This is a genomic window from Novipirellula artificiosorum, assembly GCF_007860135.1.
GTDB lineage: Bacteria > Planctomycetota > Planctomycetia > Pirellulales > Pirellulaceae > Novipirellula_A > Novipirellula_A artificiosorum.
The window spans coordinates 173,014-230,684 of sequence record NZ_SJPV01000001.1; the positions used below are offsets into that span (position 1 = coordinate 173,014).

Consider the following 57,671-nt stretch of genomic DNA (forward strand, 5'->3'; position numbering starts at 1 on the left):
ACGCAAACACCCAATCCTACTCACACGCCGCCATTTGAGCACGACGTCATTCTAGCATGCCGTCAGCGATTCCCAAAACCCAAACGAGATTTCCGAATCTCGACCCACTGCTGAAAAGGTCGCAAGCCCCGTTTGGCGAAGATCGAAGGTGGTGCAGCGGTGCGGCTACCGTTTGCGACTGCGTCCCACGACGATCGCCAAACAGGCTACGACCCCCAAGTACCACAACGCCAGGGCCGCTTCCTGGTACCTGGCCCCACTGTGCAGGAGCCCAAAAAGCCGCGTGCCGACGGTCGAAACCCCGGGGGGCGAGACCGGTAACGTTACCGGAACGTCGCCCGACGCGAACAAGCCCGCGGCAACCACCGCCGTCACCAAGCTGGTGGCCATCAGCGGGCGATCGACCAGCCACAAACGTCGCCAGACTGCGAATTCCAGACGGGAACTCGACAACACGGTGTCACCGATTCCGCGATAGCCACTGCGCAGCACCCAATAGGCAATCGGTACCGCTCGCACCGCCAACGCAATCACCGTCGGCAAAAGGGTCTGCTCGTAGAGGACCCGAAAGCCTGGCAGATCCCATTGGAAGACTCCGACGACAGCAAGTCCCACGATCGGACCCGGAACACAAAAAACGACAACACTTGTCACATCCAAACAACGCTCGGTCCTTGGCTTTGAACGCCCGATGGCCGCCAAAGGCCAAGCCAACGCCGCCGAAACGACGCCGGTGACACCGCCAAGCACCAGCGTCCAAGTGTATTCCCGACCAAAGACGCTCGGCGCCACCCATAATTGACGGATGCCTCGCGCGAGCGACCAATGGGTTTCGATCGAACCGTCGACCACGGACACTTCGTGCCCGATTTTGACCACCAAACCCAACACGGGAACCGCCACAATCAGTAGCCCGGCGAGGGCCAGAATCGATACGGCAATCATGGCGTCGGCGGGACGTGGCGATTCCCCCATGCCGCGAACCAACATTTCGTCATGCTGCGGGGTCGGTGGCGCATTGCGAGAAACCAGCAATAACGTCCCGAGACCTAACGCCAATCCCAACGGCAACGCGATCGTAGTGAGAATCGCGTGCAGATTAGGATTCACTGCGTAAAACAGGTAGAACTCGTCGGCAATCGTACGGTATCCGTACAAGTCAACCACCGTCATCTCGGTTGACGCGATCGCGGCATTGATGATGACCGTAGCTAAGATCCACGGCCACGCCATGGGCAGGCGGATCGTCCACCACGCCCGCAACGGACTGAAATCGAGCATTGCACTTTCGACCACCGCTCGCGATTGACGCGTCGTGCCATACCAGGTTGCCAGCGCCGTGATTGCGGATCCGACCATGGCATGAATCCATCCCGACGCGACCAATCCACGAAACGCTTCAAAAGAACGAGCGCCGGTTTGGGTCAGACAGAGCCAACCGAATTTTCCCGCCGTCGCTTCCCACGCCGCCGCATGGAGGATCAGAGGCATCGCAACCGCGACAACCATCGCCACCAGAAAAGCGTCCGAAACCAGCCGGCCGATTCTGCCACAGCGGCGAACCGTGTCGGTGGCCCAAGCCGAGGGAATTCCGATCGCGAGGGACACACTGACGGCAACCGCTATAAGCTGCAAAGTCGAAAAAAGCGGTTGCCACCCACTCAAAGAAAAGATCTCCCGAAAAACAGCGAATCATTCACAGACCGTTCGCACTAGAATCGTAACTATGAAAATAACTGCAATCCCCCAACTGTATCGAAATCTGAAGCGATGGCGAGAAATCCTTGCCGTGTTGCAGCGGTATGGGTTAGCGGATTGGATGAGCCAATTTCAAAAGTTGCCGTTTCGCGATCGAATCACCGACCCCGCCGGCGTTCCGCTTTCGAACTATTCTCGCGAACAGCGTGTTCGCATGGCCCTCACCGACCTGGGGCCGACCTTCATCAAACTCGGTCAGATTCTCGCGGCGCGACCCGACTTAGTCGGCCCAAAACTTGGCAACGAACTCAAACGATTGCGGGCCGATGTCCAGCCGGATGCCATCGAGAAGGTCCGCGCGACACTAACAAAGGAACTTGGCGATGGTTACCTCGACCAGTTTCAATTCATCGACCACCAGCCGCTGGCGACGGCATCGATCGGCCAAGTTCATCGAGCGACACTCAACGACGGTCGCTCCGTTGTGATCAAGGTCATGCGTGCCGACATCGAAAAGACGATGCGTCAGGACATGGAGGTGCTTGCGGGGGTCGCCCAGTTGGCGGAGCGAGTCGAGGCCTTTGCCGCGTGGGGACCGTGCCAAATGGCCAGCCAGTTGTCGACGATGCTACAGCGTGAACTTGATTTCGGCCGTGAACGTCAAAACCTGGAATTCTTCGCCGAGATGCTTGCCGATCGCAGTGACGAGGTGGCGATCCCACGACCGGTTCGCAGCCTCTGCACCCGAAGCGTGTTGGTGATGGACGAATTGGTGGGACAAACGCTATCCGAATTCCTGCATGATGCCTCCGATGCCACACAGCGTGTCGAATGCAAACAACGGTTGTCCGAGATCATCGCCGGCGTTTACTTGACGATGATCTTTGACGCAGGCTTGTTCCATGCCGATCCCCACCTTGGCAACCTGCTGCTGCTCGATGATGGACGATTGGGGATCTTGGACTTTGGCATGGTGGGGCGGATTGATGAAACGCTGCGTGAAACGATCGAAGAGATGATGGGATGCATCGCTCGTGGTGACCAGAATCGCCTGACTCGATTGATCCGCCGCATCGGTGATGCGCCTCCGACGCTCGACGAATCGTCCTTGGCGATTGACGCAGCCGAGTTTGTCGGAACGTTCGGACGACAAAGTCTCGGTGACTTTGATTTAACCGGGGCGCTGAATGAATTGAGCGACATGTTGCATCGACATGCCATCAAGTTACCGAACCAATCAGCCTTACTATTAAAAATGCTGATTTCGCTCGAGGGAACGCTGCGCGAACTTGGCGCCAGTTTCGATTCCTTGCAGATCGTACAGACCTTTGTCCGCAAATCGATGCTCAGCCGACTGAGCCCAAAGCGACGCATCCGCCAAGCACGGCGGATCTATATGGAAGCGGAGAATTTCCTGGAAATCGCTCCTGACGAAGTCTTGACGCTCTTGCAACAGGCGCGTCGTGGCGAGGTTCGTATGATTTTAGAACACCAACGGATCGGCCCGACCGTGAACCGGATGGTGCTGGGGTTGATGGCCAGTGCGGTGTTCCTTGGGTCCTCGTTGATGTTGGCGATGAAGGTGCCGCCTGTGCTGTTCCAGGAAGCCTCGCTCTTGGGGATCGAACGAATCAGCTTGCTCGGTTTGATCGGGGTCCTCGCGAGTGTCGCGGTCATGATGTGGCTGCTGTTGGCCATCAACCGCAGCGGCCATCTGACACGAAACAACGATGACTGAGCAGGTTGCCGGAGAGTAAAGGGCAACGCGACGTCGCCACGAGCGTGGGAAGTGCCTTTTTGAAATTCGAGTGGCGTTTCTTAATTTTGTGCCGTTTCTTAATTGAGGTGCAATCCGACGTCGATGTCGCATTTCGCCCATTGCCAGAAGCTTGGATCGCCTATAATGGAGCATTCCTCCCCCCCCCCGAACCTGCCGCAGCTCCATCCGTTTACCTCGTGAACGCCATGCACTTTCTGCACCCCCCCCGCACCCTCCTGCGACTGACCTTGTCGACCTTGTGCGTTTTCGCATGGTCTGGCCCCTTGCTGGCCGATCAAGCGACGACGGAGTCGGTCTATAGCGACTCGCTCCTTCCGCTGCTGCGGACCTACTGTTTTGATTGCCACGACAGCGGAAGCGACCTTTCGCTTGAAGACGATGATTCCGCCACCAAGATTGCCGGCAATCGCAAACTCTGGCAACGAGCGTTCGCTCAGGTGCAGCTGGGGACGATGCCTCCCGAAGACGGCGAAACCATGGCCGCCGCTGTGCGAATGCGGATGGTCGACATGCTCGACCAAGTCACCAATTCGGTCGATTGCATTCAAGCCCCTAACGCGGGCAAGGTTGTTCTTCGACGATTGAACCGAACGGAATACCGAAACACCATTCGTGATCTGACAGGCGTCGACTACCAGCCTGCTGACAATTTCCCAGGTGATGACGTCGGTTATGGGTTCGACAACATCGGCGATGTTTTGTCGTTGCCTCCGATCTTGCTCGAAAAATACCTCGATGCGGCCGAGGTCATTTCAGGACAAGCGATCTTGACTCCCCTGCCACCGCAGATTTTTGAAACCGAATTGGCGGCCGTCTCCTTGGTCGATGCACGCAAGTATGGTCGCGGCGATCATTTGACGCTTTCGAGCCAGGGTACCGTCGCCTTGGAAGTCGAGATTCCGTTTCAAGCGACCTATGACTTGACGGTTTCCGCCAGTGGCGATCAAGGTGGCGACGAACCGGTCAAAATGGAAGTCGTGGTTGGAAAAAGTAAGCAAATCGTTGACGTCAAGAACAAACAAATGGAACCGATCACCATTCCGGTACGCTTGGATCGAGGAAAACGGAGAATTGAATTTAGCTTTATCAATGACTACTACCTGGCTGGCAAGGCTGACCGCAACTTGCATCTTTACCACGTTCATCTGGTCGGGACCGAGCCAGCTGCGAAGAGGGTAAAGGAGAGTAATTTACCGGCCAGCCATCGCAAGATTATCTTTGTAACGCCATCCGACACATGCAGTGAAGACCAGGCGACCCAGCAAGTGCTCGAACCGTTGACAAGGCGTGCGTTTCGTCGGCCGGTCAACCCACAGGAAATCGGCCGGTTGGCTCGATTAGCTGCGAGCGTTCGTGCGGACGGCGCGACGTTTGAAGAATCGATCCAAGTGGCGCTGCAAGCGATTTTGGTGTCCCCGCATTTCTTGTTCAAAGTGGAATCGCCTCCGGAAAAGAGTGGATCAGGTCAATCACCCGTCAACCCGTACGAGTTGGCGACACGCATCTCGTATTTCTTGTGGAGCAGCATGCCTGATGACGAACTGCTTCAAATGGCAAGCAAGGACCAACTTCGCGATCGAGAGCCATTGCTTCGCAAAGTCGGCGACATGATTCTTGATCCGCGGTCGAACGCGTTGATCGAGAACTTTGCTGGACAATGGCTCCAACTCCGAACATTACAGAATGTCGAACCGGACGGCGACCAGTTTCCTTTATTTGACGATCACATCCGCCAATTGATGCAAACGGAAACGTTGACCTTTTTCGCCTCGGTGATGCGAGATAACCGCCCCGTGACCGATCTGCTGGATGCCAACTTCACCTACGTGAACGAGGACCTCGCAAAATTTTATGGTTTTGACAAGGTGCTGGGAGCAGACTTCCGCAAAGTCTCACTCGAAGGGACTCCGCGAGGCGGATTGTTGACTCAGGCGAGCATTTTAACCGTAACAAGCAATCCGACACGAACCAGTCCTGTAAAACGTGGAAAGTGGATTTTGGAGAATTTGCTCAATACGCCACCTCCCCCACCGCCTCCGAACGTTCCCGAGTTGGAGAAGGGGATTCTCAGTGGGACGCTACGCGAGCGGCTTGAGGAACACCGAGCGAACCCAGCATGTGCTGCCTGCCACAACATGATGGACCCGCTCGGCTTTGCACTGGAGCACTTCGATGCGATCGGCCGCTATCGAAATCTCGATGGCGAGCAACCGATTGATGCCAGCGGGAAGTTGCCCGATGGAACCGAATTCTCGGGCATTGAGGATTTGCGTCGCATTCTGTCACAACAACGGGGGGATCAATTCGTCCGCTGCCTGGCAGAGAAGATGTTGATTTATGCGATCGGTCGAGGGACCGAGTACTATGACAAATGTGCACTGGACGAAATCATGGGCGATTTGCGTCAAAACGATTACCGATTTGCTGATTTGGTGTCGTCCATCATTGAAAGTGAACCCTTCCAAAGCCAAGGTTCTCGCGAGTAGCTCGCGTTGGAACCCCACCCCTGACCCCGAATGAGATCATCGCCATGCCAAACCCACTCTCGCGACGCACGATTCTGCGCGGCCTCGGCGTCTCGATTGCCTTACCGTTGCTTGAATCCATGTCGCCGTCTCGGCTGCTCGCTGCGACCAGCAAACCAGCCGCAGCACCGCTGCGCATGGGCTTCTTTTATGTGCCAAACGGAATGCACATGCCGGACTGGACACCCAAGCAAGAAGGGGCGAAGTTTGAATTGCCTGAGACGTTGGCTGGTTTGTCCGAATGTCGCGACAAGTTCAATGTGCTGACGGGATTGACGCTGGATGGAGCCTACGCGCATGGTGACGGCGGCGGTGACCACGCCCGCAGCGTTGCCGCGTTCTTGACAGGGGCCCATCCGCGAAAAACCAACGGTGCGGATATCCAAAACGGCGTTTCCGTGGATCAGCTTGCCGCCCAGCAGATTGGCGGGGCGACCCGGTTTGGGTCTCTTGAACTCGGGCTTGAAGCGAGCGCTCAAAGTGGGAACTGTGACAGCGGATACAGCTGTGCCTATGCATCGAACATGTCATGGCGAGGTCCCACCAACCCGGTCGCCAAAGAAATTGATCCCCGAGCTTTATTCGATCGGTTGTTCGAGGGTCAAACGGTGAAGGCGACTCGGCGCGCCAAAAGTGTTCGTGAGAAGTATCGAAAAAGTGTCCTCGACTTTGTTCAAGAGGATGCCAAGCGGTTGCACCAAAAGCTGCCAGAGATCGATCGTCGGAAACTGGATGAATATCTCTACGCGGTCCGCGATGTCGAAAAACGGATTGCCGGTGCGGACCGACTGGGGATTTCCGAAGAAGGGGTGCCTGACTACCCGCGGCCCAGCGGTGTGCCTCGCCAAATGGTCGAGCACTCCAAGTTGATGATGGACATGATCACATTGGCGATCCAAACCGACAGTTCGCGGATTGTCTCGTTCATGTTTACCAACGCAGGCAGCAACCGAAGCTATCCAGAAATTGGTGTCAGCGAAGGGCATCACGAACTATCGCACCACGGCAAGAGCAAACACAAGCAAGCTCAAATTGCGAAAATCAATCGGTTCCATGTCGATCAGTTTGCTTACCTGCTGAAACGACTCAGCAGTGTGTCCGAGGGCGAGGGGACGTTGCTCGACCACTGCATGCTGGTCTACGGCAGCGGCATTAGCGACGGCGATCGACATAACCACGATGATTTGCCCATCTTGTTAGCGGGCAGCGGAGCAGGACGCATCCAAAGCGGACGCCACCTGCGATACGAAAACAAAACGCCGCTGTGCAATTTGTATCTGTGGATGATGCAACAGATGGGCGTCCAAGCCGACAAATTCGGCGATAGCAATGCCGTGCTCCCCAACTTGACCTAATTTGCTAGGGGACTGTCAGCACTAAATTTTAGGGTAGTGGATTTCGCCAGAAATCCGTAACTCAAATAGTCTTGGAGACTTCTGGCGAAGTCCACTACGTCCCAACTCGCCGTTTTAAACTTGACAGTCCACTAAAGCGCCAACAGCAATCGGCTCGGCGCTTCGAGGTAACCAATCACATCGTTGAGGAACCGTGCTGCGGTGCCTCCGTCGACGAGTCGGTGATCGTAGGACAGACTGAGCGGCATCATTAAACGCGGCTGAATCGAATCGTCAGGCATCACCACGGGCAGCTTGCGGCTTCGACCGACCAGCAGAATGGCGACTTCTGGAACATTCACGATCGGTGTGGAATAGGTTCCCCCGATCGCTCCGAGGTTACTGATCGTAAACGTACCGCCTCGCAAATCGCTAACCGCGAATTGACCACCACGCACCTTACCCGACATCTCTGCCAGCGAGCGAGTGATTTCGGGAACGCCCATGCGATCTGCGTGGTGCATCACCGGAACGACCAAGCCGCGATCGGTATCGACGGCGATTCCAACGTTGACGAATTCCTTGTACAAGATCTGCTCGTTCTCTTGATCGACCGCCGCGTTGATGGTGGGGTGATGTCGCAATGCCGTTGCCACCGCCTTGATCAAGAAGGGCATCGATGTCAGTTTCAAACCCTGCGCAGCGTAGTCTTCTTTACTTGATTTGCGGAGCCGTTCCAGATCCGTGATGTCGGCATCGTCAAAATTCGTGACTCTCGGCACCGCTGACCAACTGGCGTGCATTTGTTTCGCGATCGTTTTTCGCATGCGGTCCATACGCTCGACACGAATGGGCCCAAAATCATCGACCGCCGGTGCCGCGGCGGCTTCCAACGAATCCATGGTCGAACCCGAGTCTGCTTTCGCAGTCGATCCGCTGCGGGCGGTTTCTTGGTTGGTTCGGACGACGGCCAACACGTCTTCTCGGGTGATCCTTCCACCTTCGCCGCTACCGCGAACCGACGCCAAATCGACGCTGACTTCCCGCGCGAAACGGCGAATCGCGGGGCCAGCGGCGATGGCACTCCCCGCTTCGACGGGACTGGGTGCCGGCGCGGCGGGTGCAGGGGGCGTTGGCGTTACTGCCACGGCCGGCTGTTTGACCGCCGCGGGTGCTGAAGCCGCTTGTGCAGCCGCCGGTGGTGCAGCTGTGGGCTGGGGTGGTTCCAGTGGGGCAACCGGCGCGGCTTTGGGTTCCGTCGCTGCCTCGGGCTTGGGTTCCGCTTTGGCTTGCGGGGCTGCCGCGGGTTTGGGTTCGGCTGGCGCCGCAGCTCCCTCGGCAGCTTCCACTTCCAAGATCACGCCGCCGATCTCAACCGTGTCCCCTTCGCTGACCAGAATTTTGGTCACCTTGCCGCCTACAGACGCGGGAACCGGAACGGTTGCCTTGTCGGTTTCCATTTCGACAATGTCTTGGCCTTGGGTGATCACATCACCAACGGAGACGAAGACTTCCAAAACATCGCCCGATTCGATGCCGTCGCCCAACTCAGGCAGCTTTACTTCAGTAGCCATATCAGTCGTTTTCAGTTTTCAGTTTTCAGATTGTCAGTGAGCAGCAGTGCAGCGGGAAAGCGTTGACGACTTTCCGCTACGAGAATCACGCAAAATAGGGATTTGGCTTGTCCGCGTCAAAGCCAAGGTCCTTGATGGCGTCGGCAACTTCGGCAGGCGTGAATACGCCCGTTTTGCTGAGCCGGCTGAGCGTTGCAATGGTGATCGATTCTTTGTCGACCTCAAAATGTCGGCGGAGCGATTCACGCGTATCACTGCGCCCCATCCCGTCGGTCCCGAGAACAAAGTAGTCGCCTGGAATCCAGGGTTGCAATTGTTCGCCCAATGCCCGGACGTAGTCGCTCGCCGAGATGAACGGCCCTTCGACCCCCTCGAGCACTTCTTCCAGGTAGCTCTTCCGCGGCGTTTCGGTCGGATGCAACATGTTCCAGCGGCTGCAATCCGCGGCTTCTCGCCGCAATTGCGTGTAACTCGTGACGCTCCACACATCGCTGGCGATGTTGTACCGGTCGGCAAGCAAGGTTTGGGCAGCGAGTGCCGAATTCAAAATGGCACCACTACCGAATAACTGCACGCGTGCTTTCGGGTTCTCGACTTCGCGGCTGTGATATTTGTAAATCCCCTTGATGATGCCCTCTTCGCAGCCCAACGGCATTTCGGGATGATCATATGCCTCGTTCTCGGCGGTGATGTAGTAGATGCAAGTCTCCCCATCTTGATACATCCTCTTGAGCCCTTCCATGATGATCACGACCGCTTCATAGGCAAAAGCGGGGTCATAAGCACGCACGGTCGGGAAGGCGATCGCGTTGAGCAAACTGTGCCCATCTTGGTGTTGCAGCCCTTCACCATTGAGCGTCGTTCGACCTGCGGTGCCGCCAATCAGAAAGCCTTTCGCTCGCATGTCCGCAGCGGCCCAAATCAGGTCACCGATCCGTTGGAACCCGAACATACTGTAGTAAATGTAAAACGGAATCATGTTGATCCCGTGAGCGCTGTAAGCGGTTCCCGCAGCATTAAAGCTGGCCATCGAACCGGCTTCGGTGATCCCTTCTTCGAGAATTTGCCCGTCTCGAGCTTCCTTGTAGTAAGTGATTTGCTCGGAATCGACGGGTTCGTAGAGTTGGCCTGCGTGAGCGTAGATACCGAACTGACGAAACATCCCTTCCATCCCAAACGTTCGCGATTCATCGGGAACGATCGGAACAATGTTTTTGCCGATCTTCTTATCGCGGCACAATGCAATCAAGGTTTGCACCACGGCAAAGGTGGTGCTGATATTCTTGTTCTCGACCTTGCGAATGACCTTGCGGTACTCCTCGAGCGTTGGAACCTCCACCGTGGGATGGATTTCCGGTCGGCTTGGCACCGACCCACCCAACTTGGCACGACGTTCCTTCAGGTATTTGATTTCTTGGCTATTTGCCGGAGGTCGATAAAACGGTGCCTTGCCGACTTCTTCATCACTAATGGGAATACCGAAGCGGGTGCGAAACTCAAGCAGTTCCTCTTCATTCATCTTCTTTTGGTTGTGGGCAACGTTTCGACCTTCTCCTGCTTCACCAAGGCCATAGCCTTTGACGGTCTTGGCGAGGATCACGGTCGGTTTTCCATTCTTCAACTCGGTCGCCAACTGATAGGCCGCGAACACTTTTTCGGGGTCGTGCCCACCACGTCGCATCTTCTCCAATCGCTCGTCGCTATAGTTTTCGACTAACTTGAGCAGTTCCGGGTACTTACCAAAGAAGTGCTCGCGGATATAGCTGCCAGGCATCCCGGTGTATTTCTGGTATTGACCATCGACCACTTCGTTCATTCGCTTGACGAGTAACCCCGATACGTCTTTCGCGAGCAGTTGGTCCCAATCATCGCCCCAGACCACTTTGATGACATTCCAACCCGCCCCACGGAATATCGACTCGAGTTCCTGGATGATTTTTCCATTCCCTCGTACCGGACCGTCGAGACGTTGCAGGTTGCAATTGATCACAAAGGTTAGGTTTTCGAGTTTCTCGCGAGCGGCCAAACCGATCGCCCCGAGTGTTTCCGGTTCGTCGCACTCGCCATCGCCAAGGAATGCCCAAACGCGTTGATCCGCTGTGTCTTTTAGCCCGCGGTCGCGAAGGTACTCGTTGAAGCGAGCTTGATAAATGGCCATGATGGGCCCAAGCCCCATCGACACGGTGGGGTATTCCCAAAAACCAGGCATCAGCCAAGGGTGCGGGTAGCTGCTCAGCCCGCCACCGGGAGCAAGCTCGCGACGGAAATTTTCGAGGTGCGACTCATCCAACCGTCCTTCCAAATAGGCACGGCTGTACATCCCTGGGGACGCATGCCCCTGAAAATAGATGGTATCGCCCGAGTAGCCATCCTCGCCACGACCTTTGAAAAAGTGATTGAACGCGATTTCGTACAACGTCGCACTCGATGCGAAGGTGCTGATGTGGCCTCCGACGCCCCCCTCGCGTTTGTTCGCGCGAACGACCATGGCCATCGCGTTCCAGCGGACGATCGATTTGATCCGTCGCTCGAGCTCGCGATTTCCTGGGAACGCGGGCTGATCGCTGACTGGAATCGTGTTCACATAGGGCGTGCTGGTATCTTCGTCCGATTGGATGCCCTCTTCCGCCGCCCGATCGCGGAGCTGTTCGAGCAGGAAGCGAACGCGCGCGGCCCCTTTGCTTTGCAAAACATAGTCGAGGGACGCGAGCCACTCGTGGGTTTCTGCCACGTCAATGTCTAACTCGGTTTCGTGAGCTTCGAGCTCACCGAGGAGCTGCTGGACTTCTTCTTGAGCGACCGATTTTGAATCCGACATATTCTACTTTTTTCTCTGTTGTACCTTCACGCGTATGTACCTTCACGCGTTACGATGGGCTCTGGATCACCCAGGAACAGGGGACTGTCCCCGCCACGAAGCAATGTTTGCTGGTTTGGCCACAATTGTAGACCGACTGAAAGCCACAGTTATAGCCGCGGATGGGCGTGTTTTAGCGATTTTAGACACGAGTGGCGACTATTGGCCGAGAATTGTACCGTAACAATCTCTTGTGGCGTACCGGCAGTAGGCAAAACGGGCCTGCGGCGTCGAAATCGTCCCATTTCGTTCTCCCCTGCTTTCTTTCTCGCATAGCGACCCATCCGATGTTCCAAGATACCCACGCTGTCGTCACCGGGGCTTCAAGCGGAATCGGTCGCGAAATCGCACTCTCGCTGGCTCGCAACGGCGTCAAGCGAATCGTCGTTCACTATCACGGCAATCGCGATGGCGCCAGTGAAACCGCGAAGCAGTGCTCCGCATCAGGGGCTCAGCCCATTGTGTTGCGGTGCGATTTGGCCGATGCCGAATCGATTCAACAGTTCGCATCGAATTGTTTTGCCGAGTTAGGCGAGGTCCAGACTTGGGTGAACAATGCCGGCGCCGATGTGCTGACCGGCGAAGCGGCCACGATGACATTCGCGGAAAAAATCAAGCAATTGATTGAGGTGGATGTGCTGGGCACGATTCACTTGGCTCGGATGGCGGCCCAAGCGATGATCCGCCAGCGAGTCGAAATTCCGTCATCGATGACCTTCATTGGATGGGATCAAGCGAGCCAAGGGATGGAAGGGGATGCGGGTCAAATGTTTGGTCCCGTCAAAGCAGCGGTGGCTGCGTTCGCGAAAAGCTTAGCTCAAACCGCTGCACCGCAAGTCCGTGTCAATCTTGTCGCGCCAGGATGGATCCGAACGTCTTGGGGCGAATCGACCGACGCGTATTGGGACCGGCGAGCGAAAGAACAGTCTCTCATGCATCGTTGGGGTTCTGCCGCCGATGTGGCTCAAGCGGTCCTTTTTGCTGCGGATCCCAACAACTCGTTCTTGACCGGACAAGAAATCCAAGTCAACGGCGGATGGAATCGACGGTTTGCTAAGCCGTGACGCGGCAACTCGCTTCGCTGGCCTTCGGACCACCGCGATACGAAAAAAGGCTAGCCGTTTCGGGCTAGCCTGTTCGTGGCTTGGCGGTTGGATCCCGTGCGTTACAGATTTGGCGTCGTGTAAGGCTCGACATCGCCAACCATGTGGAAGTGGTTGTGGTCGATGTACACCACTTCGATCGCTTCGCGGTCGTGAAGTGTGTGAGGAATCGGGTAGCCAACCGTGGTCTTTTCGTCGAAGTAGATCGTGCACTTGTAGTGGGCGTGGTGCAGTTGAGCAGGGCCGATCAGCGGGTAGAAGCGAGGTGGATCGATGTAGTCGGCGATCTTCTCTTTGATGATGCGAACGTCATTGCGTTGGGTTTCCCAGAGCAACGGAATGCCACCTTGAACCGGACGTGCCGATTCCAGTGCATGGACCACTTCATCATCGCTTGGCGGATCGAGAGCAACCGCAGGACCACCCGACGTCGTGGGGCCGAGGATCGGAACGCGATCATAACGTTCCTTCTTCCAAAAGTCTTCTTCGAGCTTGTGTTGGAAGTAGGGACTGACGGGAATCGGCCAGCCGAGGAAACCAAGGTTGATGTTGGTACCGCCGAGTCCGTAGCAGCCGCTCGATCCAATCGCGAGCATTGCCATCGTACAGAACGCAAGCCTTCCAGCAATCGAGGTGCGTTTGACAGTTGAATTGGGAGTCATCATCCGAGCAACCTTCCGTGGTTTTATTGTCGTTATCCGATTCATTCGACCCGCTCTCCAACGCTGTATGTGTTGGCGAGCTTTTGGTGTCTGCCGGCCTACGGCGAAGGATCTTCGAATCGTACGATCAGTAATCGCGTTCTGCGTACATCTAGTATCGTGTGAACCTAGGAGGATCTTGCGGATAATTCCGAAAGTTCCGAAATTTATAAGCGATCGGCGATCGGCTTTCGGCTGTCCGCTGTCCGCTGATAGCTGATAGCTGTCCGCTGATAGCTGATAGCTGATAGCTGATAGCTGATAGCTGGCCTCTGCGCATGCAAAAACCCGCGATCGGGAGGCCCAATCGCGGGTCATTTGTGCTGGCGATCCACCGCGACCTTAGCGGTCGGTGAAGTCCAAGAACCACCATCCGTCGTCCCATTCCAAACTCACTTTACGCCATCCCAAGGGGACTTGCGGATAAGGATAGAAGGGGCCGATGTATGGCCATGCCGATGGGCTGTACTGCTGTGGATAGGTCAACGCAGCGTAGTTTGGGTGAGCTGCGTAGCCTGGCCATGCATAGTTCGGCAAGTTGGGCGAATCGTAGCGTGGCGCTGAAACGCCGCTGTACGGTGCCATTGGTACCGGTTGCCCCATTACGGGAGCTCCGACGGCATAACCAGCCGGGTTGGCTTGAACCGGTTGTTGGTTCATTCGGTACGGAGCTGCCATGGCATTCGCGTTACCTTGGACCGAAGCGGTGCGAGCAGGCACGGCTGCCGTGGTGACTCGTTGCGGAGCAGGGTCACGAAGCTCGGCTTGTTGCATGGAAACGGGGGCCGGAGCCAATGCAGTCGCACTTGGAATCTGGATGGAGTCATGAACACCATGGACTCCAGGGATCCCCGACGCAATCTCAACGATCGTATCTCTCTGAGCCTCCGATGCGGCTCGGCCTTTCAAGTGAAGGACGCCCGAATTGCTAGCGACATCAACCCCGAATCCGCGAAGTTGGCCCGTTTGTTGGGCTTTCCCAAGAGCCTCGATGACCGAGGAAACGACTTTGTCATCTTGGATGGGCATCGGCGACGCATTGAGCTCTACCGCTGCGGTAGGCCGAACTTCCCCCGGCATAACTTCCAAAAGTGCGAACTTGGGCATCTTAGGTGCCTCCGTCACAACTTCCTTTTGAATAGGTGTCTTTTGAACGGCGAGTGTTTGGATGAAAGACAAGCCCGCTTGCGGTTTGGGTTCGGGCTTTGTCACCACAGCCGATTGTGCGGGGCGAACCACTTTGGCTTCCGCCACGTTTGCTTCAGGCTGTGCTGCTGCAGCCAATTTCGCGGGCTCAACCACTTTGGCTTCTATCACCTTTGCTTCAGGCTGTGCTGCTGCGGTGACGGTGACTTCATCGATGACTCGGCTAATGCCTTCGACTCCCTCGGCCGTTTTCAGCACGAGGTCCTTGTGACCTGGCTCGCTAACGTTGCCGCGGAAAAGCACCACGCCCTTGTCTACTTTCATGTCGAGCGTGAACGCTTTCAACGCTCCCGCATCTCGGTTGACTTTCAACCGTTGAATAATTTGCTCTGCGATTTCTCGGTCGCCGCCCCAGACCTGCATCGGCCCAAGAGCAGCGATCGCGGCAATCGCTAATCCGAAATACTTGCGTCGCATGGAAATGCCTCCCTACAGTCGTGAATCGCTCCGATGCTTGAAACCAGTCGAAGGCCCAGTCGCACGACGCGACATGGATGTCACCACCAGAGGCAACTGATCCTGCGACCGATCACAACAGACCGGTGTTGTTGGTTGTTTCGGTCATCCGGGGGCTCGCAAGGTAGGCTTTTTCTGATTTTGTCGCCAAATACGATTATTCGGCTGTAAGCTTGGTTGGCAGATGCCGTGAAACGAGATGTTTCATGGGCAGATCAGCCGCGCCCGCGAAACGTCTTGACCGCAACGGTCAGAGCCATCAACGTCCCCACCGCAGGCAAGACGGCGAAAATCAACCGTGGTTGAGCCGCCAAAACCATTAACGCCACGACGCCGATCACGGAAACGCCAGCCGGCAGCCATTGAGCAGGCCGACGGAGTGACGGCCAGGCGAGCCAAAGTGCTCCCAGAACCAACCCGATGCGCCCCATGGCAGCGGCAGCAAAACGTGATGCGTTGTCATCACCAAACCACCACGCCACAACGCTGAGGGTCATCATCAAGACGACAACCAGTAGCAAGACACTGCGGCGACGATCAGCAAAGAAATCGTTCGGCATGAGGAATGGGGGACGAGCTGTCACAGCGGGAGGGGTGTGGGCCAAAAATCGCGGCAGGCTCTATCTTAACCGAAACCGTCGCCGATGCCTTCCTCTGGCAGATAGCCCTCATCCGATCCTCGCTACAACGCGTTGTTGCAAAACGTTATCCTGGTCGATTCGATCGTCAAATCCGGCCGACGTCGGTACGCCCCCCAAAATCCAACATCCTGGAACCACCCAAAAATCATCCCGGATGGCCCCCAAGAAAAATGTGCGGGATCCCATGAAATACCTTTGCTTTAGCGATCTACACCGCGATACCGTTGCGGCGGCAAACCTTGTTTCCCTGGCAGCGGATGCGGACGTTGTTCTGGGCGCCGGTGACTTTGCCAATCGTCACCTCGGCATCAACGATACGCTCGAGATTCTCGCCGCGATTGACAAGCCAACCGTTCTGGTTCCGGGCAATGGCGAAACCGCTGAGGAACTGAGATCGGCTGCCAAGATCTGGAAGTCGGCCCGCGTGCTGCACGGCGAAGGCTGTGAAATCGATGGCATCGACTTCTGGGGGGTCGGTGGTGGAATTCCGGTCACGCCATTTGGCGATTGGAGTTATGACTTCGACGAAACACAAGCCAAACGACTGCTCAACGGGTGTCCGACAAAGGGGATTCTCGTGGTTCACTCACCGCCGATTGACACCGTTGATCACGATACGACGGGACGGGTGCGTGGTAGTCACGCGATACGCATGGCCATCGAAACTAAGATGCCCAAGCTCGTGGTCTGTGGTCACATCCACTGTGACTGGGAAAAACAAGTGGTGCTGTGTGAATCACGCATCCTCAACGCAGGCCCTCGGGGTGTCCTGATCGAGGTGGATTGAGTTTGTCTTAGCGCGACGGGGTGGCTTGCTTTTTATCGCTGACGAACATTCGTAAAGGGGGGACGCCAACTTGGGGCAAGCGATGCATCGTCGATGTTCACACCCGCTTCAACTTGGCCGTGGTGATTGAGCCACGGGTGATCGGGAATGTGATCGAGCGTCGGTAGCGTCACAAATTGCACACGCCCGTCCTCGTACAAAACGTTGATGCCATAGCCTCCATGACCGACACTCTTCGGTTGCGTTGCAAATCCTGCAAACTGATTCGACGGAGCATCGCTCATCACGGCGAAAGACGATCGCGATTCAAACCGCGGCGAGCCGAATTGCTTTCCATCGATCACACCAAGCGTGTAAGCATAGTGCCCCCCCGCAAACCGCTGCAATTCGCGGAGTCGGTCCACCGACGCATGATGCAATTGCTCCACCGACGGCAGTTCGTTCGCTTCCGAGAACCGGAACGCATCCTCCGCAGGTGCCCCCACAGACGGACACCATCGTGTCGTGCTGTCCTCCAACAAACCGGCCGCTTTCAAGCGAACCGCATAGACGCCTGCAAAGGCTTCCGGTCCTTCTTTGGCCACCGCCGGAAGTCGCGATTGTTCATCCCGCGTAACGAATTGCGTTAGCGCGGTCCCAAATTGGCGAAGCTGATCTTGGCATGCCAACCGCCTTGCTTCAAAACGTCCTTCGGCAAGCGATGGCAGCAGCAGCCCCAGCAAGACCGCCGCACTCAACGCCCCCGTAACCCAATCCATCCACGTGAACTCGGGTCGCGCTGAAACCTCAACGCCACCGCTCATGGGCGCCAAGCCGACGCGAGGGGCCTTGGCTTCCTTTGCAGCGTCAGCCCTCGTCGGGGGCTCAGCGGCCGAAAACTCGGTGTCACCTCTCGGTAACGGCGGCAATCCAGAGAGTGTTTTTGAAACCAAATCAACCGGAGGACTCGCGGGCGGTTGATAATGTTCTTCGAGCGGCCGTAGGGCTTGTTCTAAACGCTCGAGTTCACGCCTCGCCTCGGGATCCACTCGAAGCCGATCGGCCACACGCTGCATTTCGTGCGGTTCGAGCGCGCCGAGTAGATAGCCGAGTAGGTCTTCGTGCATTACTTTCTACACCGAATCTTGGGAACAGGTTCAAAGAACCGGATTGCGTTCAAACCGACTCGAGCCTTGGAAGCGAACGCCCAACGGCACAAGCCTTTCCTGTTCTATGCGCTCGATCGGCAAACGGTTCAATCGAAGCCAATCTACTCGGTCGGCGGCGAATGCGTTTCTTCCCAAAGCGTTCCCAAACGTTGGACCGCAACGTGCAATCGACTCTTGACCGTCCCGACCGGAATACCGAGGACTTCGGCCGCTTCTCGGTACTTCAACCCCTGATAATAGACCAAGTGGATGACCTGCTGCATCGATTCACCTAAGTTGGCAACCGATGCGTTCACCCAACGACTATTTTCTTCCTGAGCCGCGACCGCGTGTGGATCGGGTGCGTCACCCACCAATTTCTCGGACCAACTGCTCGATCGATCGTCTTGGTTGTTCGCATGATTTCGGTCCAAACTGACCATGCGGTGCCGTTTGTTGCGCCGCTGGGCGTCGATCGCTTGGTTGGTCGCAATGCCGTACAACCAGGGGCGGAACCGCCGTGTGGCATCAAACTGGTAACACTTCAAATGCACCTGCAAAAACGTTCCTTGAAACGCTTCCTCGGCGGTGTCCGCATTACCGAGGTAACGCCGCAAGTAGCTAAATATTTCGCGTTCGTAGCGTCGTATCAACGTTTCGAAAAGCGCCCGATCAGCGGATTCTCGATACTGAACGATCAGCCCTTCGTCGGACAGATCGCCGAACGCAACCTCCTGTTCTTTCGACTGTTTCTTGGTTGTGGTCGCCATCGAAGATGCCTCCCGCAGAGGAGTGAAGGAATGGAAAAAAAAGAAAATAAGAAAACAAAAAAGTGTTTCCCGATAAAAGGAAACGCGAATTCTATGCCAGAAGTATGCATGTCAAAATGACACACCCTCGCTGCGGTTGTGACGAAAACGGACACGTCCGCCGCTCCTGCTAGTATCTCAGAAATCTGGCGGTAGTCAAAACGGTTTCGAGGGTTAAGGGTAGATAGTTCGCCAGAAACCACGCTGTTCGGGGGGGCAGCATGTGAAATCCAGGCAACCTTTGCAGGCCCATTGTTGCTACATTGGTCGCTTAGGATCCCCACAAACGAAAGGCGAAAGAGCTCCTTTGAACCAGACGCGTGAACATAAGTTTCGGTACCAATGGTGGACCTCGGGCGATATCAACGCCTTTTTTGGCTTGATGCTCGACAACATCGTCGGCTTGCTGTTGATGGTGGCGCTGCTGAGTGGGTTTGGATTTCCAACCGACTTTGCGGTTTCGCGAATGGTTCCTGGCACGGCCCTGGGCGTTTTGGTTGGCGACCTGGCGTTCTTCTTCCTGGCGTTTCGGTTAGCAAGGAAAACCGGAAATCGTGATGTCACGGCGATGCCGCTCGGTCTCGACACGCCATCGACGTACGGTATCGTGCTGTTTGTGCTTGGGCCCTCCTATTTGCAGGGCGTTGAAGCGGGACTCGATTCGATCGATGCTGCCTATCGAACGTGGTACATCGGCATTTGGTGCATCGTGCTCAGCGGCGTGCTGAAGTTGGCGTTGGCCCCAATCACACAGTGGGTCCAACGAGTCGTTCCACGCGCCGGACTGCTCGGCTCATTGGCAGCCATCGCGCTGGTGTTGATCAGTTTCTTCCCACTGACTGAGATCCTCGGGCATCCGCTGCCAGGCCTTTTGGCGCTCGTGATCGTACTGACGACGCTGGTCGCGAAAATCCCCCTGCCCGGCCGAACGCCCGGGACACTTGGTGCGTTGTTGGTGGCAGGCACGGTCTACTATTTGCTGTGTTTTGTGGAAGGCAGTGGCTATCATCTTCCCTCACCCGAGCCGATCGCGTGGTTCCCAAAGGAATGGATGGAGAGTTATTCCTTGACCTGGATGGCGGCCCTGCCGGATGCCTTGGCCTATTTGCCGATTGCGTTTCCCTTTGCGATTGGAACCATTGTTGGCGGCATTGACTGTACCGAAAGTGCCGCCGCCGCGGGCGATCGTTATGACACTCGCATGGTGATCGGTGTTGAAGGGATCGCGACGCTATTGGCCGGTTTGTCAGGTGGCGTGATCCAAACCACGCCGTATATCGGGCATCCTGCCTACAAGGCGATGGGCGGCCGTGCAGCGTACACGTTAGCGACGGCCTTATTGGTGGGGTCGGCTGGGTTGGTAGGCTACTTTGGGCTACTCAATGCGTGGATCCCAAAGCCGGTGGTGTTCCCGATTCTGGTGTTCATCGGTCTGGAGATCACCGCCCAAAGCTTCCTGGCAACACCCCGTCGACATTATGCTGCGGTCGCATTGGCCTGTTTGCCCGCGCTGGCATTCTTAGCGATGAGTGTGCCTGGGCGGATTCTAAGCGACCCAGCCTTGCAAGGGCTCGACTTCTCGGCTGATTCGCTTGATGGGTTGTTGCAGAAGGATATGATCACACTCGGAATGCTTAGCAACGGTTTCATCTTGACCAGTTTGCTGTGGGCTTGGTGTTTAGCGGCCGCCATCGATCGGCGCTTGCGTCTCGCGGGGGTGGTCTTCGTGGTTGCTGCAGGATTGACGCTTTTCGGAATCATTCATTCGCCATTACCGGGGAACCGTTTGTTTGTTCCGTTTGGCCCGGATGCTTGGGGCGAGATGGTGCTCGGTGCGGAAGATCGAAAACGGGTTCTCGAGTTTGTCGCGGGGTACCTGGTTTCGGCGGGCGCGTTACTTGCTTGGTCCTTCTACCCTGCGGTCGCCGCATCCGAATTTGACCCCACGTCCTCGGCCTCTTAACTTGCCTTGCAGTTGAATCGACGCGACAATGGTTTTCGCTGAACTCATCGTGGGAGAATGTTCTTGTCTAAATGGATGATCCGGATTGGTTTGCTGGGGATGGCTTTTGCGACATGCGGTTGCCGTCCGTCATCGCCGCCACTTCGGCAAGCGATGTCGGGTAAGGTCGAGGTCGATGGTCACCCCATTCGGAGCGGATCGATCAGTTTCTTGCCTAACCGCGGAACCTCTGGCCCCGCAGCAACGACGGTCATTGTCGATGGCCAATACGTGTTTTCAGCATTGAACGGCCCGTATCAAGGACCGCACCAAATCATGATTGGGATCGATCCCGTGGCCATCGACCTCTCAGCCGACCAAGCAAAACGCGGCGTTGCTGCCAAGGTCACCAGCGGCGGAGATCACTCGGGAAACCGACCCTCGGATGAAGCGAAACGTAACTGGGTCGCTGAGTACGTGGTCCCTGGTGATGGGAAAGCCAAGAGAGATTTTTTGCTTCAAACGATTGATGACTAACGCACCCTGTTGTATGAAATCAAACCTCACTCCTGCCGAGCAACATCGTCACGGCTTCACGCTCGTGGAATTGCTGGTCGTGATCAGCATCATTGGTGTATTGGTGGGACTCTTGCTGCCGGCCGTTCAATCGGCGCGCGCTGCCGCACGGCGGATGAGTTGCTCGAACAATTCGAAACAGTTTGCACTCGCCATTCACAACTACCACTCCGCGTTCAATACGTTTCCGTCCGGAAGCATCGTCTCGGACCGCAACGGCTATTCGTGGGGGATGATCTCCCAGTTGCTCCCCTTCATGGAGCAGACGGCGAAATTTGAAACGCTGGATTTTTCCAAAGGCCGATGCGGCCAGCAGATAAAAAACCTTCAAGCGATTGGAGCGACGGATCCATCGAGCCAGCCAATCAGCATCTTGCTTTGCCCGAGCGACGTGAATTCAAATCGATCCCTCCTCAGCGGCCCGACCGGTCCGTTGCCACTCTCTGGCGATTGTGGTGTGCTGTATCCCGTCAACTATCTGGGGATGAGTGGCAGCAATGACAGCGATATTTCCGGAACCTATGGCGGATGCGGCGGCATGCGAGATGGGAACGGCATCTTTTTTGACGAGAGCCAAAAAGGGTTCCGTGATGTGCTCGATGGAACCAGCACGACCCTGCTGTTCGGAGAGCGGAACATGCCCGAGGATCTTGGTTGGGGATGGCCGATTTGTGGCGGCAGCGAGTGCGAACACTACCTCTCCTCAACCATGGGCATCTACGAAGGAACCTACGATCGGTCCGAGTACTTTATTCATTTGCAGCACTACTGGAGCTCGCACGAGGGTGGATGCCATTTAACGTTCGTCGATGGCAGCGTTCGCTTTGTTCCCTACACCATCGACTACAACACTTACATCGACCTGTCCACGCGCTCCGGCAAGGAAGTGATCGAGATCGAATACTGAGAACCTATCCGAAAAGGGTTCTACAGCCGCTCGACCCAAAAACGAACGAACTGAACGCATAGCGTGAAGCCGTTGAGTACAACATGGACGATCAACGGCAGCGAGATGCGACCGGATTGTCGATACAAGAACCCTAGCCCGAGCGATAAGAAAAACAGCGGTACAGGGGCAGCGCCCTGTCCCAAATGCATCAGCGCAAAGAAAGCACTGGTGACGAAGATCGGCCAGTAACTTCGTGGTTTCCAGCAATCGGGTGCAGCGTCGAGGTAGGGATTTGCTTCGCCTCGATCGGCCAGCGATTGCAAGCTGCCTTGCAACAAGACCCGAAACAAGAACTCTTCGACCAGTGGGGCGACGATCGCTGTCCCGACGAATAAGATCGCAAAGACGCCAAGGCTCGGCGACTTTTCCAACGATTCCAAGACAGGATGATGGTACGGCACAAGATAAGCCACCGCCGTGCTGATCAGCAGCACGGGGGGAATCAGCATCAGTGAAGCTCGAAGCCCCAAGGCAACATCGCCGGACTCGAAGCGAAGCCCCAACTGCCTGGCAGCATCTGGCCGAATCAGTCGCAACCAGCCGAAGGTTGCCAAGATCGCCACGATACCGCCAATCGCCTGGGCCGTGAGACTGCTGACGAGCGTCTTCAGCGGCAGGGACTCGCCCGCTTGAAAGGGGCTGATCCAGCCCAGTGAGGCGAAGACGCGCTGCATCAGCACCGTAAACACGAGACTCAAGCCAAAGGCCATCAGAAAGTCAAACGGGGACCAATACGGTCGCTCTCGAGGCACCGCCGGCAACAAAGTCTCGGCCCAAGGGTGTTGTGACCCCACACAGCGACGGATCGCGTTGGTCCACAAAACCATGGCCGCGAGAAAACCAGCGATCACGCCAGCCCCCAGCATCGCGGCAAACTGAGTTTCCATCAGGCGCGACCCTGATCTCGCAGCACTCGAGCTGCAGCGAGGGTGTAGTCATAGCCCGAATAGACCGTCAAAGCGATGGCCGACCAAAGAAGTCCTAATGTCGTGATCCGCAGCCAAGTTGCAGCCGGGTCGTTGATCAAGCAGAGCAAAACACTCACAACCGCCGCACACTGAAGCACCATCTTCCATTTGCCTAAGGAGTTTGCCGAAAAATCGCCTCCCGATCCTTCGATGATCCCACGCAGACTGGTCACCAACAATTCACGAGCGACCACGATTGTCGCCATCCATGATGCGACGCCCGATTCTGCCACCCCGACCAACGCGATGAAGGAACCGCAGATGATGATCTTGTCAACAAACGGATCAAAAATCCGCCCCAGCTTTGTGACTTGGCCGTATTTTCGAGCCCAATAGCCGTCCATCCAGTCGGTCGACGCCGCGATCAGAAACACAACCGTCGCCGAGGCAAAGTGGCCCAGCGGGATCAACACCATGACGGCAATCGCCAGCGCAAACCGCACCGTGGTCAGCGCGTTTGGGACGTTGTAGATCGTACGGGAAGCCGTGCTACTCATTGCCACATTCATATCAAAGATCACTCAAAAGATCACCGTTCTAGACTACCAGATCACGCCAAAATGCGAAGAGGCCCAACGGTCGGTTTCAGCGGGATGGTCTCGGCCCCGTCGTTTCTGACGTTGCCACCAGGGGATAGAGCCTGGAAAGGGCCCACCGTCGCGCAATTTTCGCAATGCCGGGAGCGCAAAAAAATGCCGTGAGCGCAAAAAAAATGCCTGGGCCCCCACAGGGTCCAGGCGATGCGATCCAAGGTCAGCGAAGAAACTCACTGGGTCGAGAACTTGAAAGTCGTCGTCGTTCGATACTCTTCGCCAGGGCTCAGAAGGGTCGATGGGAAATTGGGCTGATTGGGGCTGTCCGGATAGTGCTGGGTCTCTAAACAGAAGCCACCCCGATGGACATAGGTTTTCCCCGATTTCCCTTGAAGCCGTCCGTCCAGGAAGTTGCCACAGTAGAACTGAATTCCTGGTTCGGTCGTCCGAATTTCGAGCACACGTCCGGTCGTCGCTTCGGTAACCCGAGCCGCAAGGGTTGCCGCTTTGGGATCGCCGCCTTTGTCCAACACAAAGTTGTGGTCGTAGCCAAGTCCGAACGTCAACTGTTCATGCTTCTGTTCGACATCGCGGCCGATTGCCTTGGCTGTCGTAAAGTCAAACGGTGTTCCCGCGACGTCTGCCAATTCACCGGTGGGGATCAAACCATCGTCAATCGGCGTGTACTTCTTCGCATTGAGCATCAATGCGTGGTCAAGGATGGTGCCTTCCCCTTCGCCTTTGAGGTTAAAGTAGGTGTGCTGCGTGACGTTCACCGGTGTCTTCTTATCGGTCGTCGCCAAGTAGTCAATCACCAGTTCATTGGCGTTGGTCAATCGATACGTGACCTTCACGTTCAAATTCCCCGGGTAACCCTCCTCGAGGTCTTTGGCCAAGTAGCTCAGTTCGATTCCGGACCATCCGTCCCCTTCCATGGGTTTGGCATCCCAAACCACCTTATCAAAGCCAATGACACCCCCGTGCAGATGGTTTGCATTGTTATTGGTCGCCAAGGTGTAGGTTTCGCCGTCGATTGAAAACTCCCCCTTGGCGATCCGGTTCCCATAGCGGCCAACCACCGCCCCAAAGTAGGGTTTGTCTACCGCATTGATGTAGTCCTCGACTCGGTTGTACCCCAGGGCGACGTCGCCCATATTGCCATCACGATCCGGAACGACAATCGAAGTGATGATCGCGCCAAAGTTGGTCACTTTGACGGTCATGCCAGAGCTATTTTTCAGCGTGTACAGCTTGATGCTATCGAAGTCTTCGACCGCCACTTCCCCCGAGACGGGTCGCAGGTCAAGTCCCCCTAACAAGCAAAGCATTGCAGGTACCAGTAGCATCGATCGATATTTCATCTCATTTGCCTTCAGTAGTTTTCTGGCCAAAGAACTCGAATTGAATCCGTCTCGCCCAGGGGACGAAACGGGCTGTCGTTGCAGACGGCCAAACGCCTATTGTAAACAGGCGTTTGCCCTAAGTGTTCGATTCCTCAAATTGTCTTTAATAGAACACGACATACAAGAGAATGGTTAGCGCGACCACAACCCCTCCCCAGAACTTAGCGGGTTTCGAACCGGTCAAATCCATCTTCTCATTGACGGGCAAGGTTACGGGAACTTTCAAGGGATTGATCAACGTCATCAGCGTTAGCACCACCAGCACCGCACCAAAGCAAATCGCCATCCGGTTGAGGAAGGTGATGTCGGCCGTCAGGGGCGAAAACTTCAATGCCCCGTAGAGCACCGGATTCAACAAGAGCCCAACGGTACCAACCGAGCGAGGAGCGCGATGGACGAGCAACCCGAACAAAAAGATCGCCAAGATTCCGGGCGAGATAAAGCCTTGGAATTCTTGGATGAACGTGAAGATCCCACCGAACGACGGGTGCCCCAAGAAGGGTGCGATGATCATTGCGATCAAGACAAACACGATCGTGCAAATTCGCCCCACGGAGACCAAGCCGGTTTGCGAGGAATCGGGACGTAGTTTGTAGTAAATGTCCATCGTAAAGATCGTGGACGCTGAGTTAAGCATGGAGGCCAGCGAACTCACCACCGCTCCAAAGATGGCGGCTAAAACAAAACCCTTGATTCCGGAGCCGATAGGAATCAGCTCGCGAATCAAAGTTGGAAACGCGTTGTCATAGTCGTGTGGCACCAAGGTTTCGATATCGGCCTTTTCCTCGAGCGCGGCCAGACCGGCTGCGGCCACCTCGCTATTGGCGGCGATCAATTCCGCATCGCTGAGGGTGTCGGACGCCTCTTCCAGATCAACAAGACCACGGAGTTGGTCGCGATTGAATTGAGCGACCGCCACAGCATCCTCGGTGTTCATGCTTGCGAACACATCGTTGAACGTGTAGAGGGTGGTGAACTCGTTGGGCTTCGCCTCTTCTAAAATCGACTCAATCTTTCCGGCAACGATCGTGTTACGTGATTTCTCCGCATCAGGCTTCATCTTGTCCGACAGATTCTTGTAGAGCTCCGGCGTTTTTTCCGCCATGATCATCGCGTTGCGACTGACGGCATCTTCCCGTAGCTCACCGTTAAACAAGTTGAACGCCAAAATCCCCGGCACCACGACAATGAATGGGATGATCAACTTCAGGAACGCTGCAAAGACAACCCCTTTCTGGCCCTGGGCGAGTGACTTCGACCCCAACGTTCGCTGGGTAATGTATTGGTTCAGTCCCCAGTAAAAGAAGTTAGGAATCCAGAGGCCAATCAGCAAAGCCGTCCAGGGAATCTCAGGATCGTCCACCGGTCGGACCATGTGCAATTTCCCATCCGGTAGCGGGCCCTTGTTCAGATCATAAAACCGCTCAATCGGGCCTGCCGCTTCAAGGCTTTCTACCGTCACTTCGCTGTTTCGAGCCGTCTTAATCAATTCGCTCGGGTCGGTGTCGGCAATCAAACTGAAGGCAAAATAGGCGATCACGACACCACCGATAATCAGCGCGGATCCCTGCAACAGGTCGGCCCAGGCACACGCTTTCAAGCCGCCAGCAAACACGTAGGCTGCCGCCAAGATTCCAATGATCCAGCAACCGACGGTAATGCTGCCGAGGTCCAAACCCAACACCGTCAAGCCTTGAAAGTTGCCCGTGATGACCTTTGCACCGGAGTAGATCACCGACGCGGTCGGTACTCCCACCAAAATCACCATCGTGCTAATCGCCATTACGGTTCGGGCGAACGTGTTGTAGCGATACTCGAGAAATTCAGGGATCGTGTAGATGCCGCTCTTGAGGAACACCGGCAAAAACACAAATGCCGTGACGACCAACGTCACCGCAGCCATCCACTCGTAACTAGCGATTGCCATGCCGAGCCAATCGGCAGCCTTGCCCGTCATTCCCACAAACTGTTCGGTAGAAATGTTCGCCGCGATCAACGAAAAACCCACCAAATACCAGGTCAATCCGCGACCGGCAAGGAAATAGTCTTGAGCATCCTTTTCTTCATCGTCCTCGCGACTCTTGTACAAACCGATCGAAATCACGGCCACAATGAAACCAACAAAGACCAGGATATCCAAAATGCCCATCAGTGTTTCGCCTTTCAATTAAGAACGTTCGTATGAATCTTTCAACGACTCAGGTTGGGAGGGGAGCCCCCAGCAAGCTGCGTCTTTCGCGCGGCGGCTAGGTGTTGGCTCGGTCGATCTTGTGGGCACCCAATGCAGGCCGACTGGCAAACAATTGGGGCTTGATGCCACTTTGCTGTTCGTATTGCTTCGCCATGATTGCACTGACTTCGACGGCTTTGTCGGATTCAACGAGCGTGACCGTACAGCCGCCAAAACCACCACCCGTCATCCGCGAACCATGGATGCCGCCTGCGGGACCGATCTTGTTTGCCAAGTCGACCAACAGGTCCAGTTCGTCGCAACTGACTTCGTAATCGTCCCGCAGCGAAGCATGACTGGCGTACATCAACTCACCAAGCTGTTGCCAATCACCCGATTCGATTGCAGACGCTGCCTTCTGAGTACGGTCAATCTCGGAAACCACGTGCCGCCCCCGACGGAACTCGACCTCCGTCAACTTGTCTTTGCCTGCGTCGAGAATCTCGAGCGTGACATCTCGCCAAGAAGGTCTGCCCAACTTCTTCAGCGCTGAATCACATTCGCAACGCCGCTGGGCATATTCGCCACCGGTGAGTTCGTGCTTCACATTGCTGTTGGTGATCAAAACCGAGATTTTATTGCTTGAAAACGGAACGTGCCGAAGTTCTTGCGTCCGGCAATCGAGCAGCATGAAGGCGTTCTCTTGTCCGAAGACGCTACTGAATTGGTCCATGATCCCACAGGGGACGCCGGCAAATTCGTGTTCGGCCTTTTGACACAACAGCGCCTTTTCGTCCATCGCTAACGACACACCCGTAACGGCTTCGAGCAAGGTGGCGGTGGCAACTTCCAATGCCGCACTGCTGCTCAACCCACCACCGACCGGCACGTTGGACTCAATCAACCAATCCATCGATGGGAGTTGTTGCGATGCATCGGGGCCCATCCTTTCGAGGAATCCCGCAACGACGCCTTCGACATAGGCGTACCATGTGGGCGGCGTCGAGGGCGCGAGTGGTTTCGACAAATCAATCTGAGCGGTTTCATTCAAGTTGACGCTGTGCAGTGACACGCGTCGTGAATCGTCATTGCGGCTGGCAGCTGCAATCACAACGTAACGCTCAATGGCCATCGGCAACACGAAGCCATCGTTGTAATCGATGTGTTCGCCAATCAAATTGACACGTCCCGGTGCCGCGATCACCCACTCGGGTGGTCGCGAATGCTCGGCGACGAAGGTCTGTGTCAAACGCTCGACAAGATCGCCAAGGAATCCAGTACTGGAAGTGATTTCAAGTGAAGACATATCAAAAAGTATCGCGGAAAAGCTTGGTTCAAGCGGTTGAAACAAAAGCGGCATCCGAGCTGAACCGCGTTTGCTCGAACAAAACGGCGAGAGACGACCATCAAGGTGGGGGCAGCCTGCTGCAGCCAATGGGCAGCTGATTATGAACTGCTAAAGGCGCCAGTACAATGAGATAGGGAACACACACGTTGAGAAATGTTGCCAAAATCAGATCATGCTCGCCCCGGTCAATCCACAAAATCATCGAACCTTTGGCAATCGCTCCTAATCCCAGAGAATCCCCAACCCCAATCTTCGGCAATCCTTACGCCGTTAGCCCATGCAAAGGCGAGGCGAACAGGCGGACCATGGGGATCGATGGTTGCAATGATTTGCCAATTCAGCGGTGGGCTTGCTTTCCTCGAGAAACGCAAACTTGGGTGCGGGAAATTGTCGCACTTGGTTTGGAGATTGCTTAAACTGACGTCGTCGCGAGCGGAGCCGATTTCTTGGCAGCTCGTATTCTGCCCCTTTTTTCCTTTTGAGAAGAACCATGCACCGCACCCCGTTTCTGACAACCGTTTGTACGCTCAGTTGCTGCTTGTTCCTCAGTACCGCGGTTTACTTGCCCGTGGTTGCCGACGATCCCGATCCTGAAACGGAACCCAAGGCGACAATCAAAGAGGTCATGAAGAAGTGTTTCAAGGGTCCGCTCGTCAAGAAAGTTGCCTCGGGGAAAGCAACGGATGAAGAGAAGAAACAACTGCACGAGTTGTTGGTGGAAATGGCAAAGAACCAACCGCCAAAGGGAAGCGAAGACACTTGGAAGCTCATGACCGAGGCGTTAGTCAAAGCGGGCAAAGCGGCTGTCGACGGCGATCAAAAAGCAGGTGACATGTTGACCAAAGCGGCAAACTGCAAAGCTTGTCATCAAGAACACAAGCCGTAACGTTGGAGCGAGCCTATTTTGGAGCGAGCCTATTTTAGGGTGATGGGGCCTCCGCTTCCTTGGCGGCCCCCTCGCCACTTTCGTCCTCGCGGGGAGCAGCTGCCGAGGAGGATTGCGGTTCCGGTTCGCCGAACACGATCTGCAATTTCTCAAGTCCAATCTCAACGATGACAAGCGGTTGCTGCGGAGGAATTCGCACGTGCGTGACCAATTCATTCGTGTTGCTGCTCACCTCTTTGTCAAGCACCGAAACGACTTCTTCGCCATCGCGGATGTCCAAGGCCATCACGTCGAGCGTTCGTTTGCGGACTTGTGGGTTGACGGGGGAATACGTCGAATGGCTACGGGTCAGCAGCAACACGGGTGAGCTATCGGGTTGATGGACCGTGCATCCCCAAGGTTCGCTGAATTCCTTTTCCCAAACCAGCGCCCCACTGCTTAACGAGATCGCTAACACAGCGTTGGTCGTTTCATGATCGTTACTTTGTCGTGTCTGTAGCATTGGAGCCGGAGCCAATTCGTTTTCTTTTCCCCGCCGCGTCGGCAGCACGTACAACTGATCCCCCATGGTCGTGGCGTGCAGCCCAATCAAGTCGGCATAGGCAGGCACGCTTAAGGCAGCGATTTCTTTGCCTCCAACAATGTCCCACACGATCGCGTTTCCCTCGGTGTCCATCATCGTTAACCACCGGCCGTCCACAATCAGCCCGTACGATGCCGGCAGATCGCGGCTGGTTCGATTCCCTTCAAGGGTTTCCCGCTCCAAAACCACTTGGTCTTCAAACGGATCATACAACTCGACTCGATAATGCCCATCCTGTCCACTGATCGGTTGATAGGATAAGACATACTTCCCTTCCGCGGCCCAAACTTGGCCTCGCTCGAAGGCAAGTTCACGGGTTTTCGAACCGTCGAAAATGTCGAACAGGACGATCCGCTTTTCGTCGTCGGACACCACCGCGACCTCGGTCCCATTGGACAACACGACCCCGCTGGTCGGCGCGGCTGCATTGCGCCACTGGATTTCGGACGAAAACAGATCAGCGGACATCAACTCACCACCTTGAAGCCATAGCACGCGATCACCGAGAATCGGGCCAAGACTCAACTTCGGAATGCTGCTCCGAGCCGCAGTCCCCTTGATCAAGTATTCAAACACTTGGTCGCCAAACGGTGTGCTGTGACTTCGCCGATCCAGCATCGGCGCAGCGTCGCCGCCAAGTTCGTGTCGCCACATCACGCTGCCCCCTTCCTGATACACCAGTTTGAGTAAGTCCACACCGACAATGGAATTTCGTGTCACAATGACCATCACGCCCCCGGCAATCTTCGCTAGGTTTTGGCCGGTTTCGCGTTGGCGGGTTTCGTCGGCAACCGGAATCCCACGCGGATCACCCAGCGGTGTCCGAAGCGCCAAGGAGTAGGCGCCTTCACTGACCAACCGCCAACCACGAAACGTCTCGCCGCCGAGAAAAACGGTATCGGCAACCTGTTGGCGGAAGCCCATTGCGGCTCGCATTCCACTTGGTGTTGGTTCCCATTGGACTTGAGCCTTGTCGGGCCAATCCATCGTGTTGGTGTATCGACTCCCCAATTGCGATGCCATTTCGGCCATCGGGCCAAGCAGTTCGGCTGCAGGTGCATCTTCACGTCGCCGAAGTTCCTTGATGACCTCGGCTGCGTCACCGCCGAGGCGTGCAAACGCCAACACCTCGGCAAGTCTTAGCAATCGGTCGGTCGGCAGCTTCGCGATCGATGCGTGTGTCAACAGGTTGGTTCCGACCTCTAAGCAGGCAGCTCGAAGCCATTGATTATCTTCTTGATAGCGGTCCGACAACTGCTGACGCAGCGGTTCGGATCCTTCCAAAGATCCGAATTGGTTCACCGTCCGAGCCAACAAAGGATTGGAACCATGCAGTCGCTTGGCCAAGGATTCGATGATCACGTTGTTGACTGCGGCTCGCTGCTGCGAAGGCATGTTCCTTGCCATCTCGTTGGCACGAGCGGCGAGCCATGCGTCGAGCGAGCACTGGCGAGCGGATTGCGAAATCACACGACCTGCGGCCTCATCGGCCGTCGACTCGGACGTAGCCAAGGAGGAGAGTTCAATCATCTGTTGCGCGGCCGTTTCATACTCCTTGTCCTGCAAAGCGGCACGAATCCGGAGCGCCAACAATTCAACTCGCTGTTCCGGTTGATAGATCAATTGGTCAAGCGTCTCCACCAGTTCGCCACTGATATCGGGCGTTTCTCGAAGTAAATCGAGCATGGCCGTGACGGACAACATCACCACCTCGTCGTTGTCCGGTTCCATTTCTCTCGCTTTTCCAAGCAACCGCAGCGCTTCGCTTCGCTGCCCCGCCTGGATCAGCAACTCCGCCTTGCGAATGATGGCTTGCGTGTCATCGGGATTTGCCTTCAGCGCCTTTTCCACCTTGGGGCCGAGTGACTCTTCGCCATAGGCCACTGCGATGGTGGTGGCAGTTTGTGAAATCAATTCACCGTCGGTCGCGAGCAGGTTGCCCAGTTGGAAACGCAAGACGCGGCGGTCCGCGACCGAACCGTCTTTGAGCGATACTTTGACCAATTCATTGCTGGTCGTCGGCAGCAGGTATGCGTCGGTGGTAAAAACCCCACGCCCCGAGATTTGTTGTCCCACCGTCACCAAACCCGGGGGCGTTGTCCACAGGTTCTTTCCGCTGGCGATGTCGAACGCAGCCATTTGGTTGTTGCCGACCAGAAAGAAGTCGCCATCACGAATCCCAGCCAACCAACGGAAAATCACTCGGTCCTTGGGGGGGAAGAGGGATTCGCCGGTGAGCAAATCGCATCCAAACAGGCGGTTAGATTCGATCGGTGTCAACAAAACCACTCGTTCGTTCGCAATCGCCGCGCCACTCTGCCAACGCTGCATCAACTGCGTCGCCTCGACTCCCCGTCGCCCGCGAGTACTCATGCCGCGCACGATGTCGTCGTTGCGCTCGTAGGTGACACCCCATCGCAGCATGCGATCCACAAGATCGACGGCTACGCAGGCCCCGGCACCGGTGGGGCAAATCAGGACTCCTTCGTGATAGGTCGGCGTTGCACCAGCGACGCGTCGAAGGGTGTCGGTATCGACGGTACCGGTTTCGACGGCGACCAAGTGTTGACGCCAAATTTCTTTGCCCGTAGCGGGTTCAAGACAGATCAGCGAAATGTCACCCGCGATCTCTGCCATCACGTAGAGTCGACCATCGAGCGGCAGCGGCGGGCCAAGAAAAAATGCATCGGACAAAGTCGAAGCGACGTCTTCGCCTTTGCCGATTCGCCAACGTAGTTTCCCTTCGGACGCCAAGTCGAGCGCGACCAACGTGTTGCTTCCCGATTCACTTGGTCGAGTCCCCTGCATCCCCATGATCGGGCTGAAGGTCGCCATTTCGACCTCGCTCAAATCGTCTAACATGAAGACTCGGGTGCCATCGCTAGTCATCTGCCCATAAGGCAAGTCGTTCCAGACTCGTTGGCTCAACAAATCGTTGACTTCCTCTTCACCAGGAATGGCGTCGAATTCAACCGACTCGCTTTCGTAGTTCTTGCTCGGCGAAAACCAAGGGTACATCCAGACTCGCTTGCCACTTGAGAAATCGACACCCACGAGCCGCTCCGTCGTTCTCATCAACAGATAATCGCCAACACGAATCGGTGACCAGCTGGGAGGGGGCAGTTTTCCGCTTGAAGTGAGTCCATGCGTGATCTCTCGCAGGGACCGCGTTTGTCGGGGGCTGGCCGTGGTGTCGAGCATCCAACGTTCGTTGGCGAGCGGCATTTCACCGACATCTCGGTCGTTTCGATCCAGCGTGCCACCAAAAACCGGATAGTTGGTCACATCCCCAACGAGGGGCACGGCGGCGCGAGAACGCGAGTCCACCCAATCGACAAGCTCCTCGGCTGGGGGAAGGCTTTGTGCGATGCCATCGAGCGTTGCCGAGCCAGTGGGCAAGCGATCTCGGTCAATCGTTCGACCGGCTGCATGGCACGCGACCGCGTACAATAGATGGACCGCAGCGCCCATTTGGTTGATCGCCGCGGGCGAGGCGATGACGTCATCAAGCATCAAAGATGCGGACAAGGGGTGTCCGCTCAACAGGTCTCGGTGGGCCAGCAACAGCGAGGCATCGTAACCGGCTTCGGTGTGGAAGTACTTTCGGCGAACTTCGGCAACCATGTCCCAGTCACGCGTCGCCGCAGCGTCGTCAAGCATTTTTCTTGCCAGCGGCCCGTATCGCAGTTGGTACGTATCGCGAGCCACGGTGGGCAAGCTACCGATGATTGTGCGGGCACGGTGGTACAAACTTTCTCGGATCAACTGGTTCGGCACATTCGCTTCGGCCGCATCGAGGAAAAAGTCTTGTCCGCTAAGCTGGGACTCCTCGACCGGTTCGACGTCTCTTTGCAACAAATCACCGAGCCGAACAACCGCATCGCTGTAGCTTTGGTCCTCAATCGAACGCTCCGCTTCGCGTAACTGCTGTAGCATGCTTCGCGGGGCGTCGATGAACCGGCCCGATGGAGTCCCGGCAATCGGGCGGAAAAAGCCTTGAGCCAACGTCGCCTGCGTGTGGAGGCACGCGAATCCAACGAACAAGCAGCCGAGCAACACGCGAAATCGATTCAATTTCGAAATGACGATCACAGGAAGTCCTGAGAAGTGGAGTGAGTGGGGCCGGATCCGCGGTTCAAGCGGCCATTGCCGGGTTTTTATTGTAAGAATAGAACTCGGGGCGTAACGGGGCAAAGGGTAGAAAGGCCAACAATTGGCCAAAGAACCTCAAATTGCATTTGAATTTCGAGTAAAATCGCCGCCTTGCTACCACTCGATCAATCCCACCTAATGCCCCCCCCTCCATGAAAATCCGCCGTTTCTTCCGACTCCCCCTTCCTCGCCCGTTGCTCCTCCATCGAATGGGCTTTTTGGCTGTCCTTGTCTGCTCGTGTCCCTCGCTGTTGGCCCAGGGCACCTTAGCGGAATACGAACACTGGGAATCGTTGGCATCGCGAATCGATCAGCCTGTCTTCGCCGACAAGGTCAAACCGAATTGGATCGATGAATCAAAAGGACAATTTTGGTACCAGATTCAACGCTCCGAAGACAATTCACTTTTCGTTCTGGTGGACGCGACGCAAGGGGCACGACAGGAGTTTAAGAGTCTACCGCAGTTGGTCCGGCACCTTTCCGATTCCGACGACGAACTGCCCGCTGACCTCAAACGCGATTCCCTCGCTCCAAACGCTCGGATCCAGCGTAGTCGCGATGGTGGCCAGCGCACCGAAATCCATTTCAAAAACGAGACCGACGAACCGCTGCGGTACAAATGGGTCAACTCAAGTGGTGGCTTGGTCGAGTATGGCAAAGTCGAGGCAGGGGCGACTGCGTCACTGAGCACGTTTGATGGCCATAGTTGGGTGTTGGAAACCGAAGCCGGGCAAGTGGTGGCTGCCTTTGTTGCAGCGGTCTGGCAATCGCTGGCGATCATCGATGCGGAAACCCCACGCCCCGAACCACTCGAACTCCGACGACGCCCCCGTGACCGTAGCGGGCAACGGCATCCGTCCCCCGATGGGCAGTGGCATGTGGAGTTTGCTAACCACAACGTCGTGTTGGTCAACAACCAGTCCAACAACTCGATCACGATGACCCACGATGGAATGGAACAAAACGGTTATGGCGGAAACGTGTGGTGGTCCCCCGACTCGGCTCATTTCGTCGTGTTCAAGACGACGCGAATTGACGTACGGACGATTCCAATCGTTGAATCGTCACCAAAGGGTTCCATTCACTCCAAGTTACTCACAGTCAAATACGCCAAACCTGGTGATCCCGTTGATCACGACCGACCGGTGCTGCTCCACATTCCCGACGAGATCGAAAGGCAAGAGGGCGATACAACCAACGTAGCACAACCGATTGAGGATTCGCTTTTCTCATCCCCTTACTCGATCGGCGAGGTTCATTGGCACAAAGACAGCACCTTCTTTTCTTTTGTCTACAACCAACGGGGACATCAAGTGCTACGCGTCATCGCCGTGGATGCCGAAACGGCAGAGCCGCGTGTGATGATTGACGAGCAAAGCGAAACGTTCGTTTGCTATTCGCACAAGAAATATCTGCGTCGATTGGATCAAACCGACGAGGCGATTTGGATGAGCGAACGGTCGGGATGGAACCATCTTTACCTCATCGACCAGCAGACCGGTGATGTCAAGAACGCGATCACATCGGGGCCATGGGTGGTCCGCGACGTCGAACGAGTGGACGAGGAAAACCGTCAAGTATGGCTAACCGTTTCCGGAATCGATCCCGATCAAGACCCCTACTACAAACATCTGGTGCGAGTCGATTTTGATGGCAGCCATCTGGTTCGATTCACCTCAGCGAATGGCGACCATCGCTGGGTCTTTTCGCCTGAACAGCGTTACTTGATCGATTCCTATTCTCGCGTCGACTTGCCGCCGGTCTCGGTGCTCTGCGATGCTAACACGGGTGACATGATTTGCGAATTGGAACACGCCGATGCGTCGCAGCTATTGAACACAGGATGGCGATACCCAGAGCGTTTCGTTGCCAAGGGACGTGACGGAGTCACGGACATCTTTGGCATCGTGATCCGGCCCACTCATTTTGATCCGAGTAAGACGTACCCGGTTCTCGAAGCCATTTATGCCGGGCCTCACGCCGCCTTTGTCCCCAAGAGTTTCGGACGCCAGACCAATTTGCAAAAGATGGCGGAATTGGGGTTTATCATTGTTAAAATGGATGGCATGGGGACCAGCTACCGCAGCAAGGCATTTCATGACGTGTGCTGGAAGAATCTGGGCGACAGTGGCTTTGCCGACCGTATCGCGTGGATCAAAGCGGCCGCAAAGGAGCATCCTGAAATGGACTTGACGCGAGTTGGAATTTGGGGCGGATCCGCGGGCGGGCAGAGTGCGATGCGAGCGTTAATTGCACATGGTGATTTTTATCACGCCGCAGTTGCCGATTGCGGATGCCACGACAATCGCGTCGACAAAATGTGGTGGAACGAACAATGGATGGGGTATCCGATCGAATCCCATTACGCGGAACAATCCAATGTGACCCAGGCGCATCGCATGCAGGGCGACTTGATGTTGATCGTCGGCGAATTGGATCACAACGTCGATCCTGCGTCCACGATGCAAGTCGTCCATGCGTTGGTGAAGGCCGACAAGGATTTCGAATTGCTGCTGATGCCTGGCGTCGGCCATGGGGCGGCCGGCCATCCCTACGCCGAGCGGAGGCAAGCCGATTTCTTTGTCCGTAAGTTATGGAAGCGGGAACCCAGGAATCCCTAGCCCGGGCGATTCATCCGTCCAAACCTATTCCCCGTAACCTTATGTATGCAATCAGCTGACATCGATTGAGTCAAAAACAGACTGCGCACGTTGGAGTCGTTAACAAGATCCACTGCTGGCAACCCTCATGCTTCTGTGTGGCAAAGCACGAACCGCCGCAGAAACAGACTATGGCAGCTGGGGTCCATCACCGAGTTCAAGCGGATCGACCTGTTTGAGGAAGTCCTTGAATTCGGTGTTTGGGAGTTCCGCTTGTGCATCCGACGCCGAGTCCATCGCCGGCACCAATTCGACATCGTCCTCGGCTGCTTCGAGGTCTTCGCCATCGACCAGGTCCGCGTCAATTTCGCCGGAGTCGTCTTGCCGATCGCCAAGCGCGGGGCGAGGGGATTCGTCGTCTTGTTCTGCGTTCTTCGAAGCCCGGGCGCCAACTCGCAGTGCTTCCCAAGGTTTCGGGTAGAAGTACTGGGACACACAGCGACCGTGTGGATTGTCGTACGCGCCGTGATGCTCGGCGCGATGCCAAGCCATTGCTTCTTGACTCGTCGGCGCGATCTTGTAGGCAATCTTGCCTCCAAGATAAGTCGGCCGGTTGTATTTCCGTCGGTAGGACTCCGGCAGGCAGTTGCCTAAAGGTCCAATCACATCGACGCGGGGATACACCGGCTGGCACTCACGGTCGGGATGATGAGCCAATGCCGACGTGGTCAGGCAACTCGCAACAATGAGGAAAGTAAAACGTGACATACCGATAGGCTTCGGGGTTTGGGGAAACACGATCGTGTGTGAAACGGACTGGCGTGTCTGATACGGACTGGCTCGTCGCGGGTTCGGACGCCACAAGCCCCGTTTGTGCTTTCGGCAGCGATCGTAGCGACAAATCACCCAGCCGAGGGTTATTCCGAAAGTACGGGTCAAACCAGTTGCTCATCCGTTAAGACAGGTCGTCCGCAGTCGCTTGCGAGCGGTAATGCCAACCCAATACGACTAAACTGACAAGCCAAATCAAGCCGAAGAACAGCGGTGCCAGTGGCAGCCAGACGACCGAGACGACAGCGCAGCTCAAGAACAACAACCCCAACAGTGCCGATCCGCCCCAGACATGGCCCCCCATGGCAATAAAACCAAAGCCGCCGAGCGCCGCTGCGAAGGGGAACAGCAATTGTTCGTCCAAGCCGCCAAGATGTAGCAACACGTTCATGGTTGCTAGCGTTGCCAGATAGCCGAGCCAAATCGACCAAACAGGCCGCTCCGCGACGGTTCGGGGCAAGATTTGGCCATGACGCGACCAGTAAATCGAAGCGAAAATTGAAGCGAGCATCGTCGCACGGGGGATCCAGTACGCCGATAGCGTTGAAAACGACAGCCGATCGAGAAAGAAGATAGCAACGTGGGTGACAAAGATGATGATGCCAATGCCAATCAACGTTCGGCCCCACGATCGAAAGTCGTCTTGATGTTGGTCGCGGCGGATCTCTCGTGCCATACGGTCCAAAATCCCGCTGCCCGCCGCACGAATCGGTTCACCTAAGAGAAACCGGTCGAGATCGTCTGCCAAGTCGTCTGCCGTTGCGTACCGCATCGCAGGGTCATAATGCATCGCCTTGAGACAAATCACCTCGAGGTCCGTGGGGATGCTGCGGCGCAGCATCCGTGGCGACAGGGGTTCATCGTGGAGGACCGACCGGAGAACGTCGGCAGACGACCGCCCATCATGCGGCGGGCGGCCAGTCAAAACCGCATACAGAATCGCACCCAAGGAATAGATATCCGCTGGCTGCCCCACGCTGCGACAGCCCGTCGCCTGCTCGGGGCTCATGTAATGCGGCGTCCCGAGCACCTGTCCGGTTCGAGTCAATGTCGCGCCATCGCGATGCCATTTCGCCAGGCCAAAATCGGCAACCAAGGGCCGGCCATCTTCACCGATCAGAATGTTCTCGGGTTTTAGATCCCGGTGAATGATGCCTTCGCGATGGGCGTACGCGACCGCTCGGGCGATTTCGCCAACGATTCGCGCCGCGGAGGCATCATCATGCCTGCGTTCGTCAAGCTGTTGCTGCAAGGTCGGACCTTCGATGAGCGACATCGAGAAGTACTCGTAGCCACCCCACGAACCGATATCATGGATCGCAATGATGCCGGGATGACGCAGCCGAGCGGCCGCCTCCGCCTCGATCCGAAACCGTTGTCGTTCCTCTTCTCCGGCCAACACGCCGCTGCTGATCAGTTTCAAGGCGACGGGCCGACCGAGGTTGTCTTGGCGAGCCCGGTACACGACCCCCATCCCTCCGCGAGCGATTTCGGACTCGATTTCGTAGGGGCCGACGCGGACGCCAATCAGAGAGTTGCTCTCAATTTGCGACGCCGGATCCCCCAATAGCCAGTGGTGATTGCGAAAAAAACTCTTTAACTCCTCGGCAAACTGAGGGTAAGCGTCGAGGTAAAGTCGCGCGTCCGGTGCCTCGCCTTTCTCGTGTTTTTCCACATATTCGGCCATCACCACTTCCAACAGCGACGATTCATGGTCGGCCGGCAGGGTGATCGGCGGGTTCGATTCAGATCTGGACTTTGGCTTCATCGCTTCAGTATACCTCGGTCAAGAAGCTGTCGATCGCGAAGACCACGTCTTGATTTCCCAATAAAATTTGTGCCCGGCCATCATGGAAGACTACCCTGCCTTGCCTGACGAAGAGGCGATCGATTTGTCGGTCGTGATCCCACTTTACAACGAGGAAGAGTCGGTGGAGCCACTGGTTCATGCGCTCCGCGACGCGTTGATTCCCGCGCCGCTGAGCCTCGAGATCATTCTGGTGGACGACGGCAGCACCGATCAAACGTACACGTCGGCGATTCGGGCAGGCAAGCAGGTGGGGTTGGACCTCCAAGTCTTGTCGTTGCAGCGGAATTTTGGGCAAACCGCAGCGATGCAGGCGGGAATCGACGCCGCCAGAGGGCGGCTGATCGCGACGCTTGATGGAGACCTGCAGAACGACCCGGCCGACATTCCTGCGATGGTCAAGCACCTTGAAGCCAACGACCTCGATCTGTTGGTGGGTCGCCGAAAAAAACGACAAGATGGCGTGATGTTGAGGCTGATCCCGTCATGGATTGCCAATCGCCTGATCGGCAAAGTGACCGGCGTCCGAATTCGCGACTATGGATGCAGTTTGAAGATTTATCGATCGAGCGTGATCAAGCAAGTCAAATTGATGGGCGAGATGCATCGCTTTATCCCCGCTTGGGTCGCCGCCGTCACTCACCCTTCACGGATCGGCGAAATCGACGTGCGTCATCGCGCTCGTGAGTTTGGTACGTCAAAATATGGCATCTCGCGAACCATTCGTGTGGTGCTGGACCTATTGTCCGTGTTGTTCTTCATGAAATACCGAGCACGACCTGGGCACTTCTTTGGCACCGTCGGATTGGTGATCGGCGCCATTGGTGCTTTGATGCTTTCCACGGTCTTTGTTTCCAAGTTTGGATTGGGCCAAGACATTGGGACCCGACCGATGTTGCTGCTTGGTGCTGTCGCGATGTTGTCGTCGCTGCAATTGATCTGTTTTGGCGTGATGTCCGAGATGCTTGCTCGGATCGACAACGAATCAAGTCGCCAGCAAAGCTACATCATCCGTAATCGTTATGCGACGTCGCAAGACTCTAGCTGCAAGGGCGATTACGTGATTCCCATTCCCACCGTGACGCAGCGCAAGGTGGGGTAAGTCGACATGGCCGATTGGATCTCGCAACATCGATATCGATTCCTGATTGTGGTCTGCGTCTACTTCGCGATTCATGTACTGGTGCGCGTCAGTGTGTCAAGTTCGTTGGACTTTGACGAAACGGAACAAGTGTTTTTGTCTCAGTGGACGCTGCTTGGGTACAACAGCCAACCCCCCTTGTACACATGGATGCAACAGGGGCTGTTTCGTGTGTTGGGCTACAATGTTTTTTCCTTGGCGTTGCTGAAGAATTCGCTTTTGTTGCTGACCTATGTCACGGTATTTGAGCTTGTTCGAAAGACAACGGACAACACAAAACTTGCGGTGTTGGCGTCGCTGGGGATGCTCACCATTCCGCAGATCGCTTACGAGAGCCACCGTGACTTGTCTCACACCGTTTCGGTAACCTTGGCAACCGCTGCCTTGATGTATTGCGTCGTCTCGGTCGAAAAATGCGATCGCCTGTTTTGGTACCTCGCGATCGGCGTGACCTCTGCCTTTGGAATGATGAGCAAGTACAATTTCGCGATCATCCTTGTCGCGATTGCCATTTCAGCCATCACGATTCCAAGCTATCGCCGGCGACTTCTGGATTGGAGACTGGGTTGGTCGTTGTTGGTGGGACTGTTGTTCATTGCTCCACACAGCGTTTGGATGCTGAATCATCCGTTGTTGGTGTCCTCGAAAACCGTGAAAACGTTGACGACCGACCAATCCATCCATTGGCTTGCCAACGTAGGTTCGGGGATGCAAGCCCTCGTCCTTTCGACACTTGCCTGCTGTGCGGTCACGCTGGCGGTGTTTACTATCGCCTATCGAGATTCGATCATCGGCTATTTTCGAGATCGAGACGAGACTGCGATGGAATCCATCGCGTCGTTTCGTCCGACGGCACTGCTGATCGAACGATTCTTTCTCGTTATCGCAATGGCCTTGGTCTTGCTCGTATTGTCTGGCCAGGCGCTCGAGTTCAGAAACCGCTGGATTCAACCCTTTGTGTGCTTGCTGCCGGCATACTTGGTGCTGCGTTTTGGAGGCATTGGAATCGCCGACCGAGTTGGGTTTCAACGCATGGTGTTGACATCCGTCTTGTTGATGGTGTTTGTGCTCAGCGCCGTTTCCTCGCGACCGTTGTTGGCTCGTTTTCGTCAAAAGTACCTGTTGCTGAATGTGCCCTTTGATTCCTTCGCAGAAACCATGCGTGATCGCTGCGGATACGACCCCGAGCTGATCATCACACCCAATATGCGGATTGCAGGAAACATGAAAATGCAGTTTCCGACGTCGTTGGTCTTGTCGATGGATACCCCGTACTTGCTGGGACGGGATTTGAGTCCAGAACGGATTCGTCGGCGAAGTAACCGGACCGTCGTGGTGACCGACTTCGCGGACCCTGGATCACTTGAACGGCTTGCTGATTTTACTTACCAGACACTGCAACAGGATTCCGAATCGGTATGCTGGCAAACGATTGGCCATCCGTACCTGCACGGGGATCCCGAGAGTCGCAGTGAATTCACATTTGCACGCCTTGATGATCCCCTTCGACACGTGGGCCCGGTGGAATCAACCGCTTCGGTCAGTGACCGTATCCCCCCGACAAGACGATAAAAGGCGATTTCAGGAGAGTCGTGTCGTGACAAAAATAGACCGCTACATTCTGATCCTGTTCCTGCGCACCACGCTGGTTTGTTTCTGCTCCATTGCAGGCATTTTTGTCGTGTTCCATGCCTTCACGAGCCTTGACGATCTCGTTCGCCAAGGTCAATCCGATGGAGGACTGCTGCGCGTGATGGCGCGGTATTATGGACCTTACATGTTGCTGCTGTTTGATTGGACCGGCGCGATCATCGTACTGATGTCGTTGTTGTTTACGATCGGATGGCTTCGCCGAACCGGCGAATTGACAGCGACGTTGGCAGCGGGCATTTCCCATGGCCGCATCCTGAGACCCATTCTCGTTGCGGCCTTCCTGATCGTCGTGGTGCAATTCGTCAACCGCGAGTTCTTTTTGCCGAACCACCGCGATTCGCTCGCGATGAAAACGAAGGAACTTGAACGAGAGACGCAGCATCCGATGTTACCGTGCGATGATCGAACCAGCGGCATTTTGATTGAAGGGGCCGGCATCTTGCCGCGTAGCAAACGGATCATCAAACCAAGTTTTCGCTTGGAAGGAGACTACAAAGACTTTGGTGATCTGCTCACTGGCGAAACCGCGCAATGGACAGCGGCCAATGCCGATCATCCCTCTGGCTACCTGGTCGACGGCATCACACGCCCCGATTTAATCGACTCGCTTGCCTCAACCGGAACGAAGGATCGAACCATCTTGTACACGTCGCTGGATTCGCAGTGGGTTGGGCCGAAGCAGTGTTTTGTTGCAACGACGATCAATGCAGAACTGCTGCAGGCCGATCAATCGACGTCGCGTTTGGTGTCGCTGCCCGAGTTGGCCGCGCGGGTAAAAAACCCAGCGGTGCACAGCAGCGCAAGCGTGCAGGTCCTGTTGCACGAACGGATCATCCGCCCGCCACTTGATTATGCCTTGATCCTGCTGGGGTTACCGATGGTGATCAATCGCAAGGATCGCAATTTGTTTGTCATGATCGGCGTCGCGATAGGCACGGTGCTCTTCTTTTTTGCGATCAAGACACTTGCCGGTGCGCTCGGGGGTGCCGGCTATTTGTTGTCACCGTCGATGGCGGCATGGGTACCACTCTTGGTCCTCGGGCCGGTCGCGTATGTGCGATTGCGGGATATTGAAACTCTATGAAGCCCTTGGACGTCTCGGTTGTCATCATTGCACGGAACGAACAATCGAGCATCGATTCGGCGATACGATCCGCGATCGAAGCGGGGGCCGTGGAGGTGATCGTTTGTGACGGTGGCAGCCAGGACCAAACCATCGCTCGCGCGACCTCCGCCGGTGCCACCAAGGTGATCCGGTCCGTCCCCGGTCGTGGCATTCAATTGAACGCCGGTGCCATGTTTGCCAAAGGGGAGTTCGTTCTCTTTCTGCACGCGGACAATCAACTCGGCGAGCATTGTTTACAACAGATTTGCGATTGTGGTGATGTGGTTTGGGGCGCGTTTCGGCAAGATATCGATGCGAAAGGGCGGAAGTATCGATGGCTTGAAAAAGGCAATGCGTTGCGCGTCCGATGGTTCAAGATGGCATTTGGTGATCAGGCCATCTTTGTCAATCGATCGGCTTTCAAAAAGAACGGGGGGTTCGATGAAATCCCGCTGATGGAGGACTTGGAGTTCTCTCGGCGAATGCGAGAAATCGCAACACCGGTCCTGTTGCCCGGTCCGGTCAGGATTAGCCCTCGACGTTGGCAACAGCACGGAGTGATTCGCCAAACGTTACATAATTGGTCACTCCAATTGGCCCACAAGCTCGGTGTCCCTTCAAGCCGCTTGGCCAACTGGTATCGTTAGCGATCTGTCCATCCCTAGCAAATCGCTCGTAGCGGATCGGTAGCGGAGGCGTCGACTCGGCTCTTGTCATCCAACAGTCGTTTACTACCATAGTGGCTGCTCGATTCCCACGTTTCGGTCTCCGTCCAACAACCCCTCCGCCTCCAAGATGTCGAACGAATTATCAATTCTATGCGTCGCCGCAGTGACGATTGCGTTCGTACATACCTTGCTCGGCCCCGATCACTACGCTCCCTTTGTCGCAATGTCGCGTGCCGGAGCATGGTCTTGGCGAAAAACGATGACCGTGACGGTTCTATGTGGTGTCGGACACGTGGTGGGTTCCATTGTCGTGGGATTGTTAGGCATTTCTTTTGGAGTCGTCGTGACACGATTGGAATGGTTCGAGGGAGTTCGGGGGAACGTTGCCGGTTGGTTGCTTGTTGGGTTTGGCTTGATGTACATGGTTTGGGGGATTGTTCAAGCCGTTCGCGGAAAGACGCATTCACACGCTCATGTTCATGCTGACGGCACCCTGCACGCACATCCTCATGACCACCACGTCGCAACCGACCAAGAGCAAGAGCATTGTCATGTGCACGCCTCCCATCTAGGTGAACCTGCGAACCACCCGTCTTTGACGCCGTGGGTTTTGTTCACCATTTTCGTTTTTGGTCCCTGTGAACCACTGATACCGCTGTTGATGTATCCGGCCGCAAAATCGTCTTGGTGGGGCGTCTCGCTCGTCGCGATTCTGTTTTCGGTGGTCACGATTGCCACGATGACCGCCATCGTAGCCGCGTTGGTGTACGGCACCAAATCGATTCGTATTCCCTGGCTTGAGCGTTTCGGACATGCGACGGCCGGTTTTATCGTTACGGCCTGTGGGATCGCTGTCACCGTTGGTTTATAGCGGTTCGCTTGACGCTACCGTTAGAAACTAAACTGCAATTGGGTTCGATAGAGCCAGCCAATGTCACCCGGTGAGATGTCGAGTGCCGATGAATTGATCGGTGCTCCATCGAGATAGGTGGCGTCCAAAGTCAGCTTGATATGTTGCTCACGAAAATACCAAACCGCTCCCGCAGCGATCTCGTTCGCTTCCTGATTACGAACACCGAGAGTCCCTGAATTGCCTGAGACCCGCGACCAGCGTGTCAACAGTTGTAACTTTTTGGCAATCGCAAAGTATCCGAACTGCAGCCACATGCCTTGGTCATACAAATCCGGAACCGAAGCGCCTTTGAACTCGGACACGTTCCGAAAATAGTACTCGAGTGTGGAGGACAACCCCAGATACTTCATTGACGCGGCGACGCTAAAAAGGGCCACCGAGTACTGGTCCACGGTGTCCGGTAACAAACTCGACAGTCGCCTTCCCGAATCAACCACCCGCAGCGCGTCGAATTCGGTGGTGCCCGTGCGATCGATGGTCGAGAATGCCACCCCGCCTCCGATGCGTGTCGCCAGACGGTCATGTACGTCAAAATCTGCCAATTCGCCGTGCCCCCACTCTCCGGTCGGATAGCAATAGGCGGTCATGGAAAACGCGTTGTTGTTGTCGAGCGTCCCGCTACTGCCGGTTTCGGCACCGCCAGTGACCAAGCCATTGAAGAGGGCGAGGTCCCAGTAAATCGGCCTTTCCAAGCCAGTCGTTGCGCCGTAAAGCCCCCAGGCTAAACTGCGATTGACGTCAAAGTAGATACTGGCCATCGAGCGATCTGCAAACTCGAACTGCTTGCCGCTGAGGTGTCGAGCAAGCGTAAAAGGCATTTTGTAGAGGCCCGCTTTGAGTCCCAACGTGCCACTGGCAAGGTTCATCGCTTGGTGGCCAACGTCGAACTTCAGGTAATAGTCGAGGATCCGCAAATTGTCGCCCGAGTTGCTCCGTCCGTCTAGTTGAAGAAAATAGGCAATGTCGGGACTAAAGGCATGGCCTTGAAAAACGATCCTCGCGCGTTTGAGTTGCAATTGGTTGAGGTCCGGGCTGAGGTCCGGTTGCTCGGAATCAAAAATGGTGTCACGCATCTGCCCATAGCCGTTGATCCGCAGCCAATAGGGATACGCGTCGGCTCCAAGCTCAAGCTCCCGCTGGCTGGCTATCGTGAAACCACCGTCATACCCCACGCGGACAGGTAGCTGCATCGCAGCCGAGCGATCTACGCGAACGGGATCCATCGAGTCGGCCTGGCGTAACGGCGAGGCTTGACCACCAACACCGCTGCCCGTGGGGACAACGACCGGTTCGGGAAAACCTTGCTGCATGCTCCGCTGGACAGTGAACAGCTCGTCTAACTCGTAATCATTCACGTTGCCTTCGATCGGCAGGGTGCTCAACCACTCGCTCTCGGGTGACTGGCTCTGAGCGAAATGACTGCAAGCAATCAGCACCACGATCCAAACCGTGATCTGCGTCGCAGCTGTCGGTCGTTTGGCTGCAACAAGCAACATGCCACTTCATGAAAAAATGAGCGAATTGGGACGCGGATACGGCATTCCAACTCCTATTATCGTCATAATCCCTACGGCTTCTGACGTCGATTGGGAAGATAGCTCGAAAAACGGCTGCCACCCCACGCTGTCTGCGAGCGGAAGAGGCGGTCACCCCGTGACGGTGGCTGCATCGACCTTCTATATTGCTGGCCTTCTGATTTCTAATCGCCCCACTCACAATCGCAGGATTTGACATTCGCATGATTTTGCTCCGATCTCTCATGGTTCTCCTCACTCTAATTGCAAGCATTGACTCGGGATTGGCTGCCGATAGCGACACGCCAACGCCGAAACCTCAAACCATTGATGTAGTGGACATTCCCGTTGACCAATTGCAAGTCATGGTCAAGCCGCTGACCCGTGAGGAGTTACAAGTCGAGATTGACGCATGGCAGAAATTAGTCCGTCAAACGGCGGGACAAATCGCGGACATCAAGCGCACGGTCAAAGTGGGCAACGAGGTCATGGCAGAAGCGGCCGAGGTGGACGACGTAACGGATTCCGATGCGAATACCGATCAGCCCGACGTTGATGTGGGACAGCTCGTTGAGGAAAAAGAACAGGCCCTTAACACCCTTTCCGATTTGCAGACGCAGCAGACCGATCGAATTGAACGTCTCTCTGTGGTACTCAAGTCGTTCGAAAAAAAAGGGGGAGACACCGAATCGTACGATCAATACATCGAAGCGCTGCGTGGCGTTGAAATTGACACGTCCGACACCGCAGCGACTTGGGCGGCGATCAAGGGATGGTTCAGGTCAGAGGAGGGTGGCATCCGCTGGGCGTGGCGTCTGTTCTCGTTCTTTTTGGTGCTGGCGGTGACCTTGTTGGTTGCTGGCTTCGTATCGCGAATCGTGCATCGCTGGCTTGATCGAACCTCTCATCTGTCGAAGTTGGCCGAGCACTTGATTTCTCGTAGCATCCGACGCGTGATTTTGCTGCTCGGGTTCTTGATCGCTTTGACGCGGCTAGGCATTGACATCGGCCCACTGCTTGCCGCGGTCGGAGCCACCGGCTTCATTATTGGATTTGCATTGCAAGGAACGCTCAGCAACTTCGCCAGCGGGTTGATGATATTGCTGAATCGCCCCTTTGACGTCGGAGACGTGGTGAATGCGGGTGGCGTTGCCGGGACCGTGTCAGAAATGAATCTCGTCTCGACAACGTTCAAGTCCTTTGACAATCAAAAGATCATCGTTCCCAACAATGAAATTTGGGACAGCGTGATTACGAACGTCACCGCAAACAACACTCGACGAGTCGACTTGACGTTTGGATGTGGTTACGACGACGACCTGGATCGTGTCGAGCAGGTCTTGACCGAAGCGGTCCACGATCATCCGCTTGTGCTCGAGGATCCAGCGCCGACCATCAAACTGAACGAACTCGCCGAATCGTCGGTCAACTTCATTGTTCGCCCCTGGTCCAAGACGACCGATTACTGGACCGTCCATTGGGATCTCACCCGCACCATCAAAAAGCGTTTCGATGAGGAGGGCATTTCGATTCCGTTCCCTCAACAGGATGTGCATGTCAAGACCGTGGCGGGCTCCGGAAAACCTTTGGGGTAATGGCCTGTCCGTCGATTGCGGATTCGCCACCAAAGTCCATTGCCTCTTTTTGCGTTGTCATCGCCCCGCTGTAATCCGTAGCAGCGTGTTGGCGAAACGCGTTCCCACCTGCAGCGTTCCCTGGCCGTCAAAATGCGCATGGTTGGCGATCGATGCCCCGTCGCAATCGACGTACTGCACGTGTGGATCGAGGTGAGCAACCGCTTGCTGCGCCGCAACAATTTTGGGCATGAAGGGGTTGTGACCACCACCGAATCTCGTGTTCACTCCGAGCATGACCCATAAATTGGGCGTCGCCAAGTCCTTACGCAACTCTTGAATCATCGTGGTGATGTTGGTTTGGTAGGCGTCGACATAGGCGGCTTGAGCGTCACTTTCCCCTTGCACCCAAACGATCGCTTCGATCTCTGGCGCATAGGTTTGACTTAACTGCGAGATGGCTTGGTGTGTTTCCGCCAGCAACGACCGGTAACAGGCTCCGCGGCTGTCATTTGGATCTTCGCTATCCTCCCGATCGGAAAGGTTGGGGTTCCAATCACCCGCGACATGGGTCCCGCTGAAGGCGATCTTGATGATCGCGATGGGGAGCGGCGATCGAGGAGCGAGCGTTCGTGCGAATCCCATTTCCGGTCCAAAACCACCTTCGCGTTGCGCGTAGTTACCGTACTGGCGGCCTGACTTTGGCTTGATCGGATCCCCGACGGGTTGGTGGCGAAGGGTGACCCATCGACCACTCATCGAATCATGCTCATCGGGTGGCGGATCGCCACATCGCCACCAAAATCGCACCGTTTCGTCGATGTCACTGGCCGGCAATGCCTGTGGCGGTGCGTCATATCCAACGGCATTCGATTGACCCGCGACAAGGAATACGCGGATCGGTGGTTTCGCGTCCGTCTTTTGGATCAGGACAAACAGCAACAAGAAAGCGTGAAGGATCACGATTCGGTACATGGGATCATCACCGATGGAAGGGCAGATCGAATGGGTTTGTGGACCAGCGAGCAGCACATTGTATCCTCCGGCAAGGTCGTTACATACCTTCGGACGTCAAGTTAGAATGGCAGCATCGCCAAACTGGCACAAGCTCACAGATTGGCTCGCCCCCTTCCAACCTACCGATGCCTTCCCCACTCAAACCAGGTTTACTTCTCATGAACGTCCGCCTCGCCTTTTCGCTTACCCTTAGCGCCGCCTTGATGGTCGGTTCCCTACTGGCGCCCCGTGATGCCAATGGGGTGGATCGTCCCAATATCCTGTTTATCGCGGTCGATGATTTACGTCCTGAAATCGCGTGCTACGATCACCCGGAAATGGTCACTCCGAACCTGGATCGATTGGCCAATCATGGGGTGCGATTCGATCATGCTTACTGCAACATCGCAGTTTGTGGTGCATCGCGAGCAAGTTTAATGAAAGGACTCCGGCCGAATCCCAATCGATTTACTTCTTACTTGACACGAGCGGACAAGGACGCGCCGAATGTTCCGTCACTGCCGATGACCTTGAAAGAAAACGGTTACCATACGGTCAGCAACGGCAAGATTTACCACCACCGCAACGACGACATCGATGCTTGGAGCGAAACGCCTTGGTCTCAACCGACCACGAGCATGTGGTGGGCGATTCCCGAGAACCGGCCCAAGACCAACAATTCCAAGCAGCGTGGGCCAGCGTTTGAATCGGCGGATGTCCCAGATGACCAGTACCCCGACCATCAAATCTGTAGCAAGACGATCGAAGACATTCAGCGATTATCCAAGCAGGATGCTCCCTTCTTTGTGGCCTGTGGGTTTTATCGCCCACATTTGCCATTCAATGCCCCGAAGAAGTACTGGGACCTATACCCTGAGTCGCAGGTGGTTCTTCCGAACAACATGTACTTCCCCGAGAACTTATCACAAGCGTTTGCCTACACTTGGGGCGAAATGCGAGCCTATCGAGACATCCCAGCCAAAGGTCCTGTTTCGGAAGCGACGGCTCGTAATTTGGTTCGTGGCTATCACGCGTGCGTCAGCTTTATCGATGTCCAAATCGGACGATTGCTCGATGAACTTGAATCGCTTGGTATCGCAGACAACACCATCGTCGTGTTGTGGGGTGACCATGGCTGGCAACTCGGAGAGCACGGTTTTTGGTGCAAACACACGAACTTTGAAGTGGCGACTCACACACCCTTGATGATTGTTGCCCCCGAGGTGCAAGGCGACCGGGTGTGTCAAAAATTGGTTGAATATGTTGATATCTATCCCACGCTATGTGATTTGGCGGGTGTTGGAAAACCAAGCCATCTGCAGGGCAAAAGCATGACAACACTGTTACACGACGTCGATTCGGATTTCAAAGATGCCGTGATCACGCGACACGGCGGTGGTGACTCGATCCGCACGTCAGACTTCCGGTACATGGAGATGCGAGCCCAAGGAGGAAAAGGAGAGCTGCAAGGAGTTGGCTTGTTCGATTTGCGAAACAATGCGTCGGAGAACGAAGACGTGAGTGGCGAGACAAGATATGCCCCAGTGCTTGATGCCTTGCAAACCTCCCTCGACTTAGCCCGGAAAGCGAGTTCTCAAGAATGAACGAAAGAACCCATCACGCACAATCGACCCGGTGCACGCTGATGTGCCTTGCCATCGCTACGATGATGGGAGTGATGCCTTGCCCCGGCGCGGAACCTTCCGTGGACGGTTTTGTCGACCTGCAGTACCAACCCGCGCCGGTTGACAACCCGTTGAAAGGGCTGGTTCCTTATGCCAGACCGGCCGAGGGTCGATTTCCGCATACGATGGAGTTCAACTATCTGCCGCTGTCGAAGTTGATGGTCGAGGAGAATGAATTTCGCTGGGAAGCCATGGAATCGTTGCTGGATGACATCGGTTCGCGGGGCCACCATGCGGTGGTCCGCGTCTACCTGGAATATCCAGGACGAGAAAACGTGATCCCCGATTTCTTGGTCCGCGGTGGCTTGAAAGTGCATCGCTACCTGAATACCAATACCGCTCCGTTCCCTCCGAAAATGATTGAAACACCCGACTATTCGGACGTCCAACTTCGGAAGGCTCTCGCCAATTTCATCGCCGCATTTGGCGGAAAATACGATGGCGACCCGCGTTTGGGATATCTCACGGCTGGGCTCCTTGGCACATGGGGGGAATGGCACACCTATCCGCGAACGGAGCTTTGGGCCAGCAAAGAAGTGCAGACGGAAGTGCTACAAGCCTACACGAAGGCATTCAAAACGACGCCGGTCCTGCTTCGTTATCCGGCGGGTGAGAACGATTACCACTATGCTCCGACCAAGCACTTTCCCTTCGGTTATCACGACGATTCGTTTGCGTGGGCAACCCGCGTGACACCTCGGCCCGAAGACGATTGGTTCTTTATCGCCAAGATGAATCGTGCCGACTTGATGGAGAATTGGAAACAGCATCCGATCGGTGGTGAGATCCGACCCGAGGTTTGGGGGTGCGTGTTTGATTCGCCGAGTTGTGCACCAGAAGGCCAAGCCTTTGCGGATTGCGTGAACGAGACCCACGCGACTTGGTTGATGGATACGGGGATGTTTCGCGAGACAGCCGCGAAGCCCCGCTATCAACGTGCGATCGAGCAGGTCGGTCGGATGGGGTACGAGTTTCATCTGGCTGCGGCAAAGGTGGATGCAGCCGAGTTACAAGAAACGAGGGTCAGCGTGAAGGTGGAAAATCGTGGCGTCGCGCCATTTTACCACAAGGGATGGAAGGTTCAGCTGGGGTTGATCGATCCCGTCCAGGGTGAAGTGATCGAGCAGTGGCCGACTTCGTGGCGGTTGACCGGAATTCAGCCCGGCGAGGGACCCACAACGTGGTCGACGACGCTCAACCTCAAGGCGATTGCTGCGGGCGACTACGTGGTCGCCCTTAGCGTTCCGTCCAATATCAAAGGAGGTGTTTCGCTGCGGTTTGCAAACCAGACGCAAGACAACGACGCCAAGGACTGGGTTTCGATCGGTTCGCTCCGCATTCAACCGTAGGATCGATTGCTCAATCCTTGGGTTGGTCCCACAATCGATAGGGATCGTCAAGTCGTTTCATCTCACTGAGCAACAGCGCTTCCATCTGCTCGAGCCTTTCGGCATACTTTGGGTCGTCAGCCAAATTTGGGTGAGGTGACGGATGCTGAATCAGAAACTCATGAGGGTTTTGTGCCAAGTTGAACAGTTGCGTCTGACGAACCTGACCGTCCAAAACGTCGTACTTGATCAACTTCCAATCACCTTGCTTGACACATCGCATGCCTGGTTTCGTGCCGCCGCAATAGACGCCAAATAGAACGTCACGAATGGAATCGGTTTGGCCTTCCAGTACCGATCGAAAACTGGTTCCTTCGCTCGTTTCCGGGGCCTCGACTCCAGTCAAATCGCAAAGCGTGGGTAAGACATCCAGCAAATAGGTATTGCCCGTTGCGCGTCGTCCGGCGGGGATGCCGGGGCCCTTGACGATCAAGGGAACTCGCCATGTGTGTTGATAGAGGTTCTGTTTTCCTTGCAAACCATGGCGACCAATCGCCATCCCATGGTCGGCGGTGTAGAAGATGTATGTGTTGTCGAGTTCACCCATGGCATCGAGTTTTTCGAGCACTCGAGCGATTTGAATGTCGATATTCTCGCTGCATGCAAACTCGCGTCCTAGCTCATTGCGAATGGTTCGCTCATCACGTTTTTCCCAGACGCCGCTGACGGCGACTTCATCGCGAAGCTTTGGATGGCCGTGGTGAAACGGATGCTCCGGTAAATAGTTGATGGGTAACTCAGGCTGATTGGCGTTGGCCGGCGGCAAGGAGTTCTTGTCGGTGTGATTGACCGCGCCATACTTTTCCAACAATCCCTCTTTGCCATTGCGTGGATCATGGGGGTGCGAAAAACCAAAGTAGATCAAGAAGGGGTCTTCATCGTGGGTCCGCTCTCGATCTGCCAGGTAATCCAGCACGCGTTCGGCGTGCCATGCACTGCCGGTTTCATCCGTCGCGCCCCGTTTTACCGATTGATGCAAGACGGTGAATTTCTTATTGGCCGCATCGTAGCTGTTGCCCGCCTTGCAGGTTCGCATGGTATCGTAGCCCGCACGATTGAAGACCGCAGCCATGGTGTAGTCGGCCAAATCGGGAGGCACCCGATCGGCATTTCCGATGTTGGGATTGCTCTTTGAATTTGGCTTGCGATCCGGGATGTGCCATACCGTTCGTCCGCTCATGATCATATGCCGCGACGGCGTGCAGACGGCACCCGACCATGATCCCATATGATACGCCCCATCGATCACCATCCCTTCGGACGCCAATCGATCCAGTGTCGGTGTGTCAAGTTTCGAAACCGGGTTATAGAGTTTCAAATCAAATGGCGACTGGTCGTCGGCCAGAATAAAAAGGACGTTCGGACGCTTACCGGAGGGGGTCTCTTCCGCCGCCGTTGCGTTGGACGAAATCCAGCAGGCGAGGAACACGAACAGGCTGAATTGCATTTTTTGCATGGTGGAAATTTTCCTGATAGAGGAGGACATCTGGTTCTATTCTCGGGATTGAAACAGAACGTTAGGCGGATCCGCTGCGAAACCCCACGACGAACGGAACGCAAGGGCAAGCAACAACACCAAATCGGTTGTCGAGACACGGCGCAGGGATCGCATGGGAAGAACCGCGGCAGAAGGCCTTAGGGGGGAATGACGATGGTTGGCAAGCCTCGACACACCGGCACCCGATTCCTCTTTCTTGAGCCTTGCCGAAGGGACGGGTGCCTGCATTCTAACCCGATCGCAAGAGGACAACAATCTGTTTCGCTCGTGCTGGAAAGATCGTTTCGCGATTTGCATCGCAGGTGGCTACTCCGGCGCAACTCGCAGCAGCGAAATGGTCTTTTCCGTCGGGTTGAGTTCGAACTTGAAATTCCCCAGGAAGCTCATCCCCAACAGCGGTTCGGCAGCAGTGGCACTCTCATCCAAGATCGCTGCTTCAACATTCTCGGCTTCGAACTCGCCAATTCGTATTCGAGGCAAGACGACCGCCCGTGCAGAAATCGTCTGACCATTGGCCATCACAAGCCTCAAGACGCGAGAATCAACCGGGACGTCCACTCCCAGTTCGACGGCATTCTTGGCAGGCAAAACGACCAAGGAAGCACCACTATCGATAATCATCTTCACCGGTTTGTTGCCGATCACCGCCGTCAGCGATAAGGACCCGTTCGGGGAACTTTCTAGGGGAATCGATTCGCGAAAGATCTCTTGTTCGATGCGTTCGATGCGTTTGTTAACCGGTTTGAGGATCTCAGCAGCCGTGATCTCCTTGGGCGTATCGAAGTTCCTCGCCATGACACGAATCGCGATCTGAACGTCGGGCTTCTGCAGGGATTTTGAGATCGCATCCTGCAGTTTCTCGTAATCTTGACGAATCGCCAAAACGGTTTCGGCGTAATCGGTCTCCGCATTGGCGACTTTGGAACGCTCCGCATCGAGTTGTTCCTTGAGCGTTTCGCGTTCGGCCATCAACGCGCGCAGTTGAGAGCGACTCGCCTCGATCAAACCCACCATTTGATTGTTGGCTTGCGTGCTGATGCCGGTGACTCGAGCAAGTTGTAAGTTGAGCTCACCGATTCGAGCATTCATCAACTGCAAGTTGCGCCGGTTTTCATTGACCTTCGCGAGGGCAACCCTCGATGACTGTTGGATCAACTTCAATTCTCGCTCCGAACGAGACAAAGAAACGAGCGATCGCGAAAGGTCGCTCGTCGCAGTCGAGGTGATGGTTTTTCCACTGCGACGAAGCTCTGACGATTCCAAGATCGCCTCGGCCTTCGCAACCACGTCTGGACTGTATTTGGCCTCCGTCTCGGCTTCCACTGCAACGCCCCACGAGGCCATCAACAAGCATGGAGACGAAAGCAAGACGAGCAACAAAGGACGGATACGCATCGGGTTCATTGAAAACCAGGGGAAAAGCTGTGGACCATTCGAACCCACTCATTGTAGCAGACTCGCGTTCTGTTCCACCTTAGCAACCTGCGGGAAAGATGTGAGCGGAATGGCAGCTAGCCTGGACCATGAATCATTTGGCGTTGCGGCCTTTTCAATGGGCCCGTTTCTATTCCTAGCGATCGGGCTGCCAATCCACCCCGAATTTTTTACAGCCCAGCGCTAGCCACCGGTAAGCGAGAATAGGTTATTCTCGCACAAAATCGGCGGGGTCGTTTTGGTAAGATGGTGCAAAACGTAGGCAAAGGATTGACGATCGAGGAAGGTTAGCCCCTAAATCGAATCAACCGTATGATATCGTTTTCCCCCATTCGATCCTGTCTCTGCAAATATCCATGACAAAACCCAAGCCGAAACCGAAACCTGGAATGAATTCCAAGCTGAACTGCCCGAGCTGTGGAACCCGTTTTTTTTCGGACGAAACGGATGCCATGCCCTTTTGCTGTCAACGTTGCCGACTGATCGACCTTGGTCGCTGGTTGGATGAAGAAATCGGAATGCCCTTTGAAGGTGAACCTGGCGACGTTCCGGTAGAGCACCGCAATGGGGACCCGGAAGCCCGCGCGGACGATTGAGAGACGACCCCGAGAAAGGCGAATCACGCTCAAGAAACCCCGCCGTTTTTTGATTTGACGGCGTGGCTTTACAATCGCTGCCGAAAACGCGACAATGCCGCAATTCAACGCCAAAAACCTTTCCCCCCAATGGTGCGGGAAAGGTTTTCTTTTTTGTTACAATCTATTCGCACCATATTCGAAACACGTCAGCACGGGGATTCCTACCATGGCCGAATCAGTACCCATGACTCGGGAGGGATACAACAAGATCAAAGCCGAAATCAAGCGACTTGAGCAGGAGGTCTTGCCGTTGATCACGGACAAGATCGCCGAAGCTCGCGCCGAAGGTGACCTGAAGGAGAACGCGGAATACCATGCCCAGCGAGAGAACCAGGGCATGACCATGGCCAAGGTCAATGAATTGAAGGACAAAATTGCTCGCGCGTCGATTATCGATCTATCGCAGTTGCCGAAGGACGAAGTCGTTTTCGGATGCACCGTCACGGTCGAAGATTTGGCCTATGGCGACGAGGAACAATTCACACTCGTGGGTGCCGGCGACGAAGACTACGATAGCGGAAAAATATTGGTGACCAGCCCGTTTGGGCAAGGCTTGATCGGCAAGAAGGTTGGTGAGACGGCCGAAATTGAGGCACCGGCTGGCAAGATGAAGTTCAAGATCTTGAAGATTGAATTGAACCTCTAGTATTCCGACTCAGCTTGAATTGCGAGGAGGCGTTCGGAGTAGGGCCGGTACCCACCGGCCAAATCACTTGAGAGTGTGGCCGGTAGGAAACGGCCCTTCCCGAAAATCGAGCTGCGGCGGAATACCAGTGGACCGTCAAGGTTAAAACTACGAGTTGGAACGTAGTGGACTTCGCCAGAAGTCCCTAAGAACATTTGAGTTACGGATTTCTGGCGAAATCCACTACCCTAAAATGGATTGCTGACGGTCCACTAGCAGTTTGGCACACCCGAATTGGAGGGTTGCCGCGAATCGGTAGAATGGACTTTCCGTCCGTTATTTGTTGACGACCATGACGGTCTGCAAGTCCGTCCTAACCCAACTACCTAGCTGTGACAAACCACTTGATCGCCTGAGCCACTTCGATGACTGATCCCCGTCCCTCCACTCCAGCGTCATCGGACGAGCCCAACGCCGACTCACTCGAACAGGCTCCCCGGGATCAGGGCCCCGGTTGGATGCCGGCGATCCTTGCAGCGACACTGCTGATGGCGATTGTTGGGTTCATTACCTGTGGTGTTTCAACATGGGTGCTGTTTCAGAAACGGGGTGAGCTCGCTGTTCGGACCCTTCGCGGCAGTTTCATTCCTGCGATTGAGCAAAGCAGGATCGCTCCTGACGAGAAATTGGGATTGGTCGACCAGTTGGGGGCTTTCGCGGACGAGCTGGAACGTGGCGAGCACGAGAATTGGCAGGCTGCGGGAGTGATGCAGAGACTGCAACGGTTACCGGTACTACAATGGGGTGAGATTGCAGTGATCGAAGCGTTTGTCGACGACCAATTCGAAGGCGACGCCAAAGCGAATGCGTTAAAACAGCTGTCTCGGCTGCGGCGTTCGGCGGAGCTGACCCAATCGACTGCCTTCGATTTCGAAGATTTGCTTGGCCCGGCGCATCAACCGGACGCCCGTAACCCCTACGGCCGACGGTTGATTGAACCGCTGACAACCGAAGCTGTTGCAGAGGTCGTGGATCGAGCCCGATTGGTGGCGGATCGAGCAGCCGTTCCGGACCAATCGTTTGAGGACATTCGAATCGACTTGATCGTCAAGAGCGAGATTGAAAAAGGCATCGCCGAAGGGACGTATTAAAACGTGTCTCCTAAAAAGGTGGTTATCGTCGGCGCGGGTCCTGGCGGTTTGGCAGCAGCGATGCAGTTGGCGCATGCCGGTTGCGACGTGACGATCCTCGAGCAAAAACAAGTGGTCGGTGGTCGAACGTCTGCGATCGAACGTGATGGATTTCGCTTCGATTGTGGGCCCACTTTCTTCCTCTACCCGCGCGTGCTCTCGGAGATCTTTTCATCGGTCGGCTTTGAGCTTGCCGAAGAAGTGCCGATGCAACGGCTTGATCCTCAATACCGAATCACCTTTGGTGGTGGTGGGCAGCTTGATTGCACGCCAAACCTCGAGACCATGGAAGCCCAGATTGCT

42 protein-coding genes (1 of these 42 running past the window's edge) are annotated in these 57,671 nt (G+C 55.6%); 22 read left to right on the top strand and 20 right to left on the bottom strand.

The features are described from left to right. Positions 1-165: 165 nt before the first annotated feature. Positions 166-1,635 (bottom strand): ABC transporter permease, encoded by a 1,470-nt coding sequence (locus Poly41_RS00450; protein ID WP_146523971.1) that lies wholly within the window; start codon positions 1,633-1,635, stop codon positions 166-168. 91 nt (positions 1,636-1,726) lie between these two features. Here Poly41_RS00450 and Poly41_RS00455 point away from each other — a divergent pair, with 91 nt between their 5' ends. The 3 genes from Poly41_RS00455 (at position 1,727) to Poly41_RS00465 (ending at position 7,358) form a co-directional block, all read left to right on the top strand. Continuing rightward, a complete protein-coding gene (locus Poly41_RS00455) occupies positions 1,727-3,436 on the top strand; it encodes an ABC1 kinase family protein (protein WP_146523972.1) in 1,710 nt (569 codons plus the stop codon). A 227-nt stretch (positions 3,437-3,663) separates the two neighbouring features. Next, complete coding sequence (locus Poly41_RS00460) at positions 3,664-5,964, top strand: DUF1592 domain-containing protein (protein ID WP_146523973.1); 2,301 nt, start codon at positions 3,664-3,666, stop codon at positions 5,962-5,964. 44 nt (positions 5,965-6,008) lie between these two features. Continuing rightward, positions 6,009-7,358: a DUF1552 domain-containing protein gene (locus Poly41_RS00465; RefSeq protein ID WP_146523974.1), complete on the top strand. Its 1,350-nt coding sequence runs from the start codon at positions 6,009-6,011 to the stop codon at positions 7,356-7,358. Between the two features lie 131 nt (positions 7,359-7,489). On the opposite strand, the gene Poly41_RS00470 is transcribed toward Poly41_RS00465, so the two are convergent. Both Poly41_RS00470 and aceE read right to left on the bottom strand, forming a co-directional pair. After that, positions 7,490-8,911 carry a 2-oxo acid dehydrogenase subunit E2 gene (locus tag Poly41_RS00470; protein WP_146523975.1) on the bottom strand — a complete coding sequence of 474 codons (1,422 nt, stop codon included), beginning with the start codon at positions 8,909-8,911 and terminating at the stop codon, positions 7,490-7,492. 85 nt (positions 8,912-8,996) lie between these two features. Then, on the bottom strand, positions 8,997-11,729 hold the full coding sequence (gene aceE / locus Poly41_RS00475; protein ID WP_146523976.1) for a pyruvate dehydrogenase (acetyl-transferring), homodimeric type: 2,733 nt from the start codon (positions 11,727-11,729) through the stop codon (positions 8,997-8,999). Between the two features lie 326 nt (positions 11,730-12,055). On the opposite strand from aceE, the gene Poly41_RS00480 reads away from it, so the two are divergent. Further along, positions 12,056-12,832: an SDR family NAD(P)-dependent oxidoreductase gene (locus Poly41_RS00480; protein ID WP_146523977.1), complete on the top strand. Its 777-nt coding sequence runs from the start codon at positions 12,056-12,058 to the stop codon at positions 12,830-12,832. A gap of 101 nt (positions 12,833-12,933) precedes the next feature. Here the strand turns inward: Poly41_RS00480 and Poly41_RS00485 are convergent, their stop codons facing one another. The 3 genes from Poly41_RS00485 to Poly41_RS00495 form a co-directional block, all read right to left on the bottom strand. Next, a complete protein-coding gene (locus Poly41_RS00485) occupies positions 12,934-13,533 on the bottom strand; it encodes a hypothetical protein (protein ID WP_390621397.1) in 600 nt (199 codons plus the stop codon). Positions 13,534-13,914: 381 nt separating this feature from the next. Next, positions 13,915-15,195: a BON domain-containing protein gene (locus tag Poly41_RS00490; RefSeq protein WP_146523978.1), complete on the bottom strand. Its 1,281-nt coding sequence runs from the start codon at positions 15,193-15,195 to the stop codon at positions 13,915-13,917. 254 nt (positions 15,196-15,449) lie between these two features. Then, entirely contained in the window at positions 15,450-15,794 is a 345-nt protein-coding gene (locus Poly41_RS00495; protein ID WP_146523979.1) for a hypothetical protein, read from the bottom strand. A gap of 265 nt (positions 15,795-16,059) precedes the next feature. Here Poly41_RS00495 and Poly41_RS00500 point away from each other — a divergent pair, with 265 nt between their 5' ends. Continuing rightward, positions 16,060-16,662, top strand: a complete 603-nt coding sequence (locus Poly41_RS00500) for a metallophosphoesterase family protein (RefSeq protein ID WP_146523980.1) — start codon at positions 16,060-16,062, stop codon at positions 16,660-16,662. A 32-nt stretch (positions 16,663-16,694) separates the two neighbouring features. On the opposite strand, the gene Poly41_RS00505 is transcribed toward Poly41_RS00500, so the two are convergent. Both Poly41_RS00505 and Poly41_RS00510 read right to left on the bottom strand, forming a co-directional pair. Next, positions 16,695-17,768, bottom strand: coding sequence for an anti-sigma factor family protein (locus Poly41_RS00505; RefSeq protein ID WP_146523981.1), 1,074 nt, complete (start codon positions 17,766-17,768; stop codon positions 16,695-16,697). A gap of 143 nt (positions 17,769-17,911) precedes the next feature. Then, positions 17,912-18,559, bottom strand: a complete 648-nt coding sequence (locus tag Poly41_RS00510; RefSeq protein WP_146523982.1) for an RNA polymerase sigma factor — start codon at positions 18,557-18,559, stop codon at positions 17,912-17,914. Positions 18,560-18,980: 421 nt separating this feature from the next. On the opposite strand from Poly41_RS00510, the gene Poly41_RS00515 reads away from it, so the two are divergent. From Poly41_RS00515 to Poly41_RS00525, 3 genes are read left to right on the top strand one after another with little or no spacing between them, the layout of a single operon-like run. Beyond that, complete coding sequence (locus Poly41_RS00515) at positions 18,981-20,561, top strand: permease (protein WP_146524902.1); 1,581 nt, start codon at positions 18,981-18,983, stop codon at positions 20,559-20,561. A 57-nt stretch (positions 20,562-20,618) separates the two neighbouring features. Then, positions 20,619-21,077, top strand: a complete 459-nt coding sequence (locus tag Poly41_RS00520; RefSeq protein ID WP_146523983.1) for a hypothetical protein — start codon at positions 20,619-20,621, stop codon at positions 21,075-21,077. 13 nt (positions 21,078-21,090) lie between these two features. Then, complete coding sequence (locus Poly41_RS00525; RefSeq protein ID WP_197230966.1) at positions 21,091-22,023, top strand: DUF1559 domain-containing protein; 933 nt, start codon at positions 21,091-21,093, stop codon at positions 22,021-22,023. Between the two features lie 20 nt (positions 22,024-22,043). Here the strand turns inward: Poly41_RS00525 and Poly41_RS00530 are convergent, their stop codons facing one another. From Poly41_RS00530 to galK, 5 genes are all read right to left on the bottom strand, one after another. After that, positions 22,044-22,952 carry a CPBP family intramembrane glutamic endopeptidase gene (locus tag Poly41_RS00530; protein WP_146523985.1) on the bottom strand — a complete coding sequence of 303 codons (909 nt, stop codon included), beginning with the start codon at positions 22,950-22,952 and terminating at the stop codon, positions 22,044-22,046. Continuing rightward, on the bottom strand, positions 22,952-23,530 hold the full coding sequence (gene pgsA / locus Poly41_RS00535; RefSeq protein WP_146523986.1) for a CDP-diacylglycerol--glycerol-3-phosphate 3-phosphatidyltransferase: 579 nt from the start codon (positions 23,528-23,530) through the stop codon (positions 22,952-22,954). Before pgsA ends, Poly41_RS00530 begins: the two co-directional genes overlap by 1 nt. Positions 23,531-23,799: 269 nt before the next feature. Further along, positions 23,800-24,927: an aldose epimerase family protein gene (locus tag Poly41_RS00540; RefSeq protein ID WP_146523987.1), complete on the bottom strand. Its 1,128-nt coding sequence runs from the start codon at positions 24,925-24,927 to the stop codon at positions 23,800-23,802. A 145-nt stretch (positions 24,928-25,072) separates the two neighbouring features. Beyond that, positions 25,073-27,118 carry a sodium:solute symporter family transporter gene (locus Poly41_RS00545; RefSeq protein ID WP_146523988.1) on the bottom strand — a complete coding sequence of 682 codons (2,046 nt, stop codon included), beginning with the start codon at positions 27,116-27,118 and terminating at the stop codon, positions 25,073-25,075. Between the two features lie 97 nt (positions 27,119-27,215). After that, entirely contained in the window at positions 27,216-28,445 is a 1,230-nt protein-coding gene (galK, locus tag Poly41_RS00550) for a galactokinase (protein ID WP_146523989.1), read from the bottom strand. Positions 28,446-28,977: 532 nt separating this feature from the next. Between galK and Poly41_RS00555 the strand changes: the two genes are divergently transcribed. Then, entirely contained in the window at positions 28,978-29,373 is a 396-nt protein-coding gene (locus tag Poly41_RS00555; protein ID WP_146523990.1) for a hypothetical protein, read from the top strand. Between the two features lie 34 nt (positions 29,374-29,407). Here Poly41_RS00555 and Poly41_RS00560 read toward each other — a convergent pair whose 3' ends face one another. After that, positions 29,408-34,048, bottom strand: coding sequence for an outer membrane protein assembly factor BamB family protein (locus Poly41_RS00560; RefSeq protein WP_146523991.1), 4,641 nt, complete (start codon positions 34,046-34,048; stop codon positions 29,408-29,410). Positions 34,049-34,317: 269 nt separating this feature from the next. On the opposite strand from Poly41_RS00560, the gene Poly41_RS00565 reads away from it, so the two are divergent. After that, positions 34,318-36,729 (top strand): prolyl oligopeptidase family serine peptidase, encoded by a 2,412-nt coding sequence (locus tag Poly41_RS00565; RefSeq protein ID WP_146524903.1) that lies wholly within the window; start codon positions 34,318-34,320, stop codon positions 36,727-36,729. Between the two features lie 168 nt (positions 36,730-36,897). Here the strand turns inward: Poly41_RS00565 and Poly41_RS33775 are convergent, their stop codons facing one another. Continuing rightward, on the bottom strand, positions 36,898-37,476 hold the full coding sequence (locus Poly41_RS33775) for a hypothetical protein (RefSeq protein ID WP_197230968.1): 579 nt from the start codon (positions 37,474-37,476) through the stop codon (positions 36,898-36,900). Positions 37,477-37,663: 187 nt separating this feature from the next. Further along, positions 37,664-39,307 carry a serine/threonine-protein kinase gene (locus Poly41_RS00575; RefSeq protein ID WP_146523992.1) on the bottom strand — a complete coding sequence of 548 codons (1,644 nt, stop codon included), beginning with the start codon at positions 39,305-39,307 and terminating at the stop codon, positions 37,664-37,666. 82 nt (positions 39,308-39,389) lie between these two features. Here Poly41_RS00575 and Poly41_RS00580 point away from each other — a divergent pair, with 82 nt between their 5' ends. From Poly41_RS00580 to Poly41_RS00600, 5 genes are all read left to right on the top strand, one after another. Beyond that, complete coding sequence (locus Poly41_RS00580) at positions 39,390-40,448, top strand: glycosyltransferase family 2 protein (RefSeq protein ID WP_146523993.1); 1,059 nt, start codon at positions 39,390-39,392, stop codon at positions 40,446-40,448. A gap of 6 nt (positions 40,449-40,454) precedes the next feature. Beyond that, positions 40,455-42,059, top strand: coding sequence for an ArnT family glycosyltransferase (locus Poly41_RS00585; protein WP_146523994.1), 1,605 nt, complete (start codon positions 40,455-40,457; stop codon positions 42,057-42,059). Positions 42,060-42,084: 25 nt separating this feature from the next. After that, entirely contained in the window at positions 42,085-43,224 is a 1,140-nt protein-coding gene (locus Poly41_RS00590) for an LptF/LptG family permease (RefSeq protein ID WP_146523995.1), read from the top strand. After that, complete coding sequence (locus Poly41_RS00595; protein WP_231615302.1) at positions 43,221-43,892, top strand: TIGR04283 family arsenosugar biosynthesis glycosyltransferase; 672 nt, start codon at positions 43,221-43,223, stop codon at positions 43,890-43,892. Before Poly41_RS00590 ends, Poly41_RS00595 begins: the two co-directional genes overlap by 4 nt. Before the next feature lie 148 nt (positions 43,893-44,040). Then, positions 44,041-44,784 (top strand): hypothetical protein, encoded by a 744-nt coding sequence (locus tag Poly41_RS00600; protein ID WP_146523996.1) that lies wholly within the window; start codon positions 44,041-44,043, stop codon positions 44,782-44,784. 20 nt (positions 44,785-44,804) lie between these two features. Here Poly41_RS00600 and Poly41_RS00605 read toward each other — a convergent pair whose 3' ends face one another. Then, positions 44,805-46,322 (bottom strand): hypothetical protein, encoded by a 1,518-nt coding sequence (locus Poly41_RS00605; protein ID WP_146523997.1) that lies wholly within the window; start codon positions 46,320-46,322, stop codon positions 44,805-44,807. A gap of 263 nt (positions 46,323-46,585) precedes the next feature. Between Poly41_RS00605 and Poly41_RS00610 the strand changes: the two genes are divergently transcribed. Then, positions 46,586-47,935, top strand: a complete 1,350-nt coding sequence (locus tag Poly41_RS00610) for a mechanosensitive ion channel domain-containing protein (protein ID WP_197230969.1) — start codon at positions 46,586-46,588, stop codon at positions 47,933-47,935. 57 nt (positions 47,936-47,992) lie between these two features. Here Poly41_RS00610 and Poly41_RS00615 read toward each other — a convergent pair whose 3' ends face one another. After that, on the bottom strand, positions 47,993-48,946 hold the full coding sequence (locus tag Poly41_RS00615; RefSeq protein WP_197230970.1) for a sialate O-acetylesterase: 954 nt from the start codon (positions 48,944-48,946) through the stop codon (positions 47,993-47,995). 143 nt (positions 48,947-49,089) lie between these two features. Between Poly41_RS00615 and Poly41_RS00620 the strand changes: the two genes are divergently transcribed. Both Poly41_RS00620 and Poly41_RS35580 read left to right on the top strand, forming a co-directional pair. After that, positions 49,090-50,514, top strand: coding sequence for a sulfatase (locus Poly41_RS00620; protein WP_197230971.1), 1,425 nt, complete (start codon positions 49,090-49,092; stop codon positions 50,512-50,514). 830 nt (positions 50,515-51,344) lie between these two features. Next, the gene (locus tag Poly41_RS35580; protein WP_390621398.1) at positions 51,345-51,944 is read left to right on the top strand and encodes a DUF4832 domain-containing protein; all 600 of its coding nucleotides are present in this window, start codon (positions 51,345-51,347) and stop codon (positions 51,942-51,944) included. A gap of 10 nt (positions 51,945-51,954) precedes the next feature. Here Poly41_RS35580 and Poly41_RS00630 read toward each other — a convergent pair whose 3' ends face one another. Continuing rightward, complete coding sequence (locus Poly41_RS00630) at positions 51,955-53,430, bottom strand: sulfatase-like hydrolase/transferase (RefSeq protein WP_146524905.1); 1,476 nt, start codon at positions 53,428-53,430, stop codon at positions 51,955-51,957. 357 nt (positions 53,431-53,787) lie between these two features. Further along, positions 53,788-54,876, bottom strand: a complete 1,089-nt coding sequence (locus tag Poly41_RS00635; protein ID WP_197230972.1) for a retropepsin-like aspartic protease family protein — start codon at positions 54,874-54,876, stop codon at positions 53,788-53,790. A gap of 428 nt (positions 54,877-55,304) precedes the next feature. On the opposite strand from Poly41_RS00635, the gene yacG reads away from it, so the two are divergent. From yacG to crtI, 4 genes are all read left to right on the top strand, one after another. Further along, on the top strand, positions 55,305-55,511 hold the full coding sequence (gene yacG / locus Poly41_RS00640) for a DNA gyrase inhibitor YacG (RefSeq protein ID WP_146524003.1): 207 nt from the start codon (positions 55,305-55,307) through the stop codon (positions 55,509-55,511). 208 nt (positions 55,512-55,719) lie between these two features. Further along, entirely contained in the window at positions 55,720-56,199 is a 480-nt protein-coding gene (gene greA / locus Poly41_RS00645) for a transcription elongation factor GreA (RefSeq protein ID WP_146524004.1), read from the top strand. Between the two features lie 404 nt (positions 56,200-56,603). After that, positions 56,604-57,329 carry a hypothetical protein gene (locus Poly41_RS00650; RefSeq protein WP_146524005.1) on the top strand — a complete coding sequence of 242 codons (726 nt, stop codon included), beginning with the start codon at positions 56,604-56,606 and terminating at the stop codon, positions 57,327-57,329. A gap of 3 nt (positions 57,330-57,332) precedes the next feature. Next, positions 57,333-57,671 carry the beginning of a phytoene desaturase family protein gene (gene crtI / locus Poly41_RS00655; protein WP_146524006.1) on the top strand. Its footprint extends 1,152 nt past the window's final position, so the window shows 339 of its 1,491 coding nt (coding positions 1-339); its start codon is at positions 57,333-57,335; its stop codon lies beyond the right edge, outside the window.

Excerpts from the sequence above, each read along its gene's own strand:
- Poly41_RS00455 (WP_146523972.1), top strand. The coding sequence starts at position 1,727 with ATGAAAATAACTGCAATCCCCCAACTGTATCGAAATCTGAAGCGATGG.
- Poly41_RS00460 (WP_146523973.1), top strand. The coding sequence starts at position 3,664 with ATGCACTTTCTGCACCCCCCCCGCACCCTCCTGCGACTGACCTTGTCG.
- Poly41_RS00465 (WP_146523974.1), top strand. The coding sequence starts at position 6,009 with ATGCCAAACCCACTCTCGCGACGCACGATTCTGCGCGGCCTCGGCGTC.
- Poly41_RS00470 (WP_146523975.1), bottom strand. The coding sequence starts at position 8,911 with ATGGCTACTGAAGTAAAGCTGCCTGAGTTGGGCGACGGCATCGAATCG.
- aceE (WP_146523976.1), bottom strand. The coding sequence starts at position 11,729 with ATGTCGGATTCAAAATCGGTCGCTCAAGAAGAAGTCCAGCAGCTCCTC.
- Poly41_RS00480 (WP_146523977.1), top strand. The coding sequence starts at position 12,056 with ATGTTCCAAGATACCCACGCTGTCGTCACCGGGGCTTCAAGCGGAATC.
- Poly41_RS00485 (WP_390621397.1), bottom strand. The coding sequence starts at position 13,533 with ATGACTCCCAATTCAACTGTCAAACGCACCTCGATTGCTGGAAGGCTT.
- Poly41_RS00490 (WP_146523978.1), bottom strand. The coding sequence starts at position 15,195 with ATGCGACGCAAGTATTTCGGATTAGCGATTGCCGCGATCGCTGCTCTT.
- Poly41_RS00495 (WP_146523979.1), bottom strand. The coding sequence starts at position 15,794 with ATGCCGAACGATTTCTTTGCTGATCGTCGCCGCAGTGTCTTGCTACTG.
- Poly41_RS00500 (WP_146523980.1), top strand. The coding sequence starts at position 16,060 with ATGAAATACCTTTGCTTTAGCGATCTACACCGCGATACCGTTGCGGCG.
- Poly41_RS00505 (WP_146523981.1), bottom strand. The coding sequence starts at position 17,768 with ATGCACGAAGACCTACTCGGCTATCTACTCGGCGCGCTCGAACCGCAC.
- Poly41_RS00510 (WP_146523982.1), bottom strand. The coding sequence starts at position 18,559 with ATGGCGACCACAACCAAGAAACAGTCGAAAGAACAGGAGGTTGCGTTC.
- Poly41_RS00515 (WP_146524902.1), top strand. The coding sequence starts at position 18,981 with ATGCTCGACAACATCGTCGGCTTGCTGTTGATGGTGGCGCTGCTGAGT.
- Poly41_RS00520 (WP_146523983.1), top strand. The coding sequence starts at position 20,619 with ATGTTCTTGTCTAAATGGATGATCCGGATTGGTTTGCTGGGGATGGCT.
- Poly41_RS00525 (WP_197230966.1), top strand. The coding sequence starts at position 21,091 with ATGAAATCAAACCTCACTCCTGCCGAGCAACATCGTCACGGCTTCACG.
- Poly41_RS00530 (WP_146523985.1), bottom strand. The coding sequence starts at position 22,952 with ATGGAAACTCAGTTTGCCGCGATGCTGGGGGCTGGCGTGATCGCTGGT.
- pgsA (WP_146523986.1), bottom strand. The coding sequence starts at position 23,530 with ATGAGTAGCACGGCTTCCCGTACGATCTACAACGTCCCAAACGCGCTG.
- Poly41_RS00540 (WP_146523987.1), bottom strand. The coding sequence starts at position 24,927 with ATGAAATATCGATCGATGCTACTGGTACCTGCAATGCTTTGCTTGTTA.
- Poly41_RS00545 (WP_146523988.1), bottom strand. The coding sequence starts at position 27,118 with ATGGGCATTTTGGATATCCTGGTCTTTGTTGGTTTCATTGTGGCCGTG.
- galK (WP_146523989.1), bottom strand. The coding sequence starts at position 28,445 with ATGTCTTCACTTGAAATCACTTCCAGTACTGGATTCCTTGGCGATCTT.
- Poly41_RS00555 (WP_146523990.1), top strand. The coding sequence starts at position 28,978 with ATGCACCGCACCCCGTTTCTGACAACCGTTTGTACGCTCAGTTGCTGC.
- Poly41_RS00565 (WP_146524903.1), top strand. The coding sequence starts at position 34,318 with ATGGGCTTTTTGGCTGTCCTTGTCTGCTCGTGTCCCTCGCTGTTGGCC.
- Poly41_RS33775 (WP_197230968.1), bottom strand. The coding sequence starts at position 37,476 with ATGTCACGTTTTACTTTCCTCATTGTTGCGAGTTGCCTGACCACGTCG.
- Poly41_RS00575 (WP_146523992.1), bottom strand. The coding sequence starts at position 39,307 with ATGAAGCCAAAGTCCAGATCTGAATCGAACCCGCCGATCACCCTGCCG.
- Poly41_RS00580 (WP_146523993.1), top strand. The coding sequence starts at position 39,390 with ATGGAAGACTACCCTGCCTTGCCTGACGAAGAGGCGATCGATTTGTCG.
- Poly41_RS00585 (WP_146523994.1), top strand. The coding sequence starts at position 40,455 with ATGGCCGATTGGATCTCGCAACATCGATATCGATTCCTGATTGTGGTC.
- Poly41_RS00595 (WP_231615302.1), top strand. The coding sequence starts at position 43,221 with ATGAAGCCCTTGGACGTCTCGGTTGTCATCATTGCACGGAACGAACAA.
- Poly41_RS00600 (WP_146523996.1), top strand. The coding sequence starts at position 44,041 with ATGTCGAACGAATTATCAATTCTATGCGTCGCCGCAGTGACGATTGCG.
- Poly41_RS00605 (WP_146523997.1), bottom strand. The coding sequence starts at position 46,322 with ATGTTGCTTGTTGCAGCCAAACGACCGACAGCTGCGACGCAGATCACG.
- Poly41_RS00610 (WP_197230969.1), top strand. The coding sequence starts at position 46,586 with ATGGTTCTCCTCACTCTAATTGCAAGCATTGACTCGGGATTGGCTGCC.
- Poly41_RS00620 (WP_197230971.1), top strand. The coding sequence starts at position 49,090 with ATGAACGTCCGCCTCGCCTTTTCGCTTACCCTTAGCGCCGCCTTGATG.
- Poly41_RS35580 (WP_390621398.1), top strand. The coding sequence starts at position 51,345 with ATGGAGAATTGGAAACAGCATCCGATCGGTGGTGAGATCCGACCCGAG.
- Poly41_RS00630 (WP_146524905.1), bottom strand. The coding sequence starts at position 53,430 with ATGCAATTCAGCCTGTTCGTGTTCCTCGCCTGCTGGATTTCGTCCAAC.
- Poly41_RS00635 (WP_197230972.1), bottom strand. The coding sequence starts at position 54,876 with ATGCGTATCCGTCCTTTGTTGCTCGTCTTGCTTTCGTCTCCATGCTTG.
- yacG (WP_146524003.1), top strand. The coding sequence starts at position 55,305 with ATGAATTCCAAGCTGAACTGCCCGAGCTGTGGAACCCGTTTTTTTTCG.
- greA (WP_146524004.1), top strand. The coding sequence starts at position 55,720 with ATGGCCGAATCAGTACCCATGACTCGGGAGGGATACAACAAGATCAAA.
- Poly41_RS00650 (WP_146524005.1), top strand. The coding sequence starts at position 56,604 with ATGACTGATCCCCGTCCCTCCACTCCAGCGTCATCGGACGAGCCCAAC.